Annotated in this window: 52 protein-coding genes and 1 other RNA gene (1 of these 53 running past the window's edge); 37 read left to right on the top strand and 16 right to left on the bottom strand. The window is 61.8% G+C overall.

The annotated features are described in order from the left end of the window. A protein-coding gene (locus GGD53_RS23995; protein WP_184459270.1) for a L,D-transpeptidase family protein crosses the window boundary here: on the bottom strand, window positions 1–43 show its 5' end (the start). It extends 1,358 nt beyond the left edge of the window; 43 of the gene's 1,401 nt are visible here — the first part of the coding sequence; it begins with the start codon at window positions 41–43; the stop codon falls past the left edge of the window. 255 nt (window positions 44–298) lie between these two features. Between GGD53_RS23995 and GGD53_RS23990 the strand changes: the two genes are divergently transcribed. From GGD53_RS23990 to GGD53_RS23980, 3 genes are all read left to right on the top strand, one after another. Further along, on the top strand, window positions 299–1,138 hold the full coding sequence (locus GGD53_RS23990) for a DUF4432 family protein (RefSeq protein WP_184459269.1): 840 nt from the start codon (window positions 299–301) through the stop codon (window positions 1,136–1,138). A 72-nt stretch (window positions 1,139–1,210) separates the two neighbouring features. Next, a complete protein-coding gene (locus GGD53_RS23985) occupies window positions 1,211–1,549 on the top strand; it encodes a TIGR01244 family sulfur transferase (protein WP_184459268.1) in 339 nt (112 codons plus the stop codon). A gap of 72 nt (window positions 1,550–1,621) precedes the next feature. Next, complete coding sequence (locus GGD53_RS23980; RefSeq protein ID WP_097597936.1) at window positions 1,622–1,966, top strand: RidA family protein; 345 nt, start codon at window positions 1,622–1,624, stop codon at window positions 1,964–1,966. A 38-nt stretch (window positions 1,967–2,004) separates the two neighbouring features. Here GGD53_RS23980 and GGD53_RS23975 read toward each other — a convergent pair whose 3' ends face one another. From GGD53_RS23975 to GGD53_RS23960, 4 genes are read right to left on the bottom strand one after another with little or no spacing between them, the layout of a single operon-like run. Continuing rightward, window positions 2,005–3,663, bottom strand: coding sequence for a thiamine pyrophosphate-binding protein (locus tag GGD53_RS23975; protein ID WP_184459267.1), 1,659 nt, complete (start codon window positions 3,661–3,663; stop codon window positions 2,005–2,007). Window positions 3,664–3,676: 13 nt separating this feature from the next. Continuing rightward, a complete protein-coding gene (locus GGD53_RS23970; RefSeq protein ID WP_184459266.1) occupies window positions 3,677–4,879 on the bottom strand; it encodes a CaiB/BaiF CoA transferase family protein in 1,203 nt (400 codons plus the stop codon). Window positions 4,880–4,896: 17 nt separating this feature from the next. Next, window positions 4,897–5,853, bottom strand: coding sequence for a DMT family transporter (locus GGD53_RS23965; RefSeq protein WP_184459265.1), 957 nt, complete (start codon window positions 5,851–5,853; stop codon window positions 4,897–4,899). A gap of 17 nt (window positions 5,854–5,870) precedes the next feature. After that, window positions 5,871–6,800 carry an alpha/beta fold hydrolase gene (locus tag GGD53_RS23960; protein WP_184459264.1) on the bottom strand — a complete coding sequence of 310 codons (930 nt, stop codon included), beginning with the start codon at window positions 6,798–6,800 and terminating at the stop codon, window positions 5,871–5,873. A 257-nt stretch (window positions 6,801–7,057) separates the two neighbouring features. On the opposite strand from GGD53_RS23960, the gene GGD53_RS23955 reads away from it, so the two are divergent. The 4 genes from GGD53_RS23955 to metF all read left to right on the top strand — a co-directional run bounded on the left by GGD53_RS23955 (window position 7,058) and on the right by metF (window position 11,637). Then, window positions 7,058–7,798, top strand: a complete 741-nt coding sequence (locus GGD53_RS23955) for a ribonuclease T2 family protein (RefSeq protein ID WP_184459263.1) — start codon at window positions 7,058–7,060, stop codon at window positions 7,796–7,798. A 97-nt stretch (window positions 7,799–7,895) separates the two neighbouring features. Beyond that, window positions 7,896–9,545, top strand: a complete 1,650-nt coding sequence (gene ettA, locus GGD53_RS23950; RefSeq protein WP_184459262.1) for an energy-dependent translational throttle protein EttA — start codon at window positions 7,896–7,898, stop codon at window positions 9,543–9,545. A gap of 162 nt (window positions 9,546–9,707) precedes the next feature. Further along, a complete protein-coding gene (locus GGD53_RS23945; protein ID WP_184459310.1) occupies window positions 9,708–10,733 on the top strand; it encodes an ArsR/SmtB family transcription factor in 1,026 nt (341 codons plus the stop codon). A 1-nt stretch (window position 10,734) separates the two neighbouring features. Further along, window positions 10,735–11,637 carry a methylenetetrahydrofolate reductase [NAD(P)H] gene (metF, locus tag GGD53_RS23940; protein WP_184459261.1) on the top strand — a complete coding sequence of 301 codons (903 nt, stop codon included), beginning with the start codon at window positions 10,735–10,737 and terminating at the stop codon, window positions 11,635–11,637. Between the two features lie 454 nt (window positions 11,638–12,091). On the opposite strand, the gene GGD53_RS23935 is transcribed toward metF, so the two are convergent. The 6 genes from GGD53_RS23935 to GGD53_RS23910 form a co-directional block, all read right to left on the bottom strand. Next, complete coding sequence (locus tag GGD53_RS23935; RefSeq protein ID WP_184459260.1) at window positions 12,092–12,997, bottom strand: EamA family transporter; 906 nt, start codon at window positions 12,995–12,997, stop codon at window positions 12,092–12,094. Between the two features lie 138 nt (window positions 12,998–13,135). Beyond that, a complete protein-coding gene (locus GGD53_RS23930; protein ID WP_184459259.1) occupies window positions 13,136–14,356 on the bottom strand; it encodes a lytic murein transglycosylase in 1,221 nt (406 codons plus the stop codon). 81 nt (window positions 14,357–14,437) lie between these two features. After that, window positions 14,438–15,235: a glycoside hydrolase family 25 protein gene (locus GGD53_RS23925; RefSeq protein ID WP_184459258.1), complete on the bottom strand. Its 798-nt coding sequence runs from the start codon at window positions 15,233–15,235 to the stop codon at window positions 14,438–14,440. A 127-nt stretch (window positions 15,236–15,362) separates the two neighbouring features. Beyond that, window positions 15,363–16,037 carry a class I SAM-dependent methyltransferase gene (locus GGD53_RS23920; RefSeq protein WP_184459257.1) on the bottom strand — a complete coding sequence of 225 codons (675 nt, stop codon included), beginning with the start codon at window positions 16,035–16,037 and terminating at the stop codon, window positions 15,363–15,365. Beyond that, entirely contained in the window at window positions 16,034–17,278 is a 1,245-nt protein-coding gene (locus GGD53_RS23915; RefSeq protein WP_184459256.1) for a DUF3419 family protein, read from the bottom strand. Before GGD53_RS23915 ends, GGD53_RS23920 begins: the two co-directional genes overlap by 4 nt. A 45-nt stretch (window positions 17,279–17,323) precedes the next feature. Continuing rightward, window positions 17,324–17,473, bottom strand: coding sequence for a hypothetical protein (locus tag GGD53_RS23910; protein ID WP_184459255.1), 150 nt, complete (start codon window positions 17,471–17,473; stop codon window positions 17,324–17,326). Between GGD53_RS23910 and GGD53_RS23905 the strand changes: the two genes are divergently transcribed. Then, window positions 17,472–18,893, top strand: a complete 1,422-nt coding sequence (locus GGD53_RS23905; protein WP_184459254.1) for a serine hydrolase domain-containing protein — start codon at window positions 17,472–17,474, stop codon at window positions 18,891–18,893. The genes GGD53_RS23910 and GGD53_RS23905 overlap by 2 nt on opposite strands. A 45-nt stretch (window positions 18,894–18,938) precedes the next feature. Here GGD53_RS23905 and GGD53_RS23900 read toward each other — a convergent pair whose 3' ends face one another. From GGD53_RS23900 to GGD53_RS23890, 3 genes are all read right to left on the bottom strand, one after another. Then, complete coding sequence (locus GGD53_RS23900; RefSeq protein WP_184459253.1) at window positions 18,939–19,880, bottom strand: lytic transglycosylase domain-containing protein; 942 nt, start codon at window positions 19,878–19,880, stop codon at window positions 18,939–18,941. A gap of 145 nt (window positions 19,881–20,025) precedes the next feature. Next, the gene (locus GGD53_RS23895; RefSeq protein ID WP_184459252.1) at window positions 20,026–20,661 is read right to left on the bottom strand and encodes a LysE family translocator; all 636 of its coding nucleotides are present in this window, start codon (window positions 20,659–20,661) and stop codon (window positions 20,026–20,028) included. Between the two features lie 58 nt (window positions 20,662–20,719). Next, window positions 20,720–21,931 (bottom strand): pyrophosphate--fructose-6-phosphate 1-phosphotransferase, encoded by a 1,212-nt coding sequence (locus GGD53_RS23890; RefSeq protein ID WP_184459251.1) that lies wholly within the window; start codon window positions 21,929–21,931, stop codon window positions 20,720–20,722. A 390-nt stretch (window positions 21,932–22,321) separates the two neighbouring features. Between GGD53_RS23890 and GGD53_RS23885 the strand changes: the two genes are divergently transcribed. The 18 genes from GGD53_RS23885 (at window position 22,322) to murB (ending at window position 41,913) form a co-directional block, all read left to right on the top strand. Then, window positions 22,322–23,029: a J domain-containing protein gene (locus tag GGD53_RS23885; protein WP_184459250.1), complete on the top strand. Its 708-nt coding sequence runs from the start codon at window positions 22,322–22,324 to the stop codon at window positions 23,027–23,029. Continuing rightward, window positions 23,026–23,787 (top strand): N-acetylmuramoyl-L-alanine amidase, encoded by a 762-nt coding sequence (locus GGD53_RS23880; RefSeq protein WP_184459249.1) that lies wholly within the window; start codon window positions 23,026–23,028, stop codon window positions 23,785–23,787. Before GGD53_RS23885 ends, GGD53_RS23880 begins: the two co-directional genes overlap by 4 nt. A gap of 261 nt (window positions 23,788–24,048) precedes the next feature. Beyond that, on the top strand, window positions 24,049–24,672 hold the full coding sequence (locus tag GGD53_RS23875) for a lytic transglycosylase domain-containing protein (protein WP_184459248.1): 624 nt from the start codon (window positions 24,049–24,051) through the stop codon (window positions 24,670–24,672). Between the two features lie 116 nt (window positions 24,673–24,788). Beyond that, complete coding sequence (locus GGD53_RS23870) at window positions 24,789–25,976, top strand: NAD(P)/FAD-dependent oxidoreductase (protein WP_184459247.1); 1,188 nt, start codon at window positions 24,789–24,791, stop codon at window positions 25,974–25,976. A 10-nt stretch (window positions 25,977–25,986) separates the two neighbouring features. Further along, a complete protein-coding gene (locus tag GGD53_RS23865; RefSeq protein WP_184459246.1) occupies window positions 25,987–27,162 on the top strand; it encodes an NAD(P)/FAD-dependent oxidoreductase in 1,176 nt (391 codons plus the stop codon). Window positions 27,163–27,218: 56 nt separating this feature from the next. Next, window positions 27,219–27,616, top strand: an RNA gene (rnpB, locus tag GGD53_RS23860) — RNase P RNA component class A. 412 nt (window positions 27,617–28,028) lie between these two features. Continuing rightward, a complete protein-coding gene (gene mraZ, locus GGD53_RS23855; protein WP_246717869.1) occupies window positions 28,029–28,466 on the top strand; it encodes a division/cell wall cluster transcriptional repressor MraZ in 438 nt (145 codons plus the stop codon). A gap of 17 nt (window positions 28,467–28,483) precedes the next feature. Then, window positions 28,484–29,509 (top strand): 16S rRNA (cytosine(1402)-N(4))-methyltransferase RsmH, encoded by a 1,026-nt coding sequence (gene rsmH, locus GGD53_RS23850; protein ID WP_184459244.1) that lies wholly within the window; start codon window positions 28,484–28,486, stop codon window positions 29,507–29,509. A 1-nt stretch (window position 29,510) separates the two neighbouring features. Beyond that, window positions 29,511–29,981, top strand: a complete 471-nt coding sequence (gene ftsL, locus GGD53_RS23845; protein ID WP_184459243.1) for a cell division protein FtsL — start codon at window positions 29,511–29,513, stop codon at window positions 29,979–29,981. Then, window positions 29,981–31,738: a peptidoglycan D,D-transpeptidase FtsI family protein gene (locus GGD53_RS23840; protein ID WP_184459242.1), complete on the top strand. Its 1,758-nt coding sequence runs from the start codon at window positions 29,981–29,983 to the stop codon at window positions 31,736–31,738. The genes ftsL and GGD53_RS23840 overlap by 1 nt, the downstream gene beginning before the upstream one ends. 6 nt (window positions 31,739–31,744) lie before the next feature. Beyond that, window positions 31,745–33,265 (top strand): UDP-N-acetylmuramoyl-L-alanyl-D-glutamate--2,6-diaminopimelate ligase, encoded by a 1,521-nt coding sequence (locus GGD53_RS23835; protein WP_184459241.1) that lies wholly within the window; start codon window positions 31,745–31,747, stop codon window positions 33,263–33,265. After that, entirely contained in the window at window positions 33,262–34,701 is a 1,440-nt protein-coding gene (locus GGD53_RS23830) for a UDP-N-acetylmuramoylalanyl-D-glutamyl-2,6-diaminopimelate--D-alanyl-D-alanine ligase (RefSeq protein WP_184459240.1), read from the top strand. Before GGD53_RS23835 ends, GGD53_RS23830 begins: the two co-directional genes overlap by 4 nt. Window positions 34,702–34,722: 21 nt before the next feature. After that, window positions 34,723–35,823, top strand: coding sequence for a phospho-N-acetylmuramoyl-pentapeptide-transferase (gene mraY, locus GGD53_RS23825; protein ID WP_011426095.1), 1,101 nt, complete (start codon window positions 34,723–34,725; stop codon window positions 35,821–35,823). A gap of 7 nt (window positions 35,824–35,830) precedes the next feature. Beyond that, window positions 35,831–37,243, top strand: a complete 1,413-nt coding sequence (gene murD, locus GGD53_RS23820) for a UDP-N-acetylmuramoyl-L-alanine--D-glutamate ligase (protein ID WP_184459239.1) — start codon at window positions 35,831–35,833, stop codon at window positions 37,241–37,243. 1 nt (window position 37,244) lies between these two features. Next, window positions 37,245–38,399: a putative lipid II flippase FtsW gene (gene ftsW, locus GGD53_RS23815; RefSeq protein WP_184459238.1), complete on the top strand. Its 1,155-nt coding sequence runs from the start codon at window positions 37,245–37,247 to the stop codon at window positions 38,397–38,399. A 6-nt stretch (window positions 38,400–38,405) separates the two neighbouring features. Continuing rightward, on the top strand, window positions 38,406–39,530 hold the full coding sequence (gene murG / locus GGD53_RS23810; protein WP_184459237.1) for an undecaprenyldiphospho-muramoylpentapeptide beta-N-acetylglucosaminyltransferase: 1,125 nt from the start codon (window positions 38,406–38,408) through the stop codon (window positions 39,528–39,530). Further along, entirely contained in the window at window positions 39,527–40,942 is a 1,416-nt protein-coding gene (murC, locus tag GGD53_RS23805; protein WP_184459236.1) for a UDP-N-acetylmuramate--L-alanine ligase, read from the top strand. The genes murG and murC overlap by 4 nt, the downstream gene beginning before the upstream one ends. Then, on the top strand, window positions 40,939–41,913 hold the full coding sequence (murB, locus tag GGD53_RS23800) for a UDP-N-acetylmuramate dehydrogenase (RefSeq protein ID WP_184459235.1): 975 nt from the start codon (window positions 40,939–40,941) through the stop codon (window positions 41,911–41,913). Before murC ends, murB begins: the two co-directional genes overlap by 4 nt. 1 nt (window position 41,914) lies before the next feature. On the opposite strand, the gene GGD53_RS23795 is transcribed toward murB, so the two are convergent. After that, on the bottom strand, window positions 41,915–42,844 hold the full coding sequence (locus GGD53_RS23795; protein WP_184459234.1) for a UDP-glucose 4-epimerase family protein: 930 nt from the start codon (window positions 42,842–42,844) through the stop codon (window positions 41,915–41,917). Between the two features lie 448 nt (window positions 42,845–43,292). Between GGD53_RS23795 and GGD53_RS23790 the strand changes: the two genes are divergently transcribed. The 11 genes from GGD53_RS23790 to GGD53_RS23740 all read left to right on the top strand — a co-directional run bounded on the left by GGD53_RS23790 (window position 43,293) and on the right by GGD53_RS23740 (window position 55,877). Next, window positions 43,293–44,219 (top strand): D-alanine--D-alanine ligase, encoded by a 927-nt coding sequence (locus GGD53_RS23790; RefSeq protein ID WP_184459233.1) that lies wholly within the window; start codon window positions 43,293–43,295, stop codon window positions 44,217–44,219. Beyond that, entirely contained in the window at window positions 44,207–45,139 is a 933-nt protein-coding gene (locus tag GGD53_RS23785; protein WP_184459232.1) for a cell division protein FtsQ/DivIB, read from the top strand. Before GGD53_RS23790 ends, GGD53_RS23785 begins: the two co-directional genes overlap by 13 nt. Beyond that, complete coding sequence (gene ftsA / locus GGD53_RS23780) at window positions 45,136–46,467, top strand: cell division protein FtsA (protein ID WP_064803798.1); 1,332 nt, start codon at window positions 45,136–45,138, stop codon at window positions 46,465–46,467. Before GGD53_RS23785 ends, ftsA begins: the two co-directional genes overlap by 4 nt. A gap of 56 nt (window positions 46,468–46,523) precedes the next feature. Beyond that, on the top strand, window positions 46,524–48,254 hold the full coding sequence (gene ftsZ / locus GGD53_RS23775) for a cell division protein FtsZ (RefSeq protein ID WP_184459231.1): 1,731 nt from the start codon (window positions 46,524–46,526) through the stop codon (window positions 48,252–48,254). Between the two features lie 264 nt (window positions 48,255–48,518). Continuing rightward, the gene (gene lpxC, locus GGD53_RS23770) at window positions 48,519–49,475 is read left to right on the top strand and encodes a UDP-3-O-acyl-N-acetylglucosamine deacetylase (protein WP_184459230.1); all 957 of its coding nucleotides are present in this window, start codon (window positions 48,519–48,521) and stop codon (window positions 49,473–49,475) included. Between the two features lie 268 nt (window positions 49,476–49,743). Continuing rightward, window positions 49,744–50,613 (top strand): outer membrane protein assembly factor BamD, encoded by an 870-nt coding sequence (locus GGD53_RS23765; protein ID WP_170965882.1) that lies wholly within the window; start codon window positions 49,744–49,746, stop codon window positions 50,611–50,613. 5 nt (window positions 50,614–50,618) lie between these two features. After that, window positions 50,619–52,292 carry a DNA repair protein RecN gene (gene recN, locus GGD53_RS23760; protein ID WP_184459229.1) on the top strand — a complete coding sequence of 558 codons (1,674 nt, stop codon included), beginning with the start codon at window positions 50,619–50,621 and terminating at the stop codon, window positions 52,290–52,292. A 76-nt stretch (window positions 52,293–52,368) separates the two neighbouring features. After that, window positions 52,369–52,896, top strand: a complete 528-nt coding sequence (locus tag GGD53_RS23755) for a DUF6886 family protein (RefSeq protein ID WP_184459228.1) — start codon at window positions 52,369–52,371, stop codon at window positions 52,894–52,896. Window positions 52,897–53,005: 109 nt separating this feature from the next. Next, window positions 53,006–55,162, top strand: a complete 2,157-nt coding sequence (ligA, locus tag GGD53_RS23750) for an NAD-dependent DNA ligase LigA (RefSeq protein WP_184459227.1) — start codon at window positions 53,006–53,008, stop codon at window positions 55,160–55,162. A gap of 41 nt (window positions 55,163–55,203) precedes the next feature. Further along, entirely contained in the window at window positions 55,204–55,500 is a 297-nt protein-coding gene (locus GGD53_RS23745; RefSeq protein WP_184459226.1) for a type II toxin-antitoxin system HigB family toxin, read from the top strand. After that, the gene (locus GGD53_RS23740; RefSeq protein WP_184459225.1) at window positions 55,500–55,877 is read left to right on the top strand and encodes a helix-turn-helix domain-containing protein; all 378 of its coding nucleotides are present in this window, start codon (window positions 55,500–55,502) and stop codon (window positions 55,875–55,877) included. Before GGD53_RS23745 ends, GGD53_RS23740 begins: the two co-directional genes overlap by 1 nt. On the opposite strand, the gene GGD53_RS23735 is transcribed toward GGD53_RS23740, so the two are convergent. Further along, on the bottom strand, window positions 55,874–56,410 hold the full coding sequence (locus GGD53_RS23735; RefSeq protein WP_184459224.1) for a GNAT family N-acetyltransferase: 537 nt from the start codon (window positions 56,408–56,410) through the stop codon (window positions 55,874–55,876). The two genes, GGD53_RS23740 and GGD53_RS23735, sit on opposite strands and share 4 nt — an antisense overlap. Window positions 56,411–56,756 lie beyond the last annotated feature (346 nt).

Raw genomic sequence — 56,756 nt, 5'->3', positions numbered from 1 at the left:
GCAGGGCCGCAAGCGAAAATGCCGACTTCAAAAAGCGATTCACGTCTCACACCTCGAACAGTGACTGGCCGACACACACCCGCGAATTTTGACGCTAGTGTGGAATTTATGAAAGCGTGCTGAACAAAATATGAAAATCCCTAAGATTTCCTTTTACTCATAAACGTTTGCATCCTTGTGTCCGTTCCGCAAAATCCACGGTTGCGGCAAAAGCGCAAGAGGAGAACGGCGCCGATTGACGAAGGCCAGTGCGAAATCTAACGCTACGGCGGCCGATAAATCCTTGAGGAGACCCGAGATGATCGAATTTGCCGCTGCAAGCGGGCCGCGCCTGATGCTCGATGAAACATCGGTGCTGGATATCGGCGGATGCATCGTCGACGGCGTCGATATCGCGCCAAAGCGCGCCATTCCCGACGATGGGGATCCGCGAATCGACCACTCGCTCGAAGGTTTTCTCTTCACCTGCGGGCCGGATCATATCCGCCATCGCCAGCTGATCGCCGGCCGTGCCGACGGCAAGGTCTATCCGCTGCACGGATCGGCCTCCGGCCACGCCGCCAAGATCCTGTGGACGAAACACGAGAATGGCAATGCCGAATGCCGCGCCGATATCGACATCATCACCGTCGAGGGATTGCCGCAGCGCATCGAGCGGCTGTGGCGGATCGACGGCGTGAACGGCGAGGTGCGGCTTGAAGACCGGGTTATCAATACCAGCGATCAGGTGATGCCGACCTTCCTGATGTACCATATGAATGTCGGCGGCAAATGGCTGGATGACGGCACGCGGCTCGAAGGCCGGATGCTGGAGAATGGCGGCTTCCCGTGGACATTCGGCGAGGAGCCGGGCGGCATCTTCTGTGTGGCGGCGACGGCGACGGAGGAGAGCTTGGCCGAGGTCCGTCTCGGGCCGATCGCCGCAATAGGCGGCAGGACGCTCAGCGTGCGCTTCCGCGCCGATACGCTGCCCTATCTGCAGGTCTGGCGAAACCAGAAGGCGCCCGCCCATATCCTCGGCATCGAGCCGGTGTCGCATCGCTGGGTCACGCGCGATGAGCTTCAGGCGGCAGGTGAATTCAACATGCTCGCCCCGGGCGAAAGCCGCAGCTATGCGCTGACCTTTGCGTTCCTGTGAGTGAAGTGTTGTTGACGCTTGCGGGGCTCCCGTCGTAGACCATCAGCCCACGATCTTTGAGGAGACAAGACGATGGATATTCGCCAGATCGACGATGAATATTCGGTTTCGGGGCAGATCACGCTTGAGGACCTCGACGCGATCAAGGCGCTGGGCTTCAAATCGATCGTCTGCCATCGCCCCGATCATGAAAGCCCCGACCAGACATCATTCTCCTTCATCGAGGCGCGTGCCAAAGAGCTCGGACTCGATATCGCCCATGTCCCGGTTGGACCGATGGGCGTGACCGAAGAGGCGGTGCAGGGCATGGTCGATGCGCTGGACGAATTCCCGCGGCCAATGCTCGGCTATTGCCGCTCGGGGGCGCGCTCGACGGCGATCTACCAGAAAACTCAGCATATCCGCAATTGAGCGTCGTACGGGGCGCTGATTTTCAGGCGCTGCTCCGCAGCGCCGCCACTTCCATTCACTCAGGAGACGATAATGAGCATTAAGCGTATCGACGTCGGCGCACGCATGAGCGGCGCCGTCATTCACGGCAACACGGTCTACCTCGCAGGCCAGGTGGGCGAGGGCGAAAGCGTCACCGATCAGTGCAAGTCTGCGCTTGCCGAAGTCGACCGTCTGCTGGCGGCCGCCGGCAGCAGCAAGTCGAAGATCCTGCAGACCCTCGTCTATCTTTCCGACATTGCTTATTTCGGCGAGATGAACGCAGCCTGGGAAGCCTGGATCGATCCGGCCAATCCGCCGGCACGGGCCACCAGCGAAGCCAAGCTCGCCGCGCCGAAATACAAGGTCGAGTTCATCGTCACGGCTGCGCTCGACTAAGGTCGCCGCAGTCCGTCTCTCAAAGCCGGTGGGGCGACTTACCGGCTTTTTGTTTGCGCGATTTCGGACAACGTGCGCGTCGGTGTGATCGCTTCCGGATCGAGTTTGACCTCGATGATCGCCGGTTTTCCGCTTGCGCGCGCGCGCTCGAAAGCCGGGGCGAATTCCTCCGTGCTTTCCACCGTCTCGCCGTGGCCGCCATAGGCGCGGGCAAGGGCCGCGAAGTCGGGGTTTGTCAGATCGGTGCTGCTGACGCGGCCGGGATATTCGCGCTCCTGGTGCATACGGATCGTGCCGTACATGCCGTTGTTGACGACGATTGCGATGATCGGTAGCTGGTAGCGGATGGCGGTGGCGAATTCCTGGCCGTGCATCAGGAAGCAGCCGTCGCCGGCAAAACAGATGACCTCGCGCTCGGGAAAGAGCCGCTTGGCGGCCACCGCCGCCGGCAGGCCGTAGCCCATCGAGCCGGAGGTGGGGGCGGCCTGGGTGTTGAAGCGGCGGAAACGATGGAAGCGGTGCAGCCAGGTGGCGTAGTTGCCGGCGCCATTGGTGAAGATCGTTTCCGGCTCGATATGGCCTTCCAGCCACTCCATGATCGGTCCCATATGGACGGCGCCCGGACCCGTCGCTGGCGGCTTCGACCAGGCGAGATAGGCCTGGTGCATATGCGCGGTCCGCTCCGCCCAGCGTGGCTCGGCCGGAGCTTCGAGATCAGCGAGTGCCTCGACAAAATCGGCGGGGCTGGCGCAGATGGCAAGATCGGGACGATAGACGCGGCCGAGCTCCGACGGGTCCGGATGGATATGAACGAGCGACTGGGCCGGGTAGGGGATGTCGAGCAGCGTATAGCCGGAGGACGGCATTTCCGACATGCGGCCGCCGAGCAGGATCAGCAGGTCGCTCTCCTTGATCTCCTTGGCGAGCGCCGGATTGATGCCGATGCCGACATCGCCGGCATAACAGGGATGGAGATGATCGAACAGCATCTGCCGGCGGAAGGAGCAGCCCACCGGCAGCTGAAAACGCTCTGCGAAGATTGCGAAATCGGCGACGGCATCGGCATCCCAGCGTGTGCCGCCGAGGATCACCATCGGCCGTTCGGCCTTCAAGAGTCTTACATAAAGATCGTCGATCTGGCTGCGGCCGGGATGGGCCTCGACGCTGGCATAACGCCTGGCGCGGGGCGCCTCGACCTCGTCGCGTAGCATGTCTTCCGGCAGCGTCAGCACCACGGGGCCGGGACGGCCGGAGGTTGCGACCGCAAAGGCGCGGGTGACGAATTCGGGAATGCGGGCGGCGTCGTCGATCTCGCCCACCCATTTGGCGAATTCGGTGAAGGCGCGGCGGAACTCGACCTCCTGGAAGGCCTCCCGTTCACGGGCCTCTCGCTGCACCTGGCCGATGAAGAGGATCATCGGGATAGAATCCTGTCTCGATATATGCAGGCCGGCGGAGGCGTTGGTGGCGCCGGGACCGCGGGTCACCATGCAGATGCCGGGCTCGCCGGTCAGTCTGCCCCAGCAATCGGCCATCATCGCCGCTCCGCCTTCCTGCCGGCAGACGAGGACGTCGATATCGCTGTCGCGCAAGGCGTCGAGAACGGCGAGGAAACTCTCGCCGGGCACGCAGGACAGGCGTTTGACACCGTTCGCCTTCAGCGCCTCGACGATCAATTCCCCGCCCGTCTTTGTCATAATGATACCTTCTTCATGACGATGCCTTCCTCTCAAGCTCGGCGAGTTCTGCCAGAATTTCTTCCCTGTGTTCACCGAGACGCGGGCTGGGCCTGACGTAGCGCAACGGTGTTTCCGACAGCACCACCGGCGTCCTGACCCCGGGAATGACGGTGCCGACGGCATCGCCAAGGTCGATGCGCAGGCCGCGGGCCTGCACCTGCGGGTCGGCGAACATTTCCTCGATCGTGTTGATCGCGCCGGATGGAACCGCGTTCTGCTCACAGGCCTTCAGGAGATCAGCCTTCTGCCATTTCAGCGTCTCGGTGGAGATCAGGCGGCGCACCTCGCCGCGGTTGGCGACCCGGGCCTTGTTGGCGGAGAAACGCGCGTCATCCGCGATCGTCTCCAGGCCGAGGATGGCAGAGAGGCGGCGGAACTGGCCGTCATTGCCGACGGCCAGAATGAGAAAACCGTCGGCCGTCGGCACGACCTCATAGGGCGAGATGTTCGGATGGGCGTTGCCGAGGCGGGTCGGTGCGACTCCGGAGATGAGGTAGTTCATGTTCTGATTGGCGAGCACGGCCGATTGCACGTCGAGCAGGGCCATGTCGATCAACTGGCCTTCGCCTGACTTCAGGGCATGGATCAGGGCGGCCTCGATCGCCGAAACGGCATAGATGCCGGTGAAGATGTCGGCAATTGCCACGCCCGCTTTCATCGGCTGGCCGTCCGGCTCGCCTGTTATCGACATGAAGCCGGACATGCCCTGGACGATATAATCGTAGCCGGCGAGACCGGCATAGGGGCCGGTCTGGCCGAAGCCGGTGATCGAGCAATAGACGAGCCTCGGGTTCAGCTTGCGAACGCTGTCGTAATCCAGCCCGTATTTGACGAGGCCGCCGACCTTGAAATTCTCGATCACCACATCGGCGGTGGCTATGAGACGACGGACGAGTTCCTGGCCTTCAGGGCTCTTGAGGTCGGCGGTGATGGAGCGCTTGCCGCGATTGGCGGCGTGGTAATAGGCGGCCGAGAGATTTTCGCCGTCGGCACCTTCGACGAAGGGCGGGCCCCATTGGCGGGTGTCGTCGCCACCGTCGGGATTTTCCACCTTGATGACGTCGGCGCCGAGATCGGCAAGCATCTGGCCCGCCCAGGGGCCGGCGAGCACGCGGGCAAGCTCGATCACCCGGATGCCTGCAAGCGGCGGCTTGTTCGTCGCGGTCTCGGTCATGTTCCTCCCGTCGGTGTCTACGGCGCCAGCGTCACCTCAGATGTATCGGATACGGGCTTTGAAGCAAAGCGGCGCTCGCGCCATAGGATGTAGAAGCCCGACGCCATGATGATCGTGATGCCGAGCCATTTGATCGCATCCGGAAAATCGCCGAAAACAAGCCAGGCGAAGACCGTAGCTGAGACGATCTCGAGATATTGCAGCGGTGCCAGCGTCGACGCCGGTGCTGCCCGATAGGCATAGACGCCGAGGATTCCGGCTATGGCGGCCATAGCCCCGACGCCGGCGACGTAGAACCAGGCGCTGCCTACAGGCATGACGGGATCGAAGAGATCGGAGCCGCTTCCTTCACCGACAAAAAGCAGGAGGGCGCAGAAGAGCAAGCCCCAGATGCCCATCTGAAACTGCATCGACCAAGGGTCCTCGCTGTGTGAGAGGACGCGGGTCATCAACACGAAGGTTGCGACGCAGAGCGCCGTCAGGACGGGCAGGAGCGCGATGTAGCCGACCTCTTCGAAACTCGGCTGAATTATCAGCATCGCCCCGAAGAAGCCGACGCCGCAGGCGGTGTAACGCCGCCAGCCGATCGTCTCCTTGAGGAAAATGCCGCCGAGGATGGTCACGATAATCGGCTCGATGAAGAAGATCGCGATCGCGTCGGCGACCGCCATGTATTTCAACGTGGTGACGAAAGAGATCATCGAGACGGTGATGATGAAGCCGCGGATGGCGTGGAACAGGCTCTGGCGCCAAGAAAAATCGGCAAAGCTGCGCCGCCATAGCACGATCGGCAGCATGCAGAGTGCCTGCACAACGAAGCGGCCGGCGGTGATCTCGGCGGACGGGACGGTGACGACGGCAAGCTTGGCGAAGATATCGATGAGCGGCGAGACCATCACCGACAGAAACATCAGCGCAAGCCCCGTCGTCACCTCGGAGGCGGACGAAGCGGGGCGGGCGGAAGTGCTGCTCATGATGGAATCTCTCTGCCTCAGGATCTTGCGAGTGCCTCGTCGCACCAGTGCGCGAAGGCGGCGGTCGCCGCGTCGGCGCCGATCTCGTTCAGCGTTTCGTGTCGCATATCCTGATATATCTGAGCGCTGATACGAGAGAAGCCTTGGGCTTTCAAATGGTTTGACAGCCAGAGCACGGCTTTTCCACGCTCCGTCGCCGGATCCTCGCCGCCGCCGACCAGATGGATCGGCATGTCGCGCGGCAGGCGGTCGAGATGGAGCTTCTGCGGTGCGCGAAACGTCAGTTCGAAGAGATCGAGCCAGAGGGAGACCGAAGCATCGAAGCCGCAGAGCGGATCGACGATATATTTGTCGACTTCATCGGCATGGCGCGACAGCCAGTCAAGCTCGGTGCGGCGGTCCGGGATCGATTTTCCCCAAGCTGCGAAGGTGAGCTTCGGCAAGAGGCCGCTCGGCACGTCGGAGCCCTTCAGCATCCGCTCGGCAAGCAGGATCGCCTGGGCGGCTCGGCCGGCAAGGCCGACGGCGAAATTCGAATTCCACACGGCGACGGCGTCGAAGTCGGCTGGAGCGGTGACGGCGGCATTGAGCGCCACGAGGCCGCCCATCGAGTGGCCGAAGAGGATCACCTTGAGGCCGGGATGGCGCGAGGCCGCATGGGCGCGCATGGCGATGACGTCGCCGATCACCCGGTCGACGCCATTGCGGCCGGCGAAGCGGCCGATCGGCGCGTCGGGCGCGGTCGTCTCGCCATGGCCGCGGTGATCATGGGCATAGACGTGATAGCCGCGCGCCGCCATCGCCTCGGCAAAGCGGCCATATCGCTTCGAGTGCTCCGCCAGGCCGTGCGAGACCAATAGGATGCCGCGTGCCGGGTGGGTAGCCTCGGCATGGTGATAGGCCAGAGACGCTTCCCCTATGGCGAGTCTTTGCGTATCAGAAAACATCCGGATCCTCCCTGCCGCAGCAGAGCAGATCGCTACTGCATAATTCCTTAAAGCGGAATCGATTTAAACGAATATTCTGCAACCATAAGTGCGACAGCGTCCGTGCGTGACTCAAGAACAGTGAGCTCCCCGGAACGGCCGACTGTTTCCGGCGAGGCTCAGTCGATAACAAATTCCAGGATAGTTGCGATTCAGGGTTGCTGCCGTTTACTCTTTGTGCTTATCTGTTCCTGCATTGTTCTTCTTTGGGGGTTGAAATGAGCAGCATGCAGTTGCGTACCTTTACGTTCGCCGTGTCGATGATCCTTGCCGGCGCTGCCGTGGCGCAGGAGGCCGAGGGCCGTACCCGTTTCATTCTTGCTGCGAGCTGGCAGCCCGCTTTCTGCCAGACGAACCAGAAGAAGCCCGAATGCGCCAGCCAGACCGGCGAGCGCCATGACGCGACGAATTTCTCGCTGCACGGCCTGTGGCCGATGCGGCAGGATTATTGCGGCGTCAGCGACGACCAGAAGGCTGCCGACAAGGACGGCAAATGGGATACATTGCCTGATGTCGCGCTTTCGGCCGAGACGCAGGCGTCGCTTGCAAAGGCGATGCCCGGCACGCAGTCCGGCCTCGAACGGCACGAATGGATAAAGCATGGCACCTGCACGAAAATGAGCGTGGAGGAATATTTCGGCGTCGGCGTCCATCTGGTGGAGGCGCTCAACGCATCGGCCGTGCGCGATCTCTTTGCCGCCAATATCGGCAAGACGGTCAAGGCCGAGGCGGTCAAGGCTGCTTTCGACAAGAGCTTCGGGCCGGGTGCGGGCGAGCGCGTCAAGATGAGCTGCCGGCGAGCCGGCAATGCCAGGGTGATCAGCGAGTTGACGATCGGCCTGTCTGCGGATGCGGGAACGGCATCGGCAAAAAGCGCGGGCCTTGCCGATCTGATCCAGGGAGCGGGAAAAACCTCGTTCGGCTGTGACGAGGGCGTTGTCGATGCGGCGGGCTTCTGACCGGAATCCGGCGTAAACGGGTTTCGGCGTTGCTCACAGGCGCTGTTTCGCCTACATAGCGGCACGAAATGAAGTTTCCCGCCCGGAGCAGCGCAGCATGGCACGTCAATTCATCTATCATATGTCCGGCCTCAACAAGGCTTATGGCAACAAGAAGATCCTGGAGAACATTCACCTTTCCTTCTACCCGGATGCCAAGATCGGCATCCTCGGGCCAAACGGCGCCGGTAAATCCACTGTGCTGCGCATTATCGCCGGCCAGGACAAGGAGTATACCGGCGAAGCCTGGCTCGCAGAGGGTGCCACGGTCGGCTATCTCGAGCAGGAGCCGAAACTCGACCCGACCAAGACGGTTTTCGAGAACGTCATGGAAGGTGTTGCCGCGAAGACGGCTATCGTCGATCGTTACAACGAGTTGATGATGAACTATTCGGACGAGACCGCGGAAGAGGGAGCGAAGCTCCAAGACATCATCGACAGCCAGAACCTCTGGGATCTGGAAAGCCAGGTCGAGATGGCGATGGAAGCCCTGCGTTGCCCGCCGCGCGATGCCGAAGTCACCAGCCTTTCCGGTGGAGAGCGTCGTCGCATCGCGCTCTGCCGCCTGCTGCTCTCGCAGCCCGATCTGCTGCTGCTCGACGAACCGACCAACCATCTCGACGCCGAAACCATCGCCTGGCTCGAAAAGCACCTGCGCGACTATCCCGGCGCCGTGATGATGATTACCCACGACCGCTACTTCCTGGACAACGTCACCGGCTGGATCCTTGAACTCGATCGCGGCCGCGGCATCCCTTACGAAGGCAACTACTCCGCCTATCTGCAGGCCAAGGCCAAGCGCATGCTGCAGGAAAACCGCGAAGAGGCATCACGCCAAAAGGCGATCAGCCGCGAGCAGGAATGGATTGCTTCCAGCCCGAAGGCTCGCCAGGCCAAGTCGAAAGCGCGTATCAAATCCTACGAGCAATTGGTGGAGGCGGCCGAGAAGCAGCGTCCCGGCGACGCGCAGATTATCATCCCGGTGAGCGAACGGCTCGGCCAGGTGGTCATCGAGTTGGAAGGCATCACCAAGGGCTTCGAGGGTCGCACGCTGATCGACGATCTGTCGATCAAGCTGCCGCCGGGCGGCATCGTCGGCATCATCGGCCCGAACGGCGCCGGCAAGACGACCCTGTTCAAGATGATCACCGGCCAGGAAAAGCCGGATAGCGGCTCGATCCGCATCGGCGAGACCGTGCATCTCGGTTATGTCGACCAGAGCCGCGACGCGCTAGCCGCCGACAAGACGGTCTGGGAGGAAATCTCCGGCGGCGCCGAAATCATCAAGCTCGGCAAGTTCGACATGAACTCGCGTGCCTATTGCGGCGCCTTCAACTTCAAGGGCGGCGACCAGCAGCAGAAGGTCGGCAATCTCTCGGGCGGTCAGCGCAACCGTGTGCACCTCGCCAAGATGCTGAAGGCCGGCGGCAACGTTCTGCTGCTCGACGAACCGACCAACGACCTCGATACCGAAACGCTCGGCGCTCTCGAAAACGCGCTCGAGAATTTCGCTGGCTGCGCCATCATCATCAGCCACGACCGCATGTTCCTCGACCGTCTGGCCACGCATATCCTGGCTTTCGAAGGCGAGGGCCATGTCGAATGGTTCGAAGGCAATTTCGAGGATTACGAGCAGGACAAGATCCGCCGCCTCGGCCCGGATGCGCTCAACCCGGGCAGCCAGGCGCATAAGCGCCTGACACGCTGATCCTGCTTCGTTTCTACTTGCGAAAGCCCCGGTTCGACCGGGGCTTTTTTCATCTCGGCCTGTCGCAATTTGCGCAGGCAATTTCGCGAACAGTGCGAATTGCCGCTTGCCACCGGTTTTCAAATCACATAAAGATATCTTTATATCTTGATTGGGCTGATGATGAACGAACCTTTGAAGCTGGGACTGGATGGGTTGGTGGACGTCTTGAAGGCGGCCGGCGAACCCACGCGTCTGCGTCTTCTGGCCCTTCTCGACGGCGGCGACCTGACGGTCACCGATCTTACCGAAATCCTCGGCCAATCGCAGCCGCGTATCTCCCGCCACCTGAAGCTGCTCGGCGAGGCCGAACTGATCGAACGCTATCAGGAAGGCGCCTGGGCCTATTTCCGCCTCAAGCAGGACGGCAAGGCGGCCATGCTGGTGCGGGCGTTGCTGAAACACGTCTCCGAGAATGATCCGACCATCCTTCGCGACGGCGAGCGGCTTTCGCAGGTCAAGCGCCAGCGGGCCGAGCGGGCGCAGGCCTATTTCAGCCGCAACGCCGCGGAGTGGGACGAGCTTCGCCGCCTGCACGCGGCCGATGAGGAGGTCGACGCCGCCGTCATTCGCCTGCTCGGCAACCAGCCGATCGATTCGCTGCTCGATCTCGGCACCGGCACCGGCCGCATCCTCGAACTCCTGTCGGGGCTCTATCGCCGCGCTATCGGTGTCGACGCCAGCCGCGACATGCTGAGCGTGGCGCGCGCCAATCTCGACAAGTCCCGCATCACCAAGGCGACGGTGCGCCACGCCGATATCCTGAACCTTCCGTTCGAGGGGCAGGATTTCGACCTGGTGACGATCCATCAGGTGCTGCATTTCTTCGATCAGCCGGAGATTGCGATCGCGGAAGCCGCGCGCATGCTGCGGCCGGGCGGGCGGCTCGTGGTCATCGACCTCGCGCCGCACACGCTCGAATATCTTCGTGACGAACATGCCCATGTCCGTCTCGGCTTTTCGCACCAGGCGATGTCCGACTGGCTGCGCAAGGCCGGGCTCGATGTCGAGCAGGTCGTCGATCTTCATCCGGGTCAGCAGGGCGGGCAGGGGTTGACGGTCACCGTCTGGCTCGCGCGCGATCCGAGGCGCCTCATGGCTTCGCAGACGAGCGAAGGCGCCGAACCTACATTTGCCGGGAGAGTATGACATGGCTTTGAAAAACGAAGGACGCGGGCGCAACTTCGGGATCTCCTTCGAATTCTTTCCGCCGAAATCGGAAGAAATGGAAGGGCAGCTCTGGGATACCGTCGCTAAGCTGCAGGACTGGGATCCGGATTTCGTGTCGGTGACCTATGGCGCCGGCGGCACCACCAAGGCGCCGACGCTGTCCGCTGTGACGCGCTTCCTGGCGCAGACGCCGCTTGCCACCGCCTCGCACCTGACCTGCGTCGGTGCGACGAAGGAGGAAACGCATCAAATGATCGATACGTTTCGTAAGGTCGGCGTAAAGCATTTCGTGGCGTTGCGCGGTGATGCGCCTGGCGGCGTCGGCGCGCCCTATCAGCCGCATCCCGGCGGCTACGCCAATGCCGCGGAACTGGTGGCCGGCCTCAAGTCGGTCGGTGATTTCGAGATTTCGGTCTCCGCCTATCCGGAAAAGCACCCGGAAAGCCGTGATACGGCCGCCGATATCGACATGCTGAAGCGCAAGGCCGATAACGGCGCCGACAGGGCGTTGACGCAGTTCTTCTTCGACAACGACAATTTCGAGCGTTACCTGGAGCAGGTGCGCGCCGCCGGCATCTCGATCCCGATCGTGCCCGGTATCATGCCGATCCAGAACCTGACGCAGCTGAAGCGGTTCGCCGGCGCCTGCGGCGCGGTTATCCCGGCCTTCCTCGATCAGCGCTTCGCGGGATTTGACGACAAGCCCGAGGATCGGGCGAAGGTTGCGGCCGAAGTTGCTGCCGAGCAGATCGAGGATCTCGTCCGGCGCGGCATCGGTGATTTCCATCTCTATACGATGAACCGCGCGCCATTGGTTTCCGCGGTGCTCGACAATCTCGGCTTCTCCCGCCGGTCGGCAAAGAGCGCGGGCGCCGCCGCTTGATCCTTTCAGACGTTCAAAAGTGAAAAAGCGCATGTCGGGCGGGACATGCGCTTTTTCGTTGGCGGATTGATCAGGGGAGTTTAGGCACTATCAGCATTACCAGCCCGTCAGCTCAAATAAAGAGCATGGACAGGACGAAAGCAAACGCTGCACTGACCAACAGAACATTCAAGGATTGCGTGAGTCCCATGTCTGTCTCCTCGCGTTAACCCGCGGATATTATGTCTGAAATATGTCGGTTGAAAAGCGGATTTTATGCTGCGCTGCCGAAGTGGTCGGTGGATAAATCGAAATCAGATTTGATAAGCCATTGAAGTAACGTAATAATTTCTGATTAATTTTTGTTCACAGAATTTAACATGCCGTTAAATCGAGCGATCGCCAGTTTACCTATGCGCCCAAAACATGGCGGCGCCGCAAGCGGTTGAAAACAAAAGGAAACTGCAACCGGATTTCAGGCTGTTCTCGCCAGCCGGCGATAGGCGCGGCCGTCGAGGATGACTAGCCCGAAACCGATGAGGGCCATGCCGGCGAATTCGGCAAGACTGAGCGTTTCGCCGAGGAAGAGTACGCCGAGAAGGATGGCGCTCGGCGGTACCAAAAGGGTGACGAGAGAGGCATTGGTGGCGCCTGCGGCGGCCATGATCCTGAAGTACAGGATATAGGCGAAGGCGGTCGACAGCAGCGCCAGCGCCAGAACGGCGAGGATCGCATCGACCGGCGGTACGGCAAGAGTCCAGGGGCGATCTGCTACCAGCGACAGTGGCAGTGCGATCAGCGAGGAGGCGGTCAGTTGGCCCGCCGATGTGACAGGAGCGGGAACATCCCTGAAGCGTTTGCCGTAGGTGGCGGCAAAACCATAAGAGACGGCGGCAAGCACGGGAAGGAGCAACGGCCAGAGCGGCGCTTCGCTTTCTGTCGAGATGCCGGGACCGATCAGCACGACAGTTCCGGCGAGGCCGACGAGGCAGCCGGCGATTTTTGCCGAGGACAGCTTCTCGTCCGATGTGAAGTAATTGGCGATGATCACCGTCCAGATCGGTGTCGTCGCGTTCAAAATCGCCGCAAGGCCGGCGCCGATGCGGGTCTGGCCGAAGAAGATCAGCGCGTGCGGGAGCGCATTGTTGATCAGGCCAAGGACCAGGAACTCGCGCCAGCGGGCCTGAAGGATAGAATAGATGTCCAAACGGCCGGCAATATAGACATGCAGCGCGAGTGCCGCGAGCAGCAGCCTGAGGAAGACGAGGGTCAGCGGCGGCACGTGCTGGACGGCGATACGGGCAAAGAAGAAGGAGCCGCCCCAGATCAGACCGAGCAGGACCAGCAAGCCCCAGGTCCAGGCATTCATTCTGCTTTCCACGCCGCGTCCTCCACCGCAAATCGCATCTCCGCCGGACGTTGGTCGAAAACCGACGGCTTTTGACCATGAAGTTTTAGCGTAAGCGGAAAACGGCGCCACCCGTTTCTTGTCAAACGGATGGAGGCCGGCTGTCGGCGATCAGAGAGCGTTGAGAAGGGCAGGCGTCGCCCAGCCGTCGGCCGGTATGCCCAAGCGCTGCTGTTCCTTCTGGATCGCGATACGCGTTCCGGAACCGAGAATGCCGTCGATCTCGCCGACATCGTGGCCGAGCGACTGCAGCTTGGTCTGCAGCGTCTTCATCTGGTCGTTGGCAAGCCCCTGTTCCGGTGCGCCCTTGAGATAGGTCGGGGCGCCGGAAAGGCGGGTCGCGAAATAGGCGGCCGATGTCGTGTAGATGAACGACTTGTTCCATTCGAGATAGATCTTGAAATTGGGATAGGCGATGAAGGCCGGTCCCATGCGGCCCTGCGGCAGCACGAGATCACCTTCGAGTTCACCGAAGGCGGTGTTGCCGTCGCGCGGCTTGACGCCGAGCGCGAACCATTCGCCGGCCTTCATCGTGCCGCCGAGGCCGGATTTCTCCCACGGTAGGTTGTCGGGCACGGTGACTTCCTGCAGCCAGGGCTGGCCGCGCTCGAAGCCGAGGTGCTGGATGAATTTCGCCGCCGTCAGGACGGCGTCCGGGCCGCTCTGCTTCACGTGGATATGGCCGTCGCCGTCGCCGTCCATGCCATAGGCGATGATATCGCGTGGCAGCATCTGAACCTGGCCGATCTCGCCAGCCCAGGCGCCGGTGTTGGTGGCGGGGTCGAGGTCGCCGTGTTCGACCATCTCGATCAAAGCGATCAGCTGCGGGCGGAAGAGCTCCGGGCGGCGGCAGTCGTGCGACAGCGTCACCAGGGCATTGCGGGTGTTGAAATCGCCCTGGACGGCGCCGAAATCGGTTTCCATCGCCCAGAAGGCGGTGATGACGCCGGGGGGAACGCCGAATTCCTGCTCGGCTCGGGCAAAGACGTCGGCATGTTGCTTCATCTTCTGGCGGCCGATGTCGAGACGGGCCTGGCTGACGGTACGCTGCGAGAATTCGAGGAAGGTCTGCTTGAAGACGCCCTGGGCGCGATCCCGGCTCAGGACTTTGGGATCGATTTCGGCGCCGGCCAGCGCCTCGTCGGCGGCTGCGGCGCTGGCGCCTGCGGCGACCGCATCAGCCTTGATGCCCTGGAGGAAGGCAGACAGATCGCCGCCGCAGGGGGCTGCCGGAGCCGAGGCCGCGGGCGCCTGCTGGGCGGCCGCGCCGCCTGCAAAAGCGAGGGCAAACAGGAGGGCGAGTGCAGAGCGGCTTGTGAGCGAGCGGTGCATGAATGCGGTCCTTATAGCAAATGGATGCCCGTCGCTTTCACAGAGGAATGTGACGGAAGCAAGAAAGATTGAAAGACGTTACTAAGAATTTCTATCCTTGGAAACGGCCGCGACCCAATTGTTCCAGTTCTTTGCGCTGCCGGCAAAGACGTTGATGTCGGTCGGCCCCTTGATGCCGGGAATAATGCCGGTCGAGGTATATTGCCAGAAGGCCCAGCGGCGGTCGGAATAGGTCACCTCGGGATGTTTTGCCACCGAGCGGACCCAGAAATGATAATCCTGGAAGTAGCCGGCGAGATTGTCGCGGTGGAAATCGACCGAGGTGTAGACAATCGGGCGCTTGCCGTAATAGGCCTCCAGCCGGTCCATGAAACGCTGCATTTCAGAGCGCACGGTTTCCGCGTCGGGGCGGTAGCGGCAGGTCTTCGATTCGGCGTTCCATTCGACGTCGAGCACCGGCGGCAGGCGCATGGCCTCCTTCGGCACATTGTGGATGAACCAGTCGGCCTGCTCATCGGCCGAGGAGCAGAAATAATAGAAATGGTAGGGGGCGTTCGGGATGCCGGCGGCGCGTGCTTCGCGCCAATATTCATCGAAGCGGGGGTCGACCCTGTCCTTGCCTTCCGTCGCCTTGATGAAGGCGAAGGCGACGCCGGAATTCCTCACCGTCGCCCAGTCGATATCGCCCTGCCATTTGGAGATGTCGATGCCGTGGATTGCATTCTGCTGCGGATGCTTCGGACCGAAATCCTGCGGATCGGTGTCCTGGAAGCGCGTCTTCGGCTTTATCGATGCGGTTTCGAGATAGTCGTGACCGGAAGAGGAGCAGCCGGCCAGCATGATGGCAAGGGGCAGAACGCAAAACAAAAGCCGGCGCATGGGTATCCCGTCGTGAACCGAATGATCTCTTTGCCCCACAGCCTGACCTTCGAGAAAAACGAGTCCAGCAGAGGAATAACCCTCTTTTCACCATATCAACGTAAAAAATCGGTTAGTTTCAAGCGAATTATGAGCGTCTGCTGATAATGGCCGCCCGCCAGGCGTAACCGCCGCCGACTGTTTCGAAGGACAATCGCGCATTGTGTTCCTCGGCCTGCGCTTCCAGGACCTCCTGCAGATCGGCGCGCGGAGTGACATGGAATTTCGCAAGCCAGGCCTGCAGCATGCGGCGGAACCAACGCGGCAGGCCTTCCTGCTGGCCGAAATCGACGATGTGCAACTGGCCGCCGGGATTGAGTGCGGCGATCGATGCATCGACGGCGCGTTCCCAGTCCGGGATCATCGACAGAGCATAGGAAATCAGGATGCGGTCGAAGCCGCTGACGCCGAATTCGCGCGGCGTAAACGCCGTGGCGTCGGCGACGCGGAATTCCGGGATTGTCGCTTTCGTAGCGAAGGTCTTGCGCGCCGAGATCAGCATTTCCTGGGAAATGTCGAGGCCGAACAGCTTGGCGCTCGGGAAATACCTGTGCGCCAAAGCCATGTTACGCCCGGTGCCGCAGCCGACTTCGAGCAGCGTGCCGCCATCAGGCACGTCGAGATTGCGAATCGTGCTGTCGCGGCCGAGGAGGTAATATTTGCGGGTCAGGTCGTAGATATGGCGCTGGTAGCGATACATGCCATCCATCAGGCTGGCATGTTCGTTGCTGTTTCCTGCCGTCTCGGCGCCGACTTTGCTCACGCCTTCTTCCCGTAGATATGGAAGCCGCCGTAGATCGCGGAGCGATCGAGCGCCGTCAGCTCTCGCGACTTCTCTTCGAAATAATCCCACTGATCTCGGATCGACGGAGACAGGCGGCCTTCGATGATGCTCTTTTCGGCGGCGGTGCGGAAGATCACGCGGGCACCTTCACGCGCCGTGCGGGTGATTTCCCGCCAGACGTCGTTCAGTTGCTCGTCGGTCATCCAGTCCTGCGCGTCGAGTAGGATGTAGCGGTCGCGCGAGGCGGCCGGCTCGCGGGCCAGAAGTTCGGTGAAGCTTGCGTGGTGGACGTTGACGCGGTCGACATTGGCGCGGATCACCTCGTAGTGCTCCGGCTTCAGATAGGTCGGCAGCGGGCCTTCTTCTTCCGTGCCGTAGCGGCGGCCGAAGGCCTGCCAGGCGAAATAGTTGTCACGCATCGGGAAATGACAGGCGAGCTTTTCCAGGCGATGCTTCAGCACCGGCGCGATCGAATGATCGGCGGCAAGGCTTGCGAGCTCGTCGTATTGCTGCGGCGGAATGCCGAGGCCGAAGAGCGAGCTTTTGCGGCCGGTGATCCAGCGCACGACCGGCTTTTCGAACAGCGGGGCGATCTGCTCGTCGAAGAACTGGCGCTGCTCGCGTATCGAGCGGGTCTTGGTCATTTCGCGCAGCTTTACGCCGTGCAGACGGGCAAGGAGATGGGCCGCGCCGATGAAGCGGCCGAGCAGGCCGGTTTCATAGATATTGCGGTCGAAGACGGTGACGCGGCGGCGTCCGAATTTGCGGCCGTTCCAATAGCTACGGGTCGCCTCGTCGAGATTGGCGGCAAGATGCCGGTCGAAGGCGCGGCTGTTCGACTTCTCGTTCGGCATCGCCAGGAAGCGGACGAGATCCGTATGATCGGGCAGATGCTTGAAGGCGGCGAGCTTCAGTTTGTTCAGCGCGATATGGTGCGGGTTGAGGTCGACGACGTCGATCGAGGCCGGCGCCTTGGAGAGATAGGCGAGCATGTTGCAGCCGCCGGAGCCGATGGTGACGATGCGATGATTGGGCTTCAGCTCCATCGCTTGCATGTCGAGATCCGGATCCTCCCAGATCTGCGGATAGACGAGGCCAGAGAAGAGAAGACCGAAGAGACGCTCGGAGAAGCCCTCCTTCGAAAAAGCCTTGTGGCGGAGAAGGGCGTCCTTGAGTTTCCGGTTCTTGCGGAAGCCGGTATCCGGTGCAAATTCTGACATGAGTCTGTCACCTTTTTAGCGTTCAGGGCGTGTAGCGCGCCACTGCTACAGTTTGATGACGCGGGCTGTGGGCCTGCGCCGTTCGAAAACATCGCCCTCCTCGGAAAGTGATCGGGTGACGGAATATTCTTCGCGCCGCGCCCTTTCCGGCAGGCGGAATTCCTGCTTCTCTCCGGGCATTCGGAGGAATGCCATGCGATTTGTCCTGCGTATCCTGAAGGCGCTTGCTCTCCTTGTCGTTCTCATCGTCGTTGCCGGCGCTGCCTGGCTGTTGGTCCGGCCGCCGGAGCTTCTGCGCGTCGGCGACGGCTATGCCGCCAAGATCGTCTGCTCCAATGTCTTCATTGCCGGCCGGAACGCCGAAGACGTGCTGACGGATGACGTGCAGGCGCCGGGAAATCCGCTGCTGCGGCTCGTGCGCGTCAGCGTCGACCGCGACAACAACCGTGTGACCGCGCGCTTCCTGGGGCTGTTTGCTTCGAGTTACGCGCTCTACCGCGGCGCTTTCGGCTGCACGAGCGTGCCCGACGGCAATTTCGAGGCGGCGGCGAATGCCGCAGCTTTCGACGCGCCGGCAAGAATGGAGGCGAACGCGGCGTTGTGGCCGGAAGGCGAGGGTGTCGGCGGTCGGGACGAAAAGATCGCTGCGGTGCTTAACGATACAGGGCTTGCCGGCCCGGCCATGCGGGGAATCGTGGTGGTGCGCGATGGCCGAATCGTCGCTGAAGCCTATGGTCCCGGATTTTCAGCGAAGACGCCGCTGATCGGCTGGTCGATGACGAAGACGGTGAATGCGGCCATCCTCGGCCGGCTGATGCTCGATGGCAAGATTTCCTTCGACGATGATCATCTGCTGGCGCAGTGGAAGGACGATCAGCGCGCCAGGATCAAGGTATCCGACTTGCTCGGTATGGAGAGCGGCCTGGCGTTCAACGAGGACTATGGCAACGTCGCTGACGTGACGCGCATGCTCTATCTCGACCCCGATATGGTGTCGTTGCCGGCCAATGCGCCGATGGAGGCGGCACCGGGTCAGCGCTTCCGCTATTCGAGCGGCACGGCGGTGCTCTTGTCGCGCATCTGGATGGACCGAGTCGGCAATGCGCCGGCAGCCTTCTCCTATCCGCACGACGCGCTCTTCTTGCCGCTCGGCATGACGAGTGCCGTCTTCGAACTCGACGCGCGCGGCACCTTTGTCGGAAGCTCCTATCTCTACGCGACGGCGCATGATTGGGCCCGCTTCGGACAGTTCCTGCTGCAGGATGGGGTGTGGAACGGCCAGCGGCTGTTGCCGGAGGGCTTCGTCGGCGCCATGCGCACGCCGACGGCTGCCTCGAACGGCCGGTATACGCAAGGTCAGGCCTGGCTCGCGCCCGGTGGCTCCAGCGCCGCGTTCGGGTTGCCAGAGGATACGTTCTGGCTCACGGGGCATGACGGGCAAAGCATGGCGATCGTGCCTTCCGCCAATCTGATCGTCGTCCGACTCGGCCTGACGCCGGGCTGGCTCGGCTATCAGCCCCAAACGCTTCTGAAGGCGATCCTGGCGGCGTCGCCGCAATCGGGAGCGCCGCAACAGCAGGCCGGATCACAACGGGAGGTTCAGCCGCAGCCGTAGGCTATGACCGCTGTTTCAATTGGTTTGTTTCGGCAGCTGCCCGGTTCAGTAATTACCCTGGGCGACATCACTCATGCCCTTGCGCTTGGCGTCGTAGTAATAGCCGCGCGCATAGAGGCGGACGGCGTCGTCTTCCTTGTTGTCGGAGACGAGCCAGGCGCCGCGCAGGTATTTCGCGGCATATTTGATGTTGGTCTCTGCGTCGAAGAGGCCGCCCGGCGCACCGTCATAGCCCATGGATTTGGCGGTGTTGTATTTGATCTGCATGAGGCCGAAATAGCCGCGCTTGTTGTAAGCTTTCGGATTGTAGCGGCTTTCGCGATGGACGATGCGGTGGAGCAGCGTCTCGGGAATCTCATAGATCTTCGAATATTTCTGGATGAGCTTGGTGACGAAGCTCTTCTCGACGGTCGGCGCATCGTCCCTATCGTCGTCGCTGAACATCGGGGGAGCCGTCGGCGGATCGATCGGTCCGGATTCGTCGAAGCCGTAGTCCATGGAGCGCGGCGTGGTGTCGACTGCGGCAAGTGCTGCAAGCGCGCTGTTCTGCGGCGTGGCGGCGAAGGCAAGCTGCGTTGCCGGCTGTGACGGCGTTCCCGGGCGCGGCGTCGGCACGACGGACTGGATCGCTGTCATCTCGGGCGTCAGCGGGATCTGCGCATAGGCTGCCGGCTGTATGCCTGCCTGCATGGTCAGATCGGCGGGCTGGGAGCCCGGCGCAGTCGGCATCGCCGTTGCGGTGAGTGACGGAGCTGCCTGGGGAAGGACGGCACCGGCGATTGCCTGGCCGGCAGCACCTTCCGCTGTCGGGACCGCGGCGAGCATCGCGTCTTCGCCCGGCTTCGGCGTCGGAACCACGGTCTGAGCAGCTGTCAGTTCGGCCTGAGAGGTATATTCGACGCTCGTGCAGCCAGTGATCACGCCGCAGCAGAGCACCGTTGAAACGGCAAGACCGCGTTTCAGGCCGGACAATCCGATCGCCACCATTCCGTCACTTTCGTGAAATCGCGCCGCCCCGGCAGCGTTATAAAAGTTACTAAAAAGCTTAAACCCGATGACCCCATTAACCTATTCGTTGCAATCCGGCAACCACGGAATATTTCTAAGCTGCAATAGCGCGATAACCGGATTTTTAAGCCGCAATACGGCGATACCCAGCGGTGACGGCGCCTGCGGCGATCAGCAGGGTGCCGCCGGTCCGGTTGACGGCGCGCTGGACGCTCGCCTTGCGAATCAGTCCGCGAGCGGAATGGGCGAGAAAAGCATAGGTGGCGGCGTTGAGGATCGCCAGCACGAGGAAGGTCGCTTCCATGATCGCCATCTGCCCGAAGAAGGGCAGGGCCGGGTTGAGGAACTGCGGCACGAAGGCGACGAAGAAGACGATACTCTTGGGGTTGAGGGCGGTGACGACATAGGCGTGGAGGAAGATCTTAAGCGACTTTTCCTCCGGCAGATTGTCGTTGTCGGCGACCGGCTCGCCAATCACCGGAGCGCGCCAGAGCTTGATTCCCAGCCATATCAGGTAGGCGCCGCCGATCCACTTCAAAAGGGTGAAGAGGGCGGCGGAGGTGGCGAGCACCGCGCCGAGACCGAAGAGGGACGCGGTCATGGCGGTGAAGTCGCCAAGCGCCACGCCGCTCACCGTCGCAAAGGCCGTCCGGCGGCCATGACCGAGCGCATAGGAAACGACGAGCAGTATCGTCGGTCCCGGTATGGCCAGCATGATGGCGGATGCGGCAGCAAAAGCGAGCCAGGCTTCAAGCGACATGGAATCTCCTCCTATTCCGTCGGGAACAAGCAAAGACACCATATTAACCGTCCGTCAATCATGCTTCTTTGTATTTCTGCCCTATATTGTCCATGACTTCGGCAAACCATGCCGTCGACAGGTCAAAAGCTTTGCCACCTTTGATGCGGGGAAATTCTATAGTGCGCAACTTACCGTTCTGCGCTTCGTCGTGACCGGTGACGCCGGACACCTTATTGAGCGCGCTTTCGACGGCGAGATCGACCATGCTCTGGATCAGCCTGAGGTCGTCGCCATTGGCCGGGGCCGAGCGAGCGAAATAGCCCGATTTCTGCACCAGCGAACGCTCTGCGTTCAGCAGGTTGGCGAACTGCTTCTGGAACCAGGCGCCGACATTGATCGTGTCGATCTTCACGTGGCCGAAAGCGTCACGCTTGACGGTCTCACCGGCAGCTTCACGCTCGGCGACGATGGCGTCGAGGCATGCGCCTTCCGAGACGAAGACGGTGGCGTGGCCGGTACGGTCCATGATGTCCTTCAGGCGGGCGGCCTCGGCGTCGAGGTCGAAGGCCATTTCGGGCAGATAGACGGCGTCGATGCTCTTCAGGTGCGCGTCCATCATCAGGCCATCGACATACTGGTTGCCGCTGGTGCGCTGAAGATAGGCGCGGGCGGTGGCTGCCGTCAGCCAGCCGCAATGACGGCCCATCACCTCGTGGATGACGAGCGTGCGCGGTGCGGCCGTCTGCTCGTTGCTGACATTGTCGAAGAAATGCGCGCCGACTTCGGCGGCCGTCCAGGCGCCGAGCGACTGGCGGATGGGGACGACATCGTTGTCGACCGTCTTCGGCAGGCCGACGACGGTCAGGTCGTAGCCGTTGGCGGCGAGGTAGGCGGCAAGGTCGGCGGCGGTGGTATTGGTGTCGTCGCCCCCGATCGTGTGGAGAATGGTAATGCCGTCATCGGCAAGACGTTCGGCGGCAACCCTCAGCGGGTTGTCGCCTTCCTTGACAAGGCCGCGCTTGACGCAGTCGGCGGCATTGGTGAGCTTGACGCGGCTGTTGCCGATCGGTGAGCCGCCATAGCGATGCAGCAGCGGCGCCTTCTCGCGCATGTCGCGGGTGATCTCGATGCGATCGCCGAGCAGCACGCCCTGATAGCCGGACTTATATGCGATGATGTCGATCTCGGGGGCGACGTCGCTGTAGCGTTCGATGAGGCCGCCAACGGCGGAGGAAAGACAGGGCGCCAGGCCTCCGGCGGTCAGCATTGCGACTTTCTGTTTGGCCATGGATCCCTCCTGCGATGTTTCTGTGGGCGGCGTTAGCTAGCGCATGGATGCGGCAGGGAAAGGGCTCTGTAAAGTAAAGAATTTACGAAAGAAGCGGCTTTTTGCCGGGTTCAACGGCGAAGGCGGCGCGAAGTATCGATATAATCGTTTCAAGCCCGCGTTGGTTGTCTGGAGCTGTTTGTGGAAATCGGCGGTTAAGCATCGAGTGAGATGGTGCGAGCACTCTCTTACGGCCGATCCGGCGAAAGCGACCGACCGCTTGCTGCGGTGCAATAATTACCGAATTGTGAAAACTGTTTTCGATCCTACGACCAATCGTCGCCTTGCAAAGGCTCAGATTCTTTGGTCAAGCTGATTGCTCATACTTGACAAGCGTGCGAGAGATTTTCGATGTCCTTCTGGGAAAAACTGTTGAATGCCATTGGCAATACCGCGGGCAATGCGCTTTCCGCGGTCGTCGAGGCGATCCGAACGGTTTTCGAAGGCGATCCCGAAACCCGGCGCAAAGTGGCGTTCTCCGTGGCAATCATCGCGCTTTCGGCCAAGATGGCCAAGGCCGATGGCATCGTCAGCGAGAGGGAGGTCGAGGCCTTCCGGGAAATCTTCGAATTTCCCGAGGACCAGGCCAAGAATGTCGCCAGACTTTATAACCTCGCGCGTCAGGATGTTGCCGGCTATGAGGCCTACGCCGAGCGGCTCTCCACGCTCTGCACCACCTGCGCGGCCAATTGCACGGTGCTGGAAGACGTGCTCGACGGCCTCTTCCATATCGCCAAGGCCGACGGGCTGATCCATGAGAAGGAACTGAATTTCCTGCGCCACATCGCCGAAATCTTTGAAATGAGCGAGACACGTTTCGACCAGATCGCCGCTCGCCACGTCTCGTCTGGCGGCGATCCCTACAAGGTGCTCGGCGTGTCGCCTTCCGATGATTTTCCGACGATCCGCCGCCGTTACCGCGGCCTGGTCAGCGAACATCATCCCGATCGACTGATCTCGCGTGGGGTGCCGAAGGAGTTTCACTTGATCGCCAATGAGCGCATGGCGGCGCTGAACGCCGCCTATGCGGCGATCGAGAAGGAACGCCGCGCCGCATGACCTCTTTCGAGGCCGATTATCGAGGCGCTTGCGTGCGGCCGTCGCCCAACCACGGCGAGCGGGCAGACGGGCGGCGTCCCGACATGATCCTCCTGCATTATACCGGTATGCCGACGGCCGATGGCGCGCTCGACTGGCTCTGTCGGGAAGAGAGCCAGGTTTCCAGCCATTATTTCGTGCACGAGAATGGCGAGGTGATCCAGCTCGTGCCGGAGGCGCGGCGCGCCTGGCATGCGGGCAAAAGCAGCTGGCACGGCGAGAGCGATATCAATTCGCTGTCGATCGGGATCGAAATCGCCAATGCCGGCCATCCCGGCGGCCTTCCCGACTATCCGAAAGAACAGATCGCAGCAGTCATCGAATTGTGTCGCGACTGTGTCAAACGTTGGTCGATCGCGTCGGAAAGGGTGCTCGGGCATTCCGATGTCGCACCGATTCGCAAGGTCGATCCGGGCGAGAAATTCCCCTGGGCCGAGCTTCATCGGGCGGGTGTGGGCCATTGGGTCGAGCCGGCGATGATCACCGGTGGGCGTTTCTTTCAGCGCGGGGACGCCGGCCAGCCGGTGGAAGCGCTGCAGTCGATGCTGTCGCTTTATGGTTACAGTACTGAAATTACGGGGAAATTCTCCGAAAAGACGGCCGGCGATGTGGAAGCCTTCCAGCGCCATTTCCGGCCGGAACGGGTGGACGGGATCGCCGATTTCTCGACGATCGACACGCTGCACCGGCTGCTGTCGGCGTTGCCGCGTTACTCCTGATTCTCGGCAATTACTCAAACGCCGAATTTCGCATTGCAGCGCGAAATTCGGCCTGCCACATCATTTCCCTATTATCTCCTCATTACGATGGTCTAAGAACGTCCGCCAAGCGGTGCTCGGGGTTGTTTTCGGGTTAAACTACGGGCGATATGTGAAACGATAAGAATTACCGTGAATCCCGATCGGTCATTGATCTGGTATTCATTATGACAGCGAGGCGCGCCGTCCGGAAATTCTTTGGGTCGGAGTGTTCAAGACTACATGAGAAAACTGATTGTTGTTGCTGCAACATGCGTTGGCATGGTGCTGGCGGGAAATAGCTTTGCGCTTGCGAATGGTTGGGGTGTGCGAGCCGATGCGCCGGTGAAGAAAGTCGAGCGTCCTTCGAAGAAGGTAGAGCGTCCGTTGAAGAAAGCGGAACGTTCGGTCAAGCCGGCGAAGCGTCCGCTCAAGACGGCGGAACGCCCGCTGAAGACGGTCGAGCGCCAGAGCGGTTATTCCGTCGCCAATGTTGCCGGCGATTCCTATTCCGCGCTGATCAGCAAATATGCGAACCAATATGCTGTACCAGTTGCGCTTGCGACCGCGGTCATCCGCGTCGAAAGCAATTTCAATCCGAATGCACGCGGCAGCCACGGTGAAATCGGCCTGATGCAGATAAAGCCTGCAACGGCCCGCATGATGGGTTATTCCGGCAGCGCCAAGGGCCTGTTCGATCCGGAAACCAACATCAAGTACGGCATGAAATATCTGGCTGCTGCCCATGATCTCGGTGGTGGAGAGACCTGCAACACCATCCTCAAGTATAATGCCGGCCACGGCGCAACGCGCATGAACCCGGTTTCGAAGACCTATTGCGGTAAGGTCCTGGCAATGCTCGACTGAGCCGCCGAGCGGACCGGAGGAAAATCCTCCGCCGCTGTTTTTGCGACATGAATCGGGATGCGCGCCATGATATCCCACCTCGAAACGAGGTGGGCCACCTCGAGATGGGGTGAGATATGGCAGTCGATTTCAGGTTCATCGTCATCGGGCGCGGCATGATGGGGACGGCGGCGGCACGGCACCTCTCCTCCATGGCCGACGGCATCGCGCTGATCGGCCCGCCGGAGCCCGAGGAGCGTAAGGCTCATCGCGGCGTCTTTGCCAGCCACTATGACGAAGCGCGCATTACCCGCACCTTCGACGGCAATCTTGCCTGGGGAACCTTCGCTGCGCGGGCGCTCGGCCGCTACCGCGACATTGAGGCGAAGAGCGGCATTTCCTTCTTTTCGGAAGTCGGCTGCCTTTTCGCCGGGCCGGCGCCTAGGGATGAGCAGGATTTTCTTCTGAGGGCGCTGGCCGTCAGCCGAACGCTCGGTAGCGATATCGAGACCGTCGCGCCGGCGGAACTCAGGCAGCGTTTTCCCTATCTTAACGTCGCCCCCGACTTCAGCGGATATTTCGAGAGCAATCGTGCCGGGCACATCAATCCGCGGGCGCTGGTGCGCGCGCAAGCCAAGCTCGCCGAACAGGGCGGCGTCTCGCTGATCGAAGCGACCGTGACATCGGTGCGCGACGCGGGCTCCCATGTCGAGGTGACAGCTGGCGACAGAAGCTACAGTGCCGAGGGCGTGCTGGTCGCGGCTGGCGCTTTCAGCAATTTCCATGCTTTGCTGCCGCGTCGCGTCGATCTGAGAGTCATGGCGCGTACCGTTGTCTTCTACGAGATCGGCGAGCGCGAGATGACGATTTTCGGCGACATGCCGTCGACCATTGTGCTCGGCGACCGAGAGGAGGATCACATCTATATTCTGCCGCCGGTGCGTTATCCCGATGGCAAGACCTATCTGAAGCTCGGCGGCGATACCGAGGCGCTTTCCTTCAGCCGGCTGGAAGAGGCCGCCACGTGGTTCCGTTCCGACGGCAGTGTGGCCGAGCGCGATCATCTCTCGCGCATCGCCCTGCAACTGATGCCGGAGCTTGCCGGCTGCCCGGTCACGTCGGCTCCGTGTGTGGCGAATTTCACCCCGACCGGTTATCCCTATGTCGGCTTCACGCAGTCGCCGCGGATTGCGGTGCTGACCGGCGGCAATTTCGTCGCGGCCAAATCCTCCGACGAACTCGGGCGTCTTGGCGCCGTGCTTCTTAAGGAAGGGCGGCTCGGGGACGAGGACTTCGGCCGCGAATTGGCGCCCGTCTTCGCTTGAGAGGAATATCATGGCAGTCGATTTCAAATATATCGTCGTCGGCCGCGGGCTGATGGGAGCCGCTGCCGCGCGGCATCTGGCGCGGCAGACGGATGGTGTCGCGGTGATCGGCCCGGACGAGCCTGATGATCGCAAGGCGCATGAAGGCGTTTTCGCCAGCCATTACGACGAGGGGCGCATTACCCGCACCATCGATCCCGACCGCAACTGGGCGCTGCTCGCCAATCGCTCGATCGGTCGCTACGGCGAGATCGCGAACGAGAGCGGCATCGACTTCTATCGGGAGGCCGGCTGCGTCGTCGTCGCGCCTGATGGGAGCGATTATCTCGAAAGGACTCGGCAGGCCGCCGTTTCGCTCGGCGTCGAGACCAGGCTTCTGGACGCCGGCGGATTGAAGACCGCGTTTCCCTTCTTTGCCTTTCCCGCCCGCAGTGCAGGTGTGTTCGAGGCGAGGGGCGCCGGACATATCAGTCCGCGTAAACTGGTCAAGGCGCAATCTATGCTGGCAGAAAGGGCAGGTGCGACTGTCATCCGGGATCATGTGGTCTCGATCCGCGAGGGGGGCGGGCTGGCGAGCGTCAAGACTGCCGGGGGCCTCACCTATCGCAGTGAAAAGGTGCTGCTGGCGGCGGGCGGATTTTCCATTGCCGAGAATCTGTTGCCACGGCCTGTTGCCATGACGGTTTATGGCCGGACCGTAACGCTGTTCGAGGTCGGCGAGGCTGATGCGCTCCGCCTTGCGGCGATGCCGTCGCTCATTCTCGACGTGCCCGGCATCCACATCTATCTGCTGCCGCCGATCCGTTATCCCGATGGCAAATTCTACCTGAAGATCGGCGGCGATCCCGACGATCTGATCTTACACAACGACATCGAGATGCGAGCCTGGTTCAGGACCGAAGGGCGCGAGAGCGTGCGCTCGTATCTGCAGCGCATCGTCGCTGACCTCGTGCCCGATATGACGCCGCTGTCGATTTCGACGGCCGCCTGCGTCGTCTCGTTTACGGAAAGCAGCTATCCGATGGTCGGCTATACCTCTTCGCCCGGGATCGCGGTGCTGACGGGCTGCGCCGGCACCTCGGCCAAGAGTTCGGACGAAATCGGCAGGCTCGGCGCGGAGCTGCTTTTGTCGGGCAGAATCAGCGAACAGGGCTACTCCGCGGATTTCACACCTAATTTCCGTTAAGGCTGCCCCCTATATTTCAGTAGCAATTACGGGCTCTCTCGTTTATGGGAGCCCTGCCAGTTGGCCGGGCAGCCGCGCTTTACCAATGCCGAAAGGCGGTAGGGTGAGGAAAGTCCGGGCTCCACGGAAACACGGTGCCGGATAACGTCCGGCGAGGGCGACCTCAGGGAAAGTGCCACAGAAAGCAAACCGCCTGTCATGACAGGTAAGGGTGAAAGGGTGGGGTAAGAGCCCACCGCATCTCCGGCAACGGATATGGCACGGTAAACCCCACCGGGAGCAAGACCGAATAGGGATGACGCGGCGGGCCGAAAGGCTCTCCGGCCGGTTTCCAGGCCAGTCATCCGGGTGGGTTGCGTGAGGCAGCGTGCGAGCGCTGTCCCAGAGGAATGGCTGCCACGTTCCGGTTCACGCCGGAGCCATACAGAACCCGGCTTACAGGCCAACTGGCGATTAACATCCGTGCTGCGGCAGGGCCGGGATTTTCACCCTAAGCCGCTGAAACCAGCTGTTTTCAAGCTGATATTCATGCACTTTATGGATGTTTTTTTGTGACGCGCGACCAACGCGCGTCATGCCGAAAATGGCGCCGCTAACCCTTTGTTAAACTTAACAGCTTATAAATGTTTGATCATGCGTCCGTTGCAAAATGGGCGTATCCCATTGACGCCCATATGGTCCCATGCTATCCCAAATGCGCACTGCATCAGGGCAATCATTTGCCCATTCATCGCAAAGCAAAGGCGTCTTCCTTTCCGGAAGCGTCGGGTGGAATTTGGCTCATCCGGCTTGCGGAGCTGTGCCTGATATTGGGACTTTCGGGCGTCTTTTTGTCCGGCTCCCTGCGGGAACGGATGTTTCGAGTCATGAGCCGCTTCCTTTCGAACGCGACCAACAGGATCGATGCCAAGGGCAGGGTTTCCGTGCCTTCGGCATTCCGTTCCGTGCTGGCGCAGCGCAACGTCCAGGAGCTTTACTGTTTCCAGGACTTTGTGTTTCCGGCGATCAGCGTCGGTGGCCCGGATCTTCTCGAAAGATTCGAGCGGCAGATTGCTGCGGAAGATCCGTTTTCGCCGGACGCGAACGCGATGTCGCTTCTGATCCACGGAGGCGGGGTCTTCATGAAGCTCGATGCCGAGGGGCGGCTGATGGTCACGGATTTCATCCGCGACTTCATCGGCGTCTCGGACGAAGTGACCTTCGTCGGTCGGGCGGATCATTTTCAGCTCTGGCAGCCGCAGGCATTCTTGGCTGCGCAGGCGCAGGCACGAGGGGAGCGCAAGCTGGCGGGCAAGCGTTCCTGAAGGAACGAGGGAACGGAATGGTGACGAATCCTGGCGGAGGTTCAACTGATGCCGGTGGCGGACCGGTTCGTCACATTCCTGTTCTTCTCAATGAAGTCCTCGCGGCGCTCTCGCCCGCACCCGGCAAGCTCATTCTCGACGGTACATTCGGCGCGGGTGGTTATAGCGCGGCCATTCTTGCGGCCGGGGCCGAGGTGATCGCGCTCGATCGCGATCCCAGCGCAATTGCCGCAGGCCAGGCCATGGTTGCCGCCCATGCCGGTCGTCTCACGCTCATTCACTCGCAGTTCTCGAATCTCGCCGATCATGCGCCGCAGGGCGGGCTCGACGGCGTCGTGCTCGATATCGGCGTCTCTTCCATGCAGATCGATGAGCCCGAGCGCGGCTTCTCCTTCCAGAAGAGCGGGCCGCTCGACATGCGCATGTCGGCAACAGGTGTTTCGGCCGCCGATGTCGTCAATCGCGCCAAGGTCGCCGATCTGATCCGCATCTTCCATTTTCTCGGTGAGGAAAACCAGGCGCCGCGAATCGCACATGCGATTGAGAAGCGGCGCGAGGAAAAGCCCTTCGAAACGACCCGCGATCTTGCCGGCCTCATCGAGCTGGTCACCCCGCGCAAGATGAAGGACAAGATCCATCCCGCGACCCGCGTCTTCCAGGCCTTGCGCATTTTCGTCAATGACGAGCTCGGGGAACTGGCGCAGGCATTGTTTGCGGCGGAACGAGCTCTGAAGCCCGGCGGCCGGCTCGTCGTCGTGACCTTTCATTCGCTTGAAGACCGCATCGTCAAGAAATTCTTCTCCGACCGCGCCGGCAAGGCGACGGGCTCGCGGCACCTGCCGGCCGCACACGAGCGGGCGGCGACCTTCACGGCGATCGGCAAGCCGATGGTTTCGGCGAGCGAGGCGGAGGCTGAAGCCAATCCGCGCGCCCGCTCCGCCAAGCTGCGCGCTGGCCTGCGCACGGGCGCGGCCGCCGAGGCGGCGGATATGTCGCTCTTCGGGTTTCCCAATCTTGCCTCTCTCGGAAAGCTCGGAGGTTGATATGCTGAAGACGTTCGATCTCGTGCTCATCGGCGTCATGACGGCGACTGCCGCCGTCACCTACACGATCAAGCATCGCGCCGAATTGAAGCTTGAGGAGGTTCATCGCCTCGAAGCCGAGATCAAGCTCGAGAAGGACACGATCGATCTTCTCAAGGCCGATTGGGCGCTGCAATCGCAGCCGAACCGGCTGGAACGGCTGGTCAATGCCTACAATGCGGAATTGCAGCTGCAGCCGACGGATTCGACGGCGCTCGTGCATGCGAAGGAGCTGCCGATGCTGAGATCCGAGGTTCCGGCACCCGACGTAACGGAGGCCAACGCCGGTCCCAAGGGTGCGACCATGGCCGGCGCCAAAGGCGCGACCGGCAAAGCACAGCCGGTGCCGATGTCTGCGCCACGCGGCATAGTACAGCAGCACGGTGTGGTGGCGGACGAGGCAGACGAGATCGAAACGGGGTCGGTGGAATAATGTCGTTTCTTTCCCGCATCATGGTCCTGAAGAGCCAGGCGCATTTCTCCGCCGGCGTCTATAACCGTTTCGGCGGGCCTTCCGCCGGCGTGGCCATCGAGGGGTCGCGCAAGAGGAAGACGGGGCAGGCAAAAAGCCGTGTAGGGCTGCTGATCCTTGGCTTCATGGGTGTCTATGTCGTCATCGGCGGCCGTCTGGTCGAATATGCCATGAAGGATCAGGAGGTCGTCTCCAGCATCCTGCCGCCCGACCGGCTGATGGCCTCGCGGCCCGACATTCTCGATCGCAATGGCGAGGTGCTGGCGACCGACATCCGCACGGTCTCGCTGTTTGCCGAGCCGAACAAGATCGTTGACGTTGATGAGGCGGTGGAGAAGCTTGCGACTGTTCTGCCGGAGCTCGACGTCAGGGACACCTACAAGAAGCTTTCGGTCAAGAGCTCGCATTTCGCCTGGCTGCGCCGGCAGCTGACGCCGAAGCAGCAGAGCCAGATCCTCGCGCTCGGCATTCCCGGTATCGGCTTTCGGCCGGAGAAGCGTCGCTTCTATCCCGGCGGCTCAACCGCGGCGCACATCCTCGGCTATGTCAACATCGACAATCGCGGCGTTGCCGGCATGGAGAAATTTATCGACGACCAGGGGCTCGCCGATCTCGCCTCGGTCGGCATGACGAGCGACCAGCCGCTGGAGCCGGTGCGGCTGTCGATCGACCTGCGCGTGCAGAACATCGTTCGCGACGCGGTCGTCAACGCCGTCAACAATTTCCAGTCCAAGGGGGCCGGCGCGGCTGTTATCGACGTGCACACCGGGGAAGTGCTCGGCATGGCATCGGCACCCGACTTCGATCCAAACAATCCGCAGGAGGGCGCCAAGGAAGGCTGGCTCAACCGGATGACGAACGGCACCTTCGAAATGGGATCGACCTTCAAGACCTTCTCGCTGGCGATGGCGCTCGACAGCGGCAAGGTGAAGATGTCCGACACGTTCGACGCCAGCAAGCCGATCTATATCGGCGGCTTCACCATCCATGACTTTCACGGACAACGCCGCTGGCTGACCGTTCCCGAAATCTTCCAGTATTCGTCGAATATCGGCACGGCCCGCGTCATCGACCTCGTCGGCATCGACGCGCAGAAGGACTATCTGACCAAATTCGGCCTGCTGACGAAGATGCAGACCGAACTGCCCGAAGTGAAGATGCCGAGCCAGCCGCGCGTCTGGAAGAAGATCAATTCGATCACGATTTCCTTCGGCCACGGCGTCTCGACGACCGCGCTGCAGACGGGCGTGGCGGCTGCCGCCCTTGTCAACGGCGGCAAGCTGATCGAGCCGACATTCCTGCCGCGCACCCGCGAACAGGCCGATCAGGTCTCCAAGCAGGTCCTCAAGAAATCGACCAGCGATGAGATCCGCTATCTTCTCGATTTCAACGGTTACAAGGGGTCGGGACGCGTCGCCCGTGTGCCGGGCTTTGCCGTCGGCAGCAAGACCGGTACGGCGGACAAGGTGGTGAACGGGCGTTATTCCGCGACGCTCAACTTCAACTCCTTTATCTCCGCCTTCCCGATCGATAATCCCCAATATGTCGTCATCACCTTCTGCGACGAGCCGAAAACAGGCGAAAAGCAGTATGGTGGAACGATCTCCGCCGGTACTGCCGGCCCGATCGCTCGTGAGATCATCCGCCGCGCGGCTCCCATTCTCGGCATCGAGCCGAAATTTGGGGAGGGCGGTTCGGCCTTGCTGGTGTCTTATTGAGTGTGAATGAATACCGACGCCGATTCGCGAGGGGTGAACCGGCTTCAAGAGAGAAAAGTGCGTTCGATGAAATTGCGAGACCTGGCCGGAGATCAGTTTCCGGAACTTGAAGCACAGCTCGAAGGCCCGGCAGGCTTGCTTGATATCTCAGGCCTGTCTTCGGATAGCCGCAAGGTGGAATCGGGCAACGCTTTTGTCGCGGTCGCCGGCACCAAGGCGAATGGCGCGGGCTTCATCGCGGATGCCGCCGGCCGTGGGGCCGCCGTCGCGATCACCTCCCAGGTTGTCGATGCTCCCATCCCGGTGCTTGCGGTCAAGGAGCCGCGCCGCTTTCTTTCCATCGCTGCCTCCCGTTTTTACGGCAGGCAGCCCGAGACCATGGTCGCCGTCACCGGCACGGCAGGCAAGACTTCCGTCGCCTCTTTCACCCGCCAGATCTGGGCACATGCCGGCCATGCAGCCGCGATGATCGGCACAACAGGTGTCGTTTCGCCGACGCGCAATGAATATGGCGCACTGACGACGCCGGATCCGGTATCGCTGCACAAACTGCTGGCGGAGCTCGCCGACGAGGGTGTTACGCATGCCTCGATGGAGGCTTCCAGCCACGGCCTCGATCAGTCCCGTCTCGACGGCGTCAGGCTCGCCGCCGCAGCCTTCACCAATCTCGGTCGCGACCACATGGATTATCATCCCACGATCGAAGACTATATGGCCGCCAAGATGCGGCTTTTCGATACGCTGTTGCCGAAGGGCTCGCCGGCGATCGTCTTCGCGGACGATCCGTGGTCGGCGCAGGCCATCAAGGCGGCTGCCGATGCCGGTCATGACATCCGCACCGTCGGGCGCAAGGGGCAATATCTCTCGCTGAAACGCGTCGAGCATTTCCGCCACAAGCAAACGGCGGAGATCCATATCGGCGATGAGATCTTTGAGGTGGACATTCCGCTGGCCGGCGATTTCCAGGTCGCTAACGCGCTGGTTGCGGCAGGACTTGCCATGTCCACGGGAGTCGAGCCGAAGGTCGCGATGGCGGCGCTCGAGAAACTGGTCGGCGCGTCGGGCCGCCTCGAATTGGTCGGCCATACCAAAGATGGCGCACTCGCTTATGTCGATTATGCCCACAAGCCGGATGCGTTGGAAAATGTGCTGAATTCGGTGAGGCCCTTCACCACCGGCCGCGTTATTGTCGTCTTCGGCTGCGGCGGCGACCGCGACCGCGGCAAGCGGCCGATCATGGGTGAAATCGCCTGCCGCCTTGCCGATGTCGTCATCGTCACCGACGACAATCCGCGTTCGGAGGTGCCGGCTTCGATCCGGGCCGAGATCATGGCTGCAGCAGGTTGCGCCTCCGAGATTGGCGATCGCGCCGCGGCGATCCGCGAGGCTGTGGGCATGCTGAAATCCGGCGATACGCTGATCGTTGCCGGCAAGGGGCACGAGGAAGGGCAGACGATCGGGAGCGTCACACTGCCGTTCTCCGACCACGCGGAGGTGCGCAAGGCCTTGGAGGAACTAAAATCTTGAGCTGGCTCTGGACGACCGAAGACATGATCGCAGCGATGGCGGGGCGCCCTTTCGGCACTTTGCCCGAAGGGATCACCGGCATTTCCATCGACAGCCGCTCGATTACATCAGGCGAGGCGTTCTTTGCGATCAAGGGTGACCGCGTCGATGGTCACGACTATGCGTCGATGGCGATAGCGAACGGCGCCTCGCTTCTCGTCGTCAGCGAAGCGAGGCTTCCCGCCCTCGGCCGCCTGACGGTACCGATGATCGTCGTCGACGATGTGCTGGCGGCACTCGGGCGTCTGGGGCAGGCTTCCCGCGAGCGCTCGCGGGCAAAGATCATCGCCGTCACTGGTTCTGTCGGCAAGACAACCACCAAGGAGATGCTGCGGCACGTGCTGTCGCCGTCGGGTAAGGTGCACGCCTCCGTCGCCTCCTTCAACAATCACTGGGGCGTGCCGCTGACGCTGGCGCGGATGCCTGATGATACGGATTACGGCGTCTTCGAAGTCGGCATGAATCATCCGGGTGAGATCCGGCCGCTGGTGGCGATGATCCGTCCCGATGTCGCGGTCATCACGACGATCGCGCCGGCCCATCTCGGCAATTTCAAGAGCATCAAGGAGATTGCTGCCGCCAAAGCGGAGATCTTCGAGGGGCTCGAGCCCGGCGGCCACGTCGTGCTCAACCGCGACAATGACCAGTTCAATTTCCTCGATCGAACGGCGCAGTCGCTCGGCATCGAGCATATTCATTCCTTCGGCCAACATGCCAAGGCGGAATTCCGGCTAGCGGAATTCAACGGCGCGGACGAGAATTCGACGTTGTGGCTGACGATCGGCGGCGAGACGCTGGAGGTCGCGATCGGTGCGCCGGGCCGCCATATCGCCGAGAATGCTCTCGCGGCGCTCGGCGTTGTCAAGATCGTCGGCGCCGAGATGGAAAAGGCGATCGATGCACTTGCGACGCTGAAGCCGGAAAAGGGCAGGGGCAAACGCCACCGGCTGTCGGTCGGCGGCGGTAATAGCAGCTTCACGCTGATCGACGAGAGTTACAATGCCAATCCCGCTTCGATGCGCGCGGCGATCGCACTGCTGGCGGCCTCCGAGCCGACCGGGCGCGGACGCCGTATCGCCGTGCTCGGAGACATGCTCGAGATGGGCGAGTATGCCGGGAAGGTCCACACCGATCTCGCCGGGCCGCTGCTTGCGGCCGGCATCGAACATGTCTGGCTCGCAGGCGCCGAAATGGCTGCGCTGAAGGAATCACTGCCGGAAAGCGTCCACGTACAGTACCGCGAAAAGACGGATGAACTGACGGACTATGTATTGAATTCGGTCGCACCGGGCGACGTGTTGATGGTGAAATCGTCTCTGGGCATCGGTTTCGGCAAGATCGTCGCCGCGCTTCTTGACAAGTTCCCGGCATTTTCCGACACGCAACGCGAACTTTGACCGGGTAACAAGGGGCCTTGAATGCTGATCTGGCTTGTCGAACTGTCGGAATATTTCAAATTTCTGAACCTGTTCAGATATATCACGTTCCGCACGGGCGCCGCTCTCTTCACCTCCGCACTAATCGTCTTCCTTTTCGGGCCGACGATCATCAACTCGCTGCGCATCCGGCAGGGCAAGGGCCAACCGATCCGCGCGGACGGGCCGCAGACGCATTTCAAGAAGGCCGGCACGCCGACCATGGGCGGGCTGATGATCCTGGCCGGCATCGTCGGGGCGTCGCTGCTCTGGGCCGATCTTTCCAACGTCTATGTCGTCGCGACACTGCTGGTGACGCTGGGCTTCGGCGCAATCGGCTTCTATGACGATTATCTCAAGGTGACCAAGCAGAGCCACAAGGGCTTCTCCGGCAAGGCGCGCCTCGGCATCGAGTTCGTCATCGCCGGCATCGCGGTCTATTTCATGATGCGCACGGCCCTTGCCTCGGGGACTGCCGGTTCGACCTTCGGCTCCTCGATCGCTTTTCCCTTCTTCAAGGACTTCCTGATCAATCTCGGCATCATGTTCGTCGTCTTCGGCGGATTCGTCATCGTCGGCGCCGGCAATGCCGTCAATCTGACCGATGGCCTCGACGGGCTTGCCATCGTGCCGGTCATGATCGCCGCCGCCTCCTTCGGCGTCATCGCCTATCTCGCCGGCAATGTGGTGTTTGCGAACTATCTGCAGATCAATTTCGTGCCCGGCACCGGTGAGCTTGCCGTCGTGCTCGGCGCCGTCATCGGCGCCGGCCTCGGTTTCCTTTGGTTCAATGCGCCGCCGGCCGCCATCTTCATGGGCGATACCGGCTCGCTGGCGCTCGGCGGTACGATCGGCACCGTTGCCGTCGCCACCAAACATGAAATCGTCATGGCGATCATCGGCGGCCTGTTCGTCATGGAGACGCTGTCGGTCATCATCCAGGTCGGCTTCTTCAAGATGACCGGCCGGCGCGTCTTCCTGATGGCGCCGATCCATCATCATTTCGAGAAGAAGGGCTGGACCGAGAGCCAGGTGGTGATCCGCTTCTGGATCATCGCCGTGGGCCTGGCCCTGCTCGGCCTTTCGACGCTGAAACTCCGGTGAGGCGGCGATGATCCCGGTGACGACGCTCAAGGACAGGAAGGTCGCGCTCTTCGGGCTCGGCGGTTCCGGTTTTGCTACTGCCCGCGCGCTGATTGCGGGCGGCGCCGAGGTTACCGCCTGGGACGACAATCCCGACAGCGTCGCCAAGGCTTCTGCAGAAGGCATTCGGACGGAAGACCTGCACGGCATCGACTGGAGCCAGCATGCCCTGTTCGTCCTGTCGCCCGGCGTGCCGCTCACCCATCCAAAGCCGCACTGGACTGTCGACCTCGCGCGGGCGGCCGGCGTCGATATCGTCGGCGACGTCGAGCTCTTCGTGCGCGAGCGCCGCGCCCATGCGCCGGATTGCCCCTTCATCGCTATCACCGGCACCAACGGCAAATCGACGACGACGGCACTGATCGCCCACATACTGAAATCCGCAGGCTACGACACCCAGCTCGGCGGCAATATCGGCACGGCGGTGCTGACGCTCGATCCGCCGAAGGCGGGGCGTTATTACGTCGTCGAATGCTCTTCCTACCAGATCGATCTGGCACCGACCCTGAACCCTTCCGCGGGCATCCTGCTCAATCTGACGCCCGATCATCTCGACCGTCACGGCACGATGCAGCACTACGCCGACGTCAAGGAACGGCTGGTTGCGGGCAGCGATGTCGCGATCGTCGGCATCGACGACAGCCATTCGGCGTTGATCGCCGACCGGGTCGAGCGGGCAGGTGTCAAGGTGGTTCGCATCTCGCGCCGGAGTGTGGTGGCTGACGGCATTTATGCCGAGGGCACCAGGCTCGTCCAGGCCGGCGGCGGCGCCATGCTGCCGTTTGACGATCTCGACGGCATCCAGACGCTGCGCGGCAGCCATAACGCGCAGAACGCGGCCGCGGCGGTCGCCGCCTGCCTTGCCGTCGGCGTTTCCGCCGACGACATTCGCACCGGCCTTGCCTCCTTTCCCGGGCTCAAGCACCGCATGCAGCCTGTGGGCAAACGCGGCCGCGTCGTCTTCGTCAACGATTCCAAGGCGACGAACGCCGATGCGGCAGCACCCGCGCTGTCGAGCTACGATCGCATCTACTGGATTGCCGGCGGCCTGGCGAAGGCGGGCGGCATCACGACTCTCGCGCCCTATTTCCCGCGCATCGCCAAGGCCTATCTGATCGGCGAGGCAGCGGCGGAGTTCGCCGCCACACTCGGCGAAGCCGTGCCCTACGAGATCTCCGGCACGCTGGAGCGCGCAGTCGCACATGCGGCGGCCGATGCGGAGCGCGACGAAGCTGCTGCTTCCGCCGTGATGTTATCCCCGGCTTGCGCAAGCTTCGACCAGTATAAGAACTTCGAAGTCAGAGGCGATGCCTTCGTCAGCCATGTGGCCGCCCTTGACGGAATGACAATGCTGATCGGTCCGGCAACAGGAGAGAAATGACATGGTAAGCCGCGCGGAACGTGGGCCGCTGGCCGATTGGTTCTGGACCATCGACCGCTTCTTCCTGGCGATGTTCATCTTCCTGATGGGCATCGGCTTCATGCTGTCGTTTGCGGCGTCTCCGGCGGTTGCCGAGCGCATCGGGCTAGAGCCTTTTCACTTCGTCAAGCGTCATGCGGCCTTCATGATCCCGTCGATCGCCGTCATGCTCGGGCTATCGTTCCTGACGCCGCGCCAGGTGCGACGAACCGCGATCCTGCTCCTGATCATTTCGCTCGCCATGATGGTGCTGGTTCTCTTCGTCGGCCAGGAGGTCAAGGGCGGCAGGCGCTGGATCTGGATCGCCGGCCTCTCCATCCAGCCGTCGGAATTCATGAAACCTGCCTTCGTCGTCGTCTGCGCCTGGCTGTTTGCCGAGCATGCGCGTCAGCCTGAAATCCCCGGTAATCTCTTTGCCATCATCCTGTTCGGCATCGTTGCGGCGCTGCTCGTCGCGCAGCCCGACCTCGGTCAGACCATCCTGACGACGGCCGTCTGGGGTGGCATGTTTTTCATGGCCGGCATGCCGTGGATATGGATCATGCTGCTCGGCATCGGCGGCGCCGGCGGTCTGCTCAGCGCCTACTACGTCTTTCCGCACGTTGCGTTGCGCATAGACAAGTTCATGACCGGCGAGGGCGACACGTTCCAGATCGACACGGCGCGTGAGGCGATTATCCGCGGCAGCTGGTTTGGTCAGGGGCCGGGCGAAGGCATCGTCAAACGTATCATCCCGGATGCGCATACCGACTTTATCTTCTCGGTCGCGGCCGAGGAATTCGGCATCGTCTTCTGCATGGCGCTCGTTGCGCTGTTTTCCGCGCTGGTGCTGCGCGGCCTGTCGCATGCCTATCGCGAGCGGAACGATTTCAACCGCTTCGCCGTCGCCGGCCTGGTGCTGCAGATGGGCATTCAGTCGATCATCAACATCGGCGTCAACCTCGAGCTGCTGCCGGCGAAAGGGATGACGCTGCCGCTGATTTCCTACGGCGGTTCTTCCATGGTGGCGATCTGCGTTACCGCGGGCTTTATTCTGGCGCTGACGCGCCATCGCCCGGAAAAACGTGCGCAGGACCGGAGCCTCTTCCGCGTCCCGCACGGCATGCCGGCGGAGTAAGAGGTCATGAGCAAAGGCATCGTTCTGCTTGCCGCCGGGGGAACCGGCGGCCATGTGTTCCCGGCGGAGGCGCTGGCCTTCAAGCTGAAGGAGCGTGGTTATTCGGTGCATCTCGTCACCGACAGCCGAGCCGAACGCTATGCCGGCAAGTTCCCGGCCGAGGAGATCCATGTCGTGCCGTCGGCGACGATCGGCTCGAAAAACCCGGTCGCAGTCGCCCGCTCGCTGTGGACGCTGTGGAGCGGCATGCGAGCGGCCAAAAGGCTGATCCAGCGGCTGAAGCCGGTGATTGTCGTCGGCTTCGGCGGTTACCCCACCGTGCCGCCGCTGCTGGCCGCGACGCGGCTCGGCGTAGCCTCGATGCTGCATGAGCAGAATGCCGTCATGGGCCGCGCCAACAAGGCGCTGGCTTCTCGCGTCAAGGCGATTGCCGGCGGTTTTCTACCGGAAAGCGGGGATGCTTTTTCCGACAAGACGGTTGCAACAGGCAATCCTGTGCGCCCGGCGATCCTTGCCACAGCCGAGCAGCCTTACCTGCCTTCGCATCCCGGCGAGCCCTTCAATCTCGTCGTCTTCGGCGGCAGCCAGGGCGCGCAGTATTTTTCCAAGGCCATGCCGACGGCGATCAGCCTGCTCGACGACGGCCTGCGCGCGCGGCTCAGGGTGACGCAGCAGGTGCGCTCCGAGGATATGGAGATGGTCAGCGGCTGCGTCGCCAAGCTGGAGATGGGAGCCGATATCGCGCCATTTTTCAACGATATGGCGGAACGCCTTGCCCGGGCACATCTGGTGATCTGCCGCTCCGGCGCCTCCACGGTCTCGGAAATCTCCGTCATCGGACGCCCGGCCATTCTGGTGCCCTATCCGCATGCGCTCGACCATGATCAGGCGGCGAACGCCGCGGCACTGGCTGCGACCGGCGGGGCGAAGGTGATCCCTCAGTCGGAGCTTTCGCCAGAACGCATCGCCTCTATACTGAGCCATGTGATGAACGATCCGGACAAGCTTTCGCACATGGCGGCGGCGGCCAAGCTCGCCGGGAAACCGGATGCGGCGAACTTGCTTGCCGACATGGTTGAGGCTATTGCCGCCGGCAAGACAGTCTCGGAATTCAAGAGGACACGCGCATGAAACTGCCGAAGGCGATCGGTCTCGTCCATTTCATCGGCATTGGCGGCATCGGCATGAGCGGCATTGCCGAAGTGCTGCACAATCTCGGCCACAAGGTGCAGGGATCGGATCAATCGGACAGCGCCAATGTGCAGCGCCTGCGCGACAAAGGCATCGAGGTCTTCGTCGGCCATCGCGCCGAAAATCTCGGTGATGCCGAAGTCGTCGTCGTTTCGACGGCGATCAAGAAGAGCAACCCGGAACTCATCGCCGCGCGCGAAAAGCTGCTGCCGGTGGTGCGCCGCGCCGAAATGCTCGCCGAGCTGATGCGCTTCCGCAATGCGATCGCCATCGGCGGCACGCACGGCAAGACGACGACAACCTCGCTGGTCGCAACGCTGCTCGAAGCCGGCGGGCTCGATCCGACCGTCATCAACGGCGGCATCATAAACGCCTACGGCACCAACGCCCGCATGGGCGAGGGCGAGTGGATGGTAGTGGAGGCCGACGAATCCGACGGCACCTTCCTGAAGCTTCCGGCCGATGTCGCCGTCATCACCAATATCGACCCCGAGCATCTCGACCACTACGGCAGTTTCGACGCCGTGCGCGCCGCCTTCCGGCAGTTCGTCGAAAACGTGCCGTTCTACGGCTTCGGCGTCATGTGCCTCGATCATCCCGAGGTGCAGTCGCTGGTCGGCCGCATCGAGGACCGCAAGATTATCACCTATGGCGAGAACCCGCAGGCCGACGTGCGCTTCAAGAATGTGCGCATCGACGGCACGCGCTCGATTTTCGACGTTGAGATCCGCCGCCGCCGCACCGGCCAGAGGACCGAGCTCAAGGGGCTGGTCATGCCGATGCCCGGGCGCCACAATATTTCCAACGCCACGGCGGCGATCGCGGTCGCCAACCGGCTTGGCATATCGAGTGAAGATATCGCCAAGGGGCTTGCTTCCTTCGGCGGCGTCAAGCGTCGCTTCACGCTGACCGGCGAATGGAATGGGGTGCAGATCTTCGACGATTACGGCCACCATCCGGTCGAAATCAAGGCAGTGCTGAAGGCGGCCCGCGAGGCCTGCAAGGGGCGCATCATCGCCGTCCATCAGCCGCACCGTTACACGCGTCTCGCTAGCCTGTTCGAGGAATTCGCCGCCTGCTTCAACGACGCCGACAGCATCTTCCTTGCGCCCGTCTATGCGGCAGGCGAGGATGCGATCGAAGGTATCGATTCCATGTCGCTCGTCTCGCGCATCAAATCCGGCGGCCATCGCGACGCCCGCTTCCTCGCTTCGGCGGAGCTTCTGCCGCAAATGGTTGCGGAGGTTGCAAAGCCTGGTGATTTCGTGGTTCTGTTGGGGGCTGGGAGCATTACATCATGGGCAGCAGCACTGCCCAAGCAATTGGAAGGCCTATCGGGAAAGTCCGCATGAAACAGGTGAATGGGGAAAAGCTTCTCGCGTCTCTCGGAGACGGTGTAAAGGATATCCGCGGCCGTATCACGCCGGATGCCCCCATGGATCGCGTCACCTGGTTCAGGGCCGGCGGTCTGGCCGAATTGATGTTCCAGCCGCATGACGTCGACGATCTCATTGCGTTCCTGAAGATATTGCCGGAAGAGGTGCCGCTGACGGTGGTCGGCGTCGGCTCCAACATTCTGGTGCGCGACGGCGGCATTCCAGGCGTGGTGCTGCGCCTGTCGGCCAAGGGCTTCGGCTTCGTCGAGCTTGCCGGCGAAAACCGCATCCTCGCCGGCGCCATCTGCCCCGACAAGCATGTCGCGGCCATGGCGATGGACAATGGCATCGGCGGCTTCCATTTCTTCTACGGCATTCCGGGCGGTATCGGCGGCGCGGCGCGCATGAATGCCGGCGCGAACGGCGTGGAGACGCGTGAGCGGCTGATCGAGGTCAACGCCGTCGACCGCAAGGGCAACAAGCATGTGCTTTCCAATGCGGAGATGGGTTATTCCTACCGGCTTTCAAAGGCGCCGGCCGATCTGATCTTCACTTCGGTGCTGTTCGAGGGCTATCCGGAAGATCGCGCCCAGATCCGCGCCGAAATGGACGCTGTGCGCAATCACCGCGAGACGGTGCAGCCGGTTCGCGAAAAGACCGGCGGCTCGACCTTCAAGAACCCTCCGGGTCATTCGGCCTGGAAGCTGATCGACGAGGCAGGCTGCCGCGGCCTCGTGATCGGCGGCGCGCAGATGTCGTCGCTTCACTGCAACTTCATGATTAATATGGGGCAGGCGACCGGCTACGATCTCGAATATCTCGGCGAGCAGGTGCGCCGTGAGGTCTTCGAGAAAGACGGCATCAAGCTCGAATGGGAAATCAAGCGCCTCGGCGTCTTCATGCCCGGCCGCGAAGTGCGCCCGTTCCAGGGCGTAACGAGCGAATAAGCTATTCTACTGCCTGTTTGAGGCCTTCGCGCGGGGTGACGACGGGTGACCAGCCGAGAACGTCGCGCGCCCGGGATATGTCGACCTGCAGCGAACCACAAAGGCGCTGATAGACGGCCTCCTTCCCGAGTGCCTTTGCCGCCAGGTGCAGCAGTGCAGGCGGGAAGGGGACCAGCATCGGCTTGACGCCCAGCCCCGCGGCAATTCCCCTGATGAGATCAGGCGTCGAGAGGTCTTCACCATCTCCGGCAAGGAAGGTCTCGCCTGCGGCGGCGGGATGGGTCGCGCAGGTGATGATCAGGTCGACAAGATTTTGCACCGCGACCAATGTGCGGCGGTTCTTCAGCGAAGCGAAGGGGAGCGGCAGTTTCTTGCGGACAAGATTAACGAGCAGCGCGAAGTTACCGCGTGCGCCGGGGCCATAGACCAGCGGCGGCCGGATGATGACGACTTCCATGCCGGTGCGCGCTGCGATTTCAAGCAGCCCGATTTCGCATTCCAGCTTCGAAATGCCGTAGGGATCAATCGGCTTCGGTCTGTCGTCGTGCCGGAACGGCCGGTCGTTCTCTTCTCCGTTGACCTTGATGGTGCTGACGAAGACGAATCGCTTCACGCCCGCCTTGGCGGCCTGTCCAGCGAGATTGAGCGCGGCGGCGGTGTTGACCCGGCGGAACTCCGCTAGCGGATCGGCCGCGCGGTCGTCCATGATGTGAACGCGGGCGGCGAGATGGACGATGACGTCGACGCCTTCAAGTGCCGCCGTCCAGTCGGTCTTCTCAGTTATTTCGATCGGCAAATGCCTGACATCGGGCGGAAAGGCAGAGGTCTCGGATCTCGTGGTGGCCACGAGCTCGCAAATCTTGTCTGCCTGCAGCCGTTTGACAAGCGGACTACCGACGAAGCCGGCGGCGCCGGTGACGAGGCATCGCATGATCTTCTCCCTGATTACCCATGCGCCTTCGCTAACCGGAAGCGATACCGGCATCAATAGGAAACCGGCGACCGCCGAGCGCGCGCCGGTCCTCTGCATTAATCAAATTGGAGGTGGCGGTCGTCGCCTCACTGTTGCCTGTATCCGGCTGAGAGATGGTACTCGACCATCTCACCGATGCCATCGCAGGTGAACGAGTTTAGATATGTCTTTGAACGCATGTGGTTTTTTCCGATTCTATTCGCCTTCGATGAAAGAGGGTCAGGAATGGTCGCCTATGAGCAAAAGGTAAAAAGGCGCCAAGTTCCGGGAAAACAGTTAACGAAAGTAAACACTTCATTAACCATAATGATGCTCTAATGCATGTGAGGCCCGACAACGCGAAACGACGCAGACAGCTTCGCGCAAGCGTCGTTTTCAAAAATGGAAGTTATTTTTGGGGGTTTTGATGAGTCGCAAGCATGTTGCTGTCCTGATGGGCGGATTTTCCTCGGAAAGGCCTGTCAGCCTTTCCTCGGGAAAGGCTTGCGCAGAGGCCCTCGAAGCCGAAGGCTTCAAGGTAACTACGATCGATGTCGCCCGCGATGTTTCCGAAAAGCTTGCCGCATTGAGGCCCGATGTCGTCTTCAATGCGCTTCATGGGCCGTTCGGGGAGGACGGGACCATCCAGGGCATTTTGGAATATCTGGAGATCCCCTATACGCATTCCGGTGTGCTTGCCTCGGCGCTGGCAATGGATAAGGACAAGGCGAAGCGTGTCGCTGCCGCCGCCGGCATCCCCGTCGCCGAATCGCAGGCCATCAACCGTTTCGCTTTTCCTTCGACGCATCCGATGAAGCCGCCTTACGTGGTGAAGCCTGTGCGCGAGGGCTCGAGCTTCGGCGTCGTGATCGTCACCGAAGAGCAGGCGCATCCGCCGCAGGTCGTCAGCTCGCCCGAATGGCGCTATGGCGAAGAGGTGCTGGTCGAGCGCTATGTCTACGGCCGCGAGCTCACCTGCGGCGTTATGGGCGAGACTGCGCTCGGTGTCACCGAGGTGGTGCCGCAGGGACACAATTTTTATGATTACGATTCCAAGTATGCTGCGGGCGGTTCAAAACACGTCATCCCAGCGAAAATTTCACCGAATATTTACCAAAAAATACAAACATTGGCCCTAAGGGCGCATCAGGCAATCGGTTGTCGCGGCGTCAGTCGGTCCGACTTTCGTTACGACGATCGTTTCTCCGAAGACGGCGAAATCATCTGGCTGGAGGTCAATACCCAGCCAGGCATGACTCCAACCTCGCTCGTGCCCGAAATGGCCGGTCATGCCGGCTATTCCTTTGGTGAGTTTCTCCGGTGGATGGTGGAGGACGCGTCTTGTTTGCGTTGACGGTCAAGAGGATAGGGCGCCCCAGCCATCATGCCGTGCTTCCGGTCATGGAAGCCGAAGAGCGGTTCGTCCTGCCGCGTCCGCTGCGCCGCGTCACGCGCTTCCTGATCAGTCTCGGCAGCGGCCGCATCTACATTCCGGCCCATACGGGCACGGTGTCGGCGCTTGCCTTCCTGGCTGCGACCGGCCTCTACGGCATGTCGCTCGGCGGTCACACGGAAGCGGTCGCGCAGGCGACGACCACGGCCGCAGGTTTTGCGATCGAGGATGTGAAAGTCTCCGGCAATTCGGAAACCTCCGAAATCGAGATCCTGCAGCTGATCGGCCTTGACGGCACGACCTCACTGGTGGCGCTCGACGTCGATGCGGCCCGCCGGAAGATTGCGCACCTTCCCTGGGTCGAGAATGTCGAGGTTCGAAAGGTCTATCCGAGGACGATCGAAGTGAAGCTCAAGGAGCGTGAGGCCTATGCGATCTGGCAGCACGGGCAGGAGCTTTCGCTGATCGAGAAGAACGGCAGCGTCATTGCGGCGTTGCGCGACAACAAGTTTTCGTCGCTGCCGCTCGTCGTCGGCCGCGACGCCGAGACCGCGGCGGCTTCGCTCGGCGACGCCTTTTCGAAGTGGCCCGACGTGAAGGCCCGCGTGAAGGCCTATGTCTGGATATCGGGCCGTCGTTGGGATCTGCACATGGATAACGGCGTCGTCGTCAAGCTGCCGGAAGACGGCATCGATCAGGCGCTGGCGACGCTTTCGAAGTTCGACAAGGAGCATCAGCTCCTGGAGCGGGACATCGCCGCGGTCGATCTGAGATTGCCGGACAGGACCGCGATCCAGCTGACGCCGGAAGCGGCGGTCCGCCGGCAGGCGGCGGTAACGGAGCGTACGAAGGAATTGAAGAAGGCGGGGCAGAATATATGAGCTTGTTCGGTTCATCCCATTTCGGATTGCCGCGCCTGAAGCCGCTTTCGTCGAAGCGGTCGCATGTCGTTTCGGTGCTCGACATCGGCTCGACCAAGGTCGTCTGCATGATCGGTCGGCTGACGCCGCGCGAGGAAAGCCAGATCCTGCCGGGCCGCACGCACAATATCGAGATCATCGGCATCGGCCATCAGCGCTCCCGCGGCATCAAGACCGGCGTCATCGCCGATCTCGATGCGCTTGAAGGCGTCATTCGGCTGGCGGTCGACGCGGCGGAGCGCATGGCCGGGCTGACCGTCGAGAGCCTGATCGTCAATCTGACGGCCGGCCGCCTCGGCAGTGACATCTACACCGCGACGATCGATCTCGGCGGCCAGGAAGTCGAACTCAACGATTTGAAGAAGGTGCTGTCGGCGGCCTGCCAGCAGTCTCTGCGCCAGGACCGTTCGGTGCTGCATTCGCTGGCGACCGGCTTCTCGCTCGACGGCGAGCGCGGCATTCGCGATCCTCTGGCAATGTATGGCGATGCGCTCGGGGTCGACATGCATGTCGTGACCGCGGAGCGCTCGGCACTGAAGAACCTCGAGCTCAGCGTCAACCGCGCGCATCTGTCGGTCGAAGGCATTGTTGCGACCCCCTATGCATCCGGTCTTGCGGCTCTCGTCGACGATGAGGTCGAACTCGGCTGCGCGGCGATCGACATGGGCGGCGGCACGACGACGATTTCGGTCTTTGCCGAAGGCAAGCTCGTTCATACCGATGCCGTCGGTCTCGGCGGCCATCACGTCACCACCGACCTCGCGCGCGGCCTTTCGACCCGCATCGAGGATGCAGAGCGGCTGAAGGTCGTGCATGCCTCCGCACTCTTGAATTCCTCCGATGAGCGTGAGCTGATCTCGATCCCGCCGATCGGCGAGGACGATCGCGACCAGCCGTCTCAGGTGCCGCGCGCGCTGGTTTCGCGCATCGTATCGGCCCGAATCGAAGAGACGATGGAACTGATCCGCGACCGGATCCAGCGTTCCGGCTTCAGCCCGATCGTTGGAAAACGCGTCGTGCTGACGGGAGGCGCGAGCCAGCTGACCGGCCTTGCCGAGGTGGCGCGGCGCATTCTGGCCCGCAACGTCCGCATCGGCCGGCCGATGGGCGTCTCGGGACTGCCGACGGCGGCCAAGGGCCCGGCCTTTTCGACGGCCGTCGGCCTGATGATTTATCCGCAGGTCGCGGACATGGAGACACATGCGTCACAGAGCGGTCTGCTCATGTCGCTTGGGGGAAATAACAGCCGCATAGCCCGCATGGGCCAGTGGCTGAAGGAAAGCTTCTGAAATTTGCGTAATTGGCCGGCGTGGCGATGCGGCCAGAGAGAGAAGGAACAGGTACCATGACCATCAAGCTGCAAAAGCCTGACATCACCGAGCTGAAGCCGCGCATCACCGTATTCGGCGTCGGCGGCGGCGGCGGCAACGCCGTCAACAACATGATCACCGCAGGCCTCCAGGGCGTCGACTTCGTCGTTGCCAACACGGATGCGCAGGCGCTGACGATGACGAAGGCCGAGCGCATCATCCAGCTCGGCGCCAACGTCACCGAAGGCCTCGGTGCCGGTTCGCAGCCGGAAGTCGGCCGTGCGGCCGCCGAAGAGTGCATCGACGAGATCATCGATCACCTGAACGGTACGCATATGTGCTTCGTCACCGCCGGCATGGGCGGCGGCACCGGCACCGGTGCTGCTCCTGTCGTCGCGCAGGCCGCCCGCAACAAGGGCATCCTGACGGTCGGCGTCGTCACCAAACCGTTCCATTTCGAAGGCGGCCGCCGCATGCGCCTGGCCGAGATGGGTATCCAGGAACTGCAGAAGTCTGTCGACACGCTGATCGTCATTCCGAACCAGAACCTCTTCCGCATCGCCAACGACAAGACGACCTTCGCCGACGCTTTTGCCATGGCCGACCAGGTTCTCTATTCGGGCGTCGCCTGCATCACCGACCTGATGGTGAAGGAAGGCCTCATCAACCTCGACTTCGCCGACGTCCGCTCGGTGATGCGCGAGATGGGCCGTGCGATGATGGGCACCGGCGAAGCCTCCGGTGCCGGCCGTGCACTGCAGGCAGCCGAAGCGGCAATCGCCAACCCGCTGCTCGACGAAACCTCGATGAAGGGTGCCCAGGGCCTGCTGATCTCCATCACCGGCGGCCGCGACCTCACCCTCTTCGAAGTCGACGAAGCTGCGACCCGCATCCGCGAAGAAGTCGATCCGGACGCCAACATCATCCTCGGCGCCACTTTCGACGAATCGCTCGAAGGCATCATCCGCGTCTCGGTCGTCGCGACCGGTATCGACCGGGCGATCAGCGAAGCCGCCGAGCGCAACTTCCAGCCGGCCGCCAAGCCCGCTATCCGTCCCTCCGCGGCTGTTGCTCCGGCAGCGGCCGCAGTTCAGCCTGCCCCGGTGATGCAGGCACCGAAGGCCATCGATCCGATCGCGCAGACCATCCGCCAAGCCGAGATGGAACGTGAGCTCGAAATTCCGGCCCCGCGTGCTGCAGCCCCCGTCCAGCAGCCTGCTGCGCAGCAGGAAGTCTTCCGTCCGCAGAGCAAGATCTTCGCGCCTGCACAGGAAGCTCCGGCGATCCGCCCGCAGGTGCAGCAGCAGGCTCCGGCGCCGGTAATGAGCCAGCCGGTGATGAGCCAGCCCGTCCAGCAGCAGCCTATCCAGCAGCAGCCGGTCCGACAGGAGCCGATTATCCGGCAGGCGGCTGAACCGGTGCGCATGCCGAAGGTCGAGGATTTCCCGCCGGTCGTCCAGGCTGAACTCGACCACCGCACGCAGCCGGCTTCCGCGCATCAGCAGGAAGAGCGCGGCCCGATGGGCCTGCTCAAGCGAATCACCAATTCGCTTGGCCGCCGCGACGATGACGCCGTTGCCGCCGACATGACCGCCGCACCGCCGGCCGCGTCACAGCAGCGCCGTCCGTTGTCGCCGGAGGCAAGCCTCTATGCGCCGCGCCGCGGCAATCTCGATGATCAGGGTCGTGCGGTTCCGCAGGCTCGCATGATGCAGGAAGACGATCAGCTGGAAATTCCGGCATTCCTGCGCCGCCAGTCGAACTGAAATATCGGGGGCTTCGGCACCGGTCATGCCCGGGATTCAGATCCCGGGCATTGCTGTTTTCGGGCGGGAATTTATGAGCGATATCAATCGTGTGACTTCGTAACAAAACGAAAGAAACAGTGATTTGGATTGGAGCGCCGACGCACGTAAATATGGCGCAAGAAAACTGCGCTGGGAGTCGTCTGGACGAGACTCCTTCTGCAGAAGGAATGATAACCGCGCCGTGGCACCAACCGCTGGAGCGGAAAAATAAAGGCAGATTTTATGGCTATTGGCTTGCTGGGTTTTCAAACGACGGTTTCGCGTCCCGTGACGCTCTCGGGCATCGGCGTTCATTCGGGTGCGAATGTTTCGATCACGCTGAACCCGGCCGAAGCGGACACCGGCGTCGTTTTCCAGCGCCTGCATGATAATGGCGACATCACCGAACTGAAGGCCGTCTCCTCGCAGGTCGGCAATACAGACCTCTGCACGGTGCTCGGCTTCTCACCCATGCATTCAATCGCAACGATCGAACATGTCATGGCCGCCGTCTATGCGCTCGGCCTCGACAATGTCATCATCGAGGTGCAGGGCGCAGAAATGCCGATCATGGACGGCAGCTCGCTGCCCTTCGTCGAAGCGATCGAGCAGGTCGGTCTCGTCTCGCTCGGCGTCAAGCGTCGCTATATCCGCATCACCAAGCCGGTGCGGATCGAGCATGGCGGCTCCTGGAGCGAATTCCGTCCCTATGACGGCACGCGCTTCGAAGTCGAGATCGATTTCGAATGCCCGCTGATCGGCCGGCAGAAGTGGGCCGGTGACATAAGCGCCGCCGTCTTCAAGTCGGAACTTTCCCGCGCCCGCACCTTCGGCTTCATGCGTGATGTCGAGCGTCTCTGGGCATCGGGTCATGCGCTTGGTTCTTCGCTTGAAAATTCCGTCGTCATCTCGGACGACAATACGGTCATCAATGTCGAAGGCCTGCGATACGCCAAGGACGAGTTTGTCCGTCACAAGACGCTTGATGCCGTTGGCGACCTGTCGCTCGCCGGCGTCCAGTTCATCGGTTGCTACCGATCCTATCGTGGCGGCCACAAGATGAATGCCAATGCTTTGAAGGCGCTGCTCGCCGATCCCTCTGCCTACGAGGTGGTCGAGACCTCGACGCCGCGCCAGCGCGTTGCCGCTCGTGAACTGATCGCCGTCAGCGCTTCGGAATTCGCTCCCTGGTCGGCATGACCTCCAGCATATTCTCAAGACCAGGCCGCCTCTTTCCCGGAGGCGGTTTTTTTATGTCGGCCCGAGTCTGTGGTGATAGGTGTTTTCTCGCAGTTGCTTAGCTGCCACAGGTTGGAGTGAAGAGGAAAAGCCGGCCAATCCGGCGGCGGCTGCCACAAAAATGCGTTAATGCCTTATCATTGCGTTGCTCTTGATGCACATTTGTGGCTAGAAACGCCAGCGAGGCGTGGCTGTCGTGGAGCGAGCGGCGGCAGTGGGGTTCTTTTGAATGGCTTATGCAGGATCTGAAGGTATGATGAAGACAGCGCGCGCTTTGTTCGCATCGCTTCTGGTGCTGAGCGCAGGCGCCTCGATCTCCGGCTGCCAGTCGGATCCCGATATCGACATCACCAAGCTTGGCCTCGAAACCGATCCGCCTGACGTGCTCTACACCCAGGGCCTTGCCAATATGAAGGCGGGCAACATGGCGGAAGCAGCGCGCAAGTTCGATGCAATCGATCGCGAGAACCCATTCTCCGAATGGGCGCGCAAGGCGCTTGTCATGAGCACCTTCGTGAAATACCGCCAGGGCAAGCTCGATGATGCGCTTGCCTCGGGTAACCGTTACATGTCGCAATATCCGAAGTCCCAGGACGCTGCCTATGTGCAGTATCTCATCGGTCTCACCTATTCCAAACAGATCGTCGACGTGACCCAGGACCAGCGCGCCTCGGCCAAGACGATCGAGGCGATGCAGGCTGTGATCGACAACTATCCGAACTCCGAATATGTCGACGACGCCCAGGCGAAGATCCGCTACGCCCGTGATCAGCTCGCCGGCAAGGAAATGCAGATCGGCCGCTACTATATGGAGCGGAAGGAATATCTCGCCGCAATCTCGCGTTTCCGCATCGTCGTCGAGAAATATCCGAACACGAACCAGATCGAAGAGGCCTTGGCGCGTCTCGTCGAGGCTTATTACGCCATGGGTATCGTCGACGAGGCGCAGACCGCGGCAGCCGTCCTTGGTCACAACTATCCGGACAGCCAGTGGTACGCCGATTCCTACAAGCTGCTGCAGACAGGTGGCGCCGAGCCGCGTGAGAACAAGGGCTCCTGGATCGCTGCGGCAGGCAAGAAACTCCTGCTCGGTTCCTAAGTCCCATGCTGATCCAGCTTTCGATCCGCGATATCGTCCTGATCGAGCGGCTGGATCTTGCCTTCGAGACCGGTCTTTCCGTGCTGACGGGTGAGACGGGAGCGGGCAAATCCATCCTGCTCGACAGTCTGTCGCTGGCGCTCGGCGGGCGCGGTGACGGCGGTCTGGTGCGCCATGGCGAAGACAGGGGCCAGGTGACGGCGGTGTTCGACGTCGGCATTGACCATGGGGCGCGCGTACTCCTGCGTGAAAACGGCATCGACGACGAGGGCGACCTGATCTTTCGCCGTCAGCAATCAGCCGATGGGCGCACCAAGGCCTATGTCAATGATCAGCCGGTGAGTGTGCAGCTGATGCGCCAGGCCGGCCAGATGCTGGTCGAGATTCACGGCCAGCACGATGATCGCGCTCTTGTCGACACCAATGCCCACCGCAACCTGCTCGATGCCTTTGCCGGCCTCACCGATGAGGTTGCGGAGGTCTCTCGCCGGTACCGTCTTTGGCGCGACAGCGAACGGACGCTGAAAAAGCATCGCGAGAGGGTGGAAAGTGCGGCGCGCGAGGCCGACTATCTGCGTTCCTCCGTGGCAGAGCTCGAGAAACTCTCGCCACAGGACGGCGAGGAGGAGGAACTCGCCGAAAGCAGGCAGAGGATGATGAAGGCGGAGCGAATCGCCGGCGACATCGCCGAAGCCTCCGAATTCCTGAACGGCAATGCCTCGCCGGTACCGCATATCGCCTCGCTGGTGCGCCGGCTGGAGCGCAAGAGCCATGAAGCGCCCGGGCTGCTCGAAGAGACGGTGACGCTGCTCGATGCTGCGCTCGACCAGCTTTCCAACGCGCAGATGGAAGTCGAGGCAGCGCTCCGCAAGACCGAATACGATCCGAGAGAACTGGAGCGGGTGGAGGAGCGGCTTTTCGCGCTCAGAGCTGCGTCGCGCAAATATTCCGTGCCCGTCACCGAGCTGCCGGCGCTGGCGGTGCGCATGGTCGCCGATCTTGCCGATCTCGATGCGGGCGAGGAGCGGCTTGCGCGTCTGGAAGCGGAGGTCGGTCTGGCGCGAGAGAATTACGATTCGGCGGCGCGCTCGCTTTCCGACAAGCGCCATCAAGCCGGCACCGCGCTGGCTGCCGCCGTGATGGCCGAACTGCCGGCGCTGAAGCTCGAACGCGCTCGTTTCATGGTCGAGATCACCACGGATGCGCAGGAGGCGCTGCCCGAAGGCATCGACGTCGTCGAGTTCCATGTCCAGACCAATCCCGGCACGCGCCCAGGCTCGATCATGAAGGTCGCCTCCGGCGGCGAACTGTCGCGTTTCCTGCTGGCGCTGAAGGTGGCGCTCGCCGATCGCGGCTCAGCCCCGACGCTCGTCTTCGATGAAATCGACACCGGCGTCGGCGGCGCGGTGGCCGATGCGATCGGCCAGCGGTTGAAGCGGCTCTCTGATCGGGTGCAGGTTCTCTCGGTCACCCACGCGCCGCAGGTCGCGGCAAGGGCGGCGACACACCTGCTGATCTCCAAGGGGCCAGCGGCCGAAGGTTCCGAAAAGATCGCCACGCGCGTCGCGACGATGGCGCACAAGGATCGCACCGAGGAGATCGCCCGCATGCTCGCCGGCGCCTCGGTGACGGAAGAGGCGAGGGCGGCGGCGAAGCGCCTGCTGGCGGGTAACGGCTGATTGCTGCGGCCGGCAACGGTGACAAAGATTCCGCTTCGCGCTATGCGTATCATTCCGATCAGCGCGATCCGTTGCCATGCGTCTTTTCCATTTCAGCGATGATCCCGACATTGCGGTGTTCGAGCCGCGCCCGGTTCGCAATCCCTCGATCCGCCCGGTGGGCCTGGAATGGCTGAATGGCCCGCTCGTCTGGGCGATCGATGACGATCATGACTTTATGTATCTCTTTCCGCGAGATTGCCCGCGGATACTGATCTGGGCGACACCCGAGACGCTGGAGACCGAACGGCGGCAATGGCTCGGCGAGTGGCGGGCTGCGGCCTATGTCGAGCGTCATTGGCTGGAAAGGCTCGAAGCGGAAACGATCCATCGCTACGAGATGCCGGCTGAGCAATTTGAGGATCTCAGGGATGCGGGCATGTGGTTGGCCCGTAGACGCGTCGTTTCCATCGAGCGCACCGCCATCTCACGTCTCGACCAGGAGTTCGCGCCGCGCCGGGTGGAACTGCGGGTGGTCGACAGTTTGCGGCTGCTGAAGAACCTCTGGAACACCGGCCTCCATGTCAGCGGGATCCGGCTACGCAATGCGCGGGATTGGGCATAGAACTGTAGGCAGTCCTCACCGGACAGGGTAAGCAACTGCTCTTTTCATCCGGCGATTTTGCTCTAAAAACAATGCAGATTTCTGGCCAGATTCTCTGGAGTGATGTTCCATGTCCACCGAAGGTTCCACCGTCGACACGTTGACGATCGAAGAGGCCACTGCCGAGCTCGAGCGGCTGGCAAGGGAGATCGCGCATCACGACGCGCTTTACCACGGCAAGGACCAGCCGGAAATCTCGGACGCGGATTACGATGCGTTGAAGCGCCGCAACGATGCGCTGGAAGCGCGGTTTCCCGAGCTGATCCGTGAAGACAGCCCGTCGCGGCGGGTCGGTGCTGCGCCTTCCGTCACCTTCTCGCCCGTCGTCCATGCGCGGCCGATGCTGTCGCTCGACAACACGTTTTCGCAGGAGGACGTGCAGGATTTTGTCGCCAGCGTCTATCGCTTCCTCGGTCGGCTGCCGGACCAGTCGATCGCCTTTACCGCCGAACCGAAGATCGATGGCCTTTCGATGTCGATCCGCTACGAGAACGGCAGGCTGACGACGGCCGCCACGCGCGGTGACGGCACGACGGGCGAAAACGTCACTGCCAATATCCGGACGATCGCCGAAATACCCAACCAATTGCCGAAGGGCGTTCCCGCGGTCGTGGAAATCCGCGGCGAGGTCTATATGGCCAAGAGCGACTTCCTGGCGCTGAACCGGCAGATGGAGGCGGAGGGCAAGCAGACCTATGTCAATCCGCGCAATACGGCGGCCGGATCGCTGCGCCAGCTCGACGCCAAGGTGACGGCGAGCCGCAAGCTGAAATTCTTCGCCTATGCCTGGGGTGAGATGTCGGACATGCCGGCCGACACGCAATTCGGCATGGTGCAGACCTTCAAGGACTGGGGCTTCCCGGTCAATCCGCTGATGAAGCGGCTGAATTCGGTTGCCGACATCCTGGCGCATTATGACGAGATCGGCCTCAAACGCCCGGATCTCGATTACGATATCGACGGCGTCGTCTATAAGGTCGACAGCCTCGAACTGCAGCAGCGCCTTGGCTTCCGCTCGCGCAGCCCACGCTGGGCGACGGCGCATAAATTCCCGGCCGAGCAGGCCTTTACCGAGGTTGAGAAGATCGAGATCCAGGTCGGCCGCACCGGGGCGCTGACGCCGGTGGCGCGGCTGAAGCCGATCACGGTCGGCGGCGTCGTCGTCACCAACGCGACGCTGCACAACGAGGATTACATCAAGGGCATCGGCAATAGCGGCGAACGCATCCGGCCGGAGGAACACGATATCCGCGAGGGCGATACCGTCATCGTCCAGCGCGCCGGCGACGTCATTCCGCAGATCCTCGACGTGGTGATGGAGAAGCGCCTCGCCGAGGCGAGGCCCTATGAATTTCCGAAGACTTGCCCGGTCTGCGGTTCGCATGCCGTGCGCGAGGTGAACGAGAAGACCGGCAAGATGGATTCGGTGCGCCGCTGCACCGGCGGCTTTATCTGCCGGGCGCAGGCGACGGAGCATCTGAAGCATTTCGTTTCTCGCAACGCCTTCGATATCGAGGGGCTCGGTTCGAAGCAGATCGACTTCTTCTTTGAAAACGAGGATCCGTCGCTGCAGATCCGCACTGCGCCCGAGATTTTCACGCTGGAGAAGCGCCAGCAATCCTCGCTCACCAAGCTGGAAAATATCGACGGCTTCGGGAGGGTCAGCGTCGGCAAGCTCTATGCGGCGATCAACGAACGGCGGAGCATCGCGCTCCACCGCTTCATCTATGCGCTCGGCATCCGCCATGTCGGCGAGACAACGGCGAAGCTGCTGGCGCGCTCCTACGGCACCTATGAGGCCTTTGCGACCGCGATGAGGGAGGCGGCACCGCTTTCCGGCGACGCCTGGAACGATCTCAATACCATCGAGGGCATCGGCGAGGTCGTGGCTCGCGCCATGGTCGAGTTCTACAAGGAGTCGCGTAATATCGAGGTGATCGGCCGGCTGCTCGAAGAGGTGAGACCTACGGCGGCCGAACAGCCGGTCACGTCAGGCAGCCCGGTTGCCGGCAAGACGGTGGTCTTCACCGGCTCGCTCGAAAAATTCACCCGTGACGAGGCGAAGGCGACGGCCGAAAGTCTCGGCGCCAAGGTGGCGGGCTCGGTGTCGAAGAAAACCGATATCGTTGTCGCCGGCCCAGGCGCCGGCTCGAAGCTCGAGAAGGCCCGCGAACTCGGCGTCCAGACGATGGACGAAGACGAGTGGCTAGCGCTGATTGGCGGGTGATCGATGCTTGATTTGTTCCCGTATTGGGAATATTCTCTTCCATGCAGGTGATCGCCAAGTCGACATTGCGTGCCTTTTGGGAGTTGCACCCGCAGGCCAGGGTTCCTTTTAGCGTCTGGCATGCTGTTGTCAGCAAAGCGGAATGGGCGGGATCGGCGGATATCAAAAGAATGTTCGGTACCAACGTAGATTTCGTCGGTGACAACAGGGTGATTTTCGATATCGGCGGAGACAAGTACCGCCTTATCGTGCACGTTGCCTATGCCTACCGGCGCGTATTGATCAAGTTTGTTGGTACGCATGCCGAATATGACAGGGTTGATCCGGAGACGGTGTAATGGACATAAGACCGATCAGGAGCGATGGTGATCTGGAATGGGCGCTTGGAGAAGTCGCTCCGTATTTCGACAATCCGCCGCCGCAAGGCTCGGCTGATGCGGACAGATTCGACGTGCTCTGCGATCTTATCGAGGCCTATGAAAACCGGCACTTCCCCGCGGTCGAACTGGAACCTGTCGATTTCTTGGATGCATTCATGGAGTTGACCGCCCGCAGCCAGCCAGATCTTGGCGAGATCCTAGGTTCGCGCTCCCGCGCCTCGGAAATCCTGCACCGCAAGCGCGCCTTGACGGTCGACATGATTTTCAAGCTCAACGAGGCATGGGGCGTTCCCGCCGAATGCCTCGTCAAGCCCTATCGTCTGGCTGTTGCCTAAGCCCTCAGCCGCGCCATCGCATAGGCGTCGACATATTGGCCGGCGCGGTAGCCGAATGAGCGCAGAAGCCCTTCCTTTTCGAAGCCGAACTTCTCGTAGAGAGCGATCGCAGCCTCATTGTCGGTATAGACGGTCAGTTCGAGCCGCTTAATGTCGAACCAGTCGTCGGCGGCATCGACCATCGCGCCAAGTAGGATGCGGCCGAAACCGCGACCGGTGAAATCGTCATGCACGCCCATGCCGAGGCTGGCGACGTGTTGGCGACGGCCGCTAAGGCGGTTGAGGCCGCAATTGCCGACGATCTTGCCATTCAGCGTGACGACGAGATTGAGCGCGCCGGGCGAGGGGTTTTCCATGTTCTTGCGGACCTCTTCGATCCGCTGGTACGGCGGCCGCAGGGTGCCGGCCCGGTAGCCCGGTAAGTTGATAAGATCGGTGATCTCTTCAGCATCGGAAAGACGTACGGCGCGCACGACGACGCCGTCCGGCAGGCGCGCTCGGTCGCGGGGTTCATTCTCTTTGTTTTCTGACATGAGATGCTCTCCTTGGGTTTCAGGGAGGAGAGCCGGATTTTCGAAAACCCTGCTCGCCTCGGCAGGGTTTTCGGGATGATCGGACGGCTAGTGACGCACCATCGCTCCCGCGTACCCTGGAAGGGTCGTGGCGATATGATGGATGGTAAGGGTCACAGAGTTGATCATGGGCGGAAGTTTCCCCATTGGCGTGCAGATGTCAACAGGCCGAAATTTGCCTTCGCCTTCCGCTATGATTATGCCGGTAGCGCTAGGTCGAATCGACATTCATCGAAGCCATATCATTGCGGCGACGAGATAGACGAAGCCTTCGAAGTGAATGGCTCTGCGGTCGTATCGCGTGGCG

The organism is Rhizobium aethiopicum, assembly GCF_014197535.1.
Classification (GTDB): domain Bacteria; phylum Pseudomonadota; class Alphaproteobacteria; order Rhizobiales; family Rhizobiaceae; genus Rhizobium; species Rhizobium aethiopicum_A.
This window is presented reverse-complemented; position numbering and strand designations above follow the sequence as displayed.

Excerpts from the sequence above, each read along its gene's own strand:
- GGD53_RS23990 (WP_184459269.1), top strand. The coding sequence starts at position 299 with ATGATCGAATTTGCCGCTGCAAGCGGGCCGCGCCTGATGCTCGATGAA.
- GGD53_RS23985 (WP_184459268.1), top strand. The coding sequence starts at position 1,211 with ATGGATATTCGCCAGATCGACGATGAATATTCGGTTTCGGGGCAGATC.
- GGD53_RS23980 (WP_097597936.1), top strand. The coding sequence starts at position 1,622 with ATGAGCATTAAGCGTATCGACGTCGGCGCACGCATGAGCGGCGCCGTC.
- GGD53_RS23975 (WP_184459267.1), bottom strand. The coding sequence starts at position 3,663 with ATGACAAAGACGGGCGGGGAATTGATCGTCGAGGCGCTGAAGGCGAAC.
- GGD53_RS23970 (WP_184459266.1), bottom strand. The coding sequence starts at position 4,879 with ATGACCGAGACCGCGACGAACAAGCCGCCGCTTGCAGGCATCCGGGTG.
- GGD53_RS23965 (WP_184459265.1), bottom strand. The coding sequence starts at position 5,853 with ATGAGCAGCACTTCCGCCCGCCCCGCTTCGTCCGCCTCCGAGGTGACG.
- GGD53_RS23960 (WP_184459264.1), bottom strand. The coding sequence starts at position 6,800 with ATGTTTTCTGATACGCAAAGACTCGCCATAGGGGAAGCGTCTCTGGCC.
- GGD53_RS23955 (WP_184459263.1), top strand. The coding sequence starts at position 7,058 with ATGAGCAGCATGCAGTTGCGTACCTTTACGTTCGCCGTGTCGATGATC.
- ettA (WP_184459262.1), top strand. The coding sequence starts at position 7,896 with ATGGCACGTCAATTCATCTATCATATGTCCGGCCTCAACAAGGCTTAT.
- GGD53_RS23945 (WP_184459310.1), top strand. The coding sequence starts at position 9,708 with ATGAACGAACCTTTGAAGCTGGGACTGGATGGGTTGGTGGACGTCTTG.
- metF (WP_184459261.1), top strand. The coding sequence starts at position 10,735 with ATGGCTTTGAAAAACGAAGGACGCGGGCGCAACTTCGGGATCTCCTTC.
- GGD53_RS23930 (WP_184459259.1), bottom strand. The coding sequence starts at position 14,356 with ATGCACCGCTCGCTCACAAGCCGCTCTGCACTCGCCCTCCTGTTTGCC.
- GGD53_RS23925 (WP_184459258.1), bottom strand. The coding sequence starts at position 15,235 with ATGCGCCGGCTTTTGTTTTGCGTTCTGCCCCTTGCCATCATGCTGGCC.
- GGD53_RS23915 (WP_184459256.1), bottom strand. The coding sequence starts at position 17,278 with ATGTCAGAATTTGCACCGGATACCGGCTTCCGCAAGAACCGGAAACTC.
- GGD53_RS23905 (WP_184459254.1), top strand. The coding sequence starts at position 17,472 with ATGCGATTTGTCCTGCGTATCCTGAAGGCGCTTGCTCTCCTTGTCGTT.
- GGD53_RS23910 (WP_184459255.1), bottom strand. The coding sequence starts at position 17,473 with ATGGCATTCCTCCGAATGCCCGGAGAGAAGCAGGAATTCCGCCTGCCG.
- GGD53_RS23900 (WP_184459253.1), bottom strand. The coding sequence starts at position 19,880 with ATGGTGGCGATCGGATTGTCCGGCCTGAAACGCGGTCTTGCCGTTTCA.
- GGD53_RS23895 (WP_184459252.1), bottom strand. The coding sequence starts at position 20,661 with ATGTCGCTTGAAGCCTGGCTCGCTTTTGCTGCCGCATCCGCCATCATG.
- GGD53_RS23890 (WP_184459251.1), bottom strand. The coding sequence starts at position 21,931 with ATGGCCAAACAGAAAGTCGCAATGCTGACCGCCGGAGGCCTGGCGCCC.
- GGD53_RS23885 (WP_184459250.1), top strand. The coding sequence starts at position 22,322 with ATGTCCTTCTGGGAAAAACTGTTGAATGCCATTGGCAATACCGCGGGC.
- GGD53_RS23880 (WP_184459249.1), top strand. The coding sequence starts at position 23,026 with ATGACCTCTTTCGAGGCCGATTATCGAGGCGCTTGCGTGCGGCCGTCG.
- GGD53_RS23875 (WP_184459248.1), top strand. The coding sequence starts at position 24,049 with ATGAGAAAACTGATTGTTGTTGCTGCAACATGCGTTGGCATGGTGCTG.
- GGD53_RS23870 (WP_184459247.1), top strand. The coding sequence starts at position 24,789 with ATGGCAGTCGATTTCAGGTTCATCGTCATCGGGCGCGGCATGATGGGG.
- GGD53_RS23865 (WP_184459246.1), top strand. The coding sequence starts at position 25,987 with ATGGCAGTCGATTTCAAATATATCGTCGTCGGCCGCGGGCTGATGGGA.
- mraZ (WP_246717869.1), top strand. The coding sequence starts at position 28,029 with ATGAGCCGCTTCCTTTCGAACGCGACCAACAGGATCGATGCCAAGGGC.
- rsmH (WP_184459244.1), top strand. The coding sequence starts at position 28,484 with ATGGTGACGAATCCTGGCGGAGGTTCAACTGATGCCGGTGGCGGACCG.
- ftsL (WP_184459243.1), top strand. The coding sequence starts at position 29,511 with ATGCTGAAGACGTTCGATCTCGTGCTCATCGGCGTCATGACGGCGACT.
- GGD53_RS23840 (WP_184459242.1), top strand. The coding sequence starts at position 29,981 with ATGTCGTTTCTTTCCCGCATCATGGTCCTGAAGAGCCAGGCGCATTTC.
- GGD53_RS23835 (WP_184459241.1), top strand. The coding sequence starts at position 31,745 with ATGAATACCGACGCCGATTCGCGAGGGGTGAACCGGCTTCAAGAGAGA.
- mraY (WP_011426095.1), top strand. The coding sequence starts at position 34,723 with ATGCTGATCTGGCTTGTCGAACTGTCGGAATATTTCAAATTTCTGAAC.
- murD (WP_184459239.1), top strand. The coding sequence starts at position 35,831 with ATGATCCCGGTGACGACGCTCAAGGACAGGAAGGTCGCGCTCTTCGGG.
- ftsW (WP_184459238.1), top strand. The coding sequence starts at position 37,245 with ATGGTAAGCCGCGCGGAACGTGGGCCGCTGGCCGATTGGTTCTGGACC.
- murG (WP_184459237.1), top strand. The coding sequence starts at position 38,406 with ATGAGCAAAGGCATCGTTCTGCTTGCCGCCGGGGGAACCGGCGGCCAT.
- murC (WP_184459236.1), top strand. The coding sequence starts at position 39,527 with ATGAAACTGCCGAAGGCGATCGGTCTCGTCCATTTCATCGGCATTGGC.
- murB (WP_184459235.1), top strand. The coding sequence starts at position 40,939 with ATGAAACAGGTGAATGGGGAAAAGCTTCTCGCGTCTCTCGGAGACGGT.
- GGD53_RS23795 (WP_184459234.1), bottom strand. The coding sequence starts at position 42,844 with ATGCGATGCCTCGTCACCGGCGCCGCCGGCTTCGTCGGTAGTCCGCTT.
- GGD53_RS23790 (WP_184459233.1), top strand. The coding sequence starts at position 43,293 with ATGAGTCGCAAGCATGTTGCTGTCCTGATGGGCGGATTTTCCTCGGAA.
- ftsA (WP_064803798.1), top strand. The coding sequence starts at position 45,136 with ATGAGCTTGTTCGGTTCATCCCATTTCGGATTGCCGCGCCTGAAGCCG.
- ftsZ (WP_184459231.1), top strand. The coding sequence starts at position 46,524 with ATGACCATCAAGCTGCAAAAGCCTGACATCACCGAGCTGAAGCCGCGC.
- lpxC (WP_184459230.1), top strand. The coding sequence starts at position 48,519 with ATGGCTATTGGCTTGCTGGGTTTTCAAACGACGGTTTCGCGTCCCGTG.
- GGD53_RS23765 (WP_170965882.1), top strand. The coding sequence starts at position 49,744 with ATGGCTTATGCAGGATCTGAAGGTATGATGAAGACAGCGCGCGCTTTG.
- recN (WP_184459229.1), top strand. The coding sequence starts at position 50,619 with ATGCTGATCCAGCTTTCGATCCGCGATATCGTCCTGATCGAGCGGCTG.
- GGD53_RS23755 (WP_184459228.1), top strand. The coding sequence starts at position 52,369 with ATGCGTCTTTTCCATTTCAGCGATGATCCCGACATTGCGGTGTTCGAG.
- ligA (WP_184459227.1), top strand. The coding sequence starts at position 53,006 with ATGTCCACCGAAGGTTCCACCGTCGACACGTTGACGATCGAAGAGGCC.
- GGD53_RS23745 (WP_184459226.1), top strand. The coding sequence starts at position 55,204 with ATGCAGGTGATCGCCAAGTCGACATTGCGTGCCTTTTGGGAGTTGCAC.
- GGD53_RS23740 (WP_184459225.1), top strand. The coding sequence starts at position 55,500 with ATGGACATAAGACCGATCAGGAGCGATGGTGATCTGGAATGGGCGCTT.
- GGD53_RS23735 (WP_184459224.1), bottom strand. The coding sequence starts at position 56,410 with ATGTCAGAAAACAAAGAGAATGAACCCCGCGACCGAGCGCGCCTGCCG.